49 protein-coding genes (1 of these 49 running past the window's edge) are annotated in these 54,354 nt (G+C 61.4%); 29 read left to right on the top strand and 20 right to left on the bottom strand.

Features of this window, described 5'->3' with window-relative positions:
- Nucleotides 1-92: 92 nt before the first annotated feature.
- From I2I01_RS06185 to I2I01_RS06175, 3 genes are all read right to left on the bottom strand, one after another.
- Nucleotides 93-944 carry a tetratricopeptide repeat protein gene (locus I2I01_RS06185; protein ID WP_196285527.1) on the bottom strand — a complete coding sequence of 284 codons (852 nt, stop codon included), beginning with the start codon at nucleotides 942-944 and terminating at the stop codon, nucleotides 93-95.
- On the bottom strand, nucleotides 916-1,377 hold the full coding sequence (locus tag I2I01_RS06180; protein WP_196285526.1) for a hypothetical protein: 462 nt from the start codon (nucleotides 1,375-1,377) through the stop codon (nucleotides 916-918). Before I2I01_RS06180 ends, I2I01_RS06185 begins: the two co-directional genes overlap by 29 nt.
- Before the next feature lie 529 nt (nucleotides 1,378-1,906).
- Complete coding sequence (locus tag I2I01_RS06175; protein ID WP_196285525.1) at nucleotides 1,907-2,686, bottom strand: prolipoprotein diacylglyceryl transferase; 780 nt, start codon at nucleotides 2,684-2,686, stop codon at nucleotides 1,907-1,909.
- A 261-nt stretch (nucleotides 2,687-2,947) separates the two neighbouring features.
- Here I2I01_RS06175 and I2I01_RS06170 point away from each other — a divergent pair, with 261 nt between their 5' ends.
- The 3 genes from I2I01_RS06170 (at nucleotide 2,948) to I2I01_RS06160 (ending at nucleotide 6,426) form a co-directional block, all read left to right on the top strand.
- On the top strand, nucleotides 2,948-4,606 hold the full coding sequence (locus I2I01_RS06170) for a hypothetical protein (RefSeq protein ID WP_196285524.1): 1,659 nt from the start codon (nucleotides 2,948-2,950) through the stop codon (nucleotides 4,604-4,606).
- Between the two features lie 5 nt (nucleotides 4,607-4,611).
- Nucleotides 4,612-5,853: a radical SAM protein gene (locus tag I2I01_RS06165; RefSeq protein ID WP_196285523.1), complete on the top strand. Its 1,242-nt coding sequence runs from the start codon at nucleotides 4,612-4,614 to the stop codon at nucleotides 5,851-5,853.
- A gap of 324 nt (nucleotides 5,854-6,177) precedes the next feature.
- Complete coding sequence (locus I2I01_RS06160) at nucleotides 6,178-6,426, top strand: hypothetical protein (RefSeq protein ID WP_196285522.1); 249 nt, start codon at nucleotides 6,178-6,180, stop codon at nucleotides 6,424-6,426.
- 61 nt (nucleotides 6,427-6,487) lie between these two features.
- Here I2I01_RS06160 and I2I01_RS06155 read toward each other — a convergent pair whose 3' ends face one another.
- A complete protein-coding gene (locus tag I2I01_RS06155) occupies nucleotides 6,488-7,534 on the bottom strand; it encodes an SDR family NAD(P)-dependent oxidoreductase (protein WP_196285521.1) in 1,047 nt (348 codons plus the stop codon).
- Nucleotides 7,535-7,720: 186 nt separating this feature from the next.
- Here I2I01_RS06155 and I2I01_RS06150 point away from each other — a divergent pair, with 186 nt between their 5' ends.
- Complete coding sequence (locus I2I01_RS06150) at nucleotides 7,721-8,239, top strand: hypothetical protein (protein ID WP_196285520.1); 519 nt, start codon at nucleotides 7,721-7,723, stop codon at nucleotides 8,237-8,239.
- Between the two features lie 209 nt (nucleotides 8,240-8,448).
- A complete protein-coding gene (locus tag I2I01_RS06145) occupies nucleotides 8,449-9,483 on the top strand; it encodes a bile acid:sodium symporter family protein (RefSeq protein ID WP_196285519.1) in 1,035 nt (344 codons plus the stop codon).
- Nucleotides 9,484-9,565: 82 nt separating this feature from the next.
- Here I2I01_RS06145 and I2I01_RS06140 read toward each other — a convergent pair whose 3' ends face one another.
- Nucleotides 9,566-10,279 carry a dienelactone hydrolase family protein gene (locus I2I01_RS06140; protein ID WP_196285518.1) on the bottom strand — a complete coding sequence of 238 codons (714 nt, stop codon included), beginning with the start codon at nucleotides 10,277-10,279 and terminating at the stop codon, nucleotides 9,566-9,568.
- A gap of 148 nt (nucleotides 10,280-10,427) precedes the next feature.
- On the opposite strand from I2I01_RS06140, the gene I2I01_RS06135 reads away from it, so the two are divergent.
- The 4 genes from I2I01_RS06135 (at nucleotide 10,428) to I2I01_RS23510 (ending at nucleotide 17,052) form a co-directional block, all read left to right on the top strand.
- Nucleotides 10,428-11,477 (top strand): LLM class flavin-dependent oxidoreductase, encoded by a 1,050-nt coding sequence (locus tag I2I01_RS06135; protein WP_196285517.1) that lies wholly within the window; start codon nucleotides 10,428-10,430, stop codon nucleotides 11,475-11,477.
- A 235-nt stretch (nucleotides 11,478-11,712) separates the two neighbouring features.
- Nucleotides 11,713-14,214 (top strand): TonB-dependent siderophore receptor, encoded by a 2,502-nt coding sequence (locus I2I01_RS06130; RefSeq protein WP_196285516.1) that lies wholly within the window; start codon nucleotides 11,713-11,715, stop codon nucleotides 14,212-14,214.
- A 110-nt stretch (nucleotides 14,215-14,324) separates the two neighbouring features.
- Nucleotides 14,325-15,596, top strand: coding sequence for a PepSY-associated TM helix domain-containing protein (locus tag I2I01_RS06125; RefSeq protein ID WP_196285515.1), 1,272 nt, complete (start codon nucleotides 14,325-14,327; stop codon nucleotides 15,594-15,596).
- A gap of 511 nt (nucleotides 15,597-16,107) precedes the next feature.
- A complete protein-coding gene (locus tag I2I01_RS23510) occupies nucleotides 16,108-17,052 on the top strand; it encodes a T9SS type A sorting domain-containing protein (protein ID WP_196285514.1) in 945 nt (314 codons plus the stop codon).
- A 52-nt stretch (nucleotides 17,053-17,104) separates the two neighbouring features.
- Here the strand turns inward: I2I01_RS23510 and I2I01_RS06115 are convergent, their stop codons facing one another.
- Nucleotides 17,105-17,875, bottom strand: a complete 771-nt coding sequence (locus I2I01_RS06115; protein WP_196285513.1) for a sulfite exporter TauE/SafE family protein — start codon at nucleotides 17,873-17,875, stop codon at nucleotides 17,105-17,107.
- Nucleotides 17,876-17,956: 81 nt separating this feature from the next.
- On the opposite strand from I2I01_RS06115, the gene I2I01_RS06110 reads away from it, so the two are divergent.
- Nucleotides 17,957-18,676, top strand: a complete 720-nt coding sequence (locus tag I2I01_RS06110) for an SIMPL domain-containing protein (RefSeq protein WP_196285512.1) — start codon at nucleotides 17,957-17,959, stop codon at nucleotides 18,674-18,676.
- Between the two features lie 38 nt (nucleotides 18,677-18,714).
- On the opposite strand, the gene I2I01_RS06105 is transcribed toward I2I01_RS06110, so the two are convergent.
- Entirely contained in the window at nucleotides 18,715-19,152 is a 438-nt protein-coding gene (locus I2I01_RS06105; RefSeq protein ID WP_196285511.1) for a hypothetical protein, read from the bottom strand.
- Between the two features lie 3 nt (nucleotides 19,153-19,155).
- Complete coding sequence (gene dnaB, locus I2I01_RS06100) at nucleotides 19,156-21,795, bottom strand: replicative DNA helicase (RefSeq protein WP_196285510.1); 2,640 nt, start codon at nucleotides 21,793-21,795, stop codon at nucleotides 19,156-19,158.
- Between the two features lie 304 nt (nucleotides 21,796-22,099).
- Here dnaB and I2I01_RS06095 point away from each other — a divergent pair, with 304 nt between their 5' ends.
- Both I2I01_RS06095 and I2I01_RS06090 read left to right on the top strand, forming a co-directional pair.
- The gene (locus I2I01_RS06095; RefSeq protein ID WP_211537837.1) at nucleotides 22,100-23,497 is read left to right on the top strand and encodes a UDP-N-acetylmuramate--L-alanine ligase; all 1,398 of its coding nucleotides are present in this window, start codon (nucleotides 22,100-22,102) and stop codon (nucleotides 23,495-23,497) included.
- Between the two features lie 2 nt (nucleotides 23,498-23,499).
- The gene (locus tag I2I01_RS06090) at nucleotides 23,500-24,201 is read left to right on the top strand and encodes an alpha/beta fold hydrolase (RefSeq protein ID WP_196285509.1); all 702 of its coding nucleotides are present in this window, start codon (nucleotides 23,500-23,502) and stop codon (nucleotides 24,199-24,201) included.
- 136 nt (nucleotides 24,202-24,337) lie between these two features.
- Here I2I01_RS06090 and I2I01_RS06085 read toward each other — a convergent pair whose 3' ends face one another.
- Together I2I01_RS06085 and I2I01_RS06080 are read right to left on the bottom strand one after the other, a co-directional pair.
- On the bottom strand, nucleotides 24,338-24,892 hold the full coding sequence (locus tag I2I01_RS06085) for a hypothetical protein (RefSeq protein ID WP_196285508.1): 555 nt from the start codon (nucleotides 24,890-24,892) through the stop codon (nucleotides 24,338-24,340).
- Between the two features lie 73 nt (nucleotides 24,893-24,965).
- Nucleotides 24,966-25,763 (bottom strand): M48 family metallopeptidase, encoded by a 798-nt coding sequence (locus tag I2I01_RS06080; protein ID WP_196285507.1) that lies wholly within the window; start codon nucleotides 25,761-25,763, stop codon nucleotides 24,966-24,968.
- 187 nt (nucleotides 25,764-25,950) lie between these two features.
- Here I2I01_RS06080 and I2I01_RS06075 point away from each other — a divergent pair, with 187 nt between their 5' ends.
- The 8 genes from I2I01_RS06075 to I2I01_RS06040 all read left to right on the top strand — a co-directional run bounded on the left by I2I01_RS06075 (nucleotide 25,951) and on the right by I2I01_RS06040 (nucleotide 34,096).
- Nucleotides 25,951-26,565, top strand: a complete 615-nt coding sequence (locus tag I2I01_RS06075; protein ID WP_196285506.1) for a fumarylacetoacetate hydrolase family protein — start codon at nucleotides 25,951-25,953, stop codon at nucleotides 26,563-26,565.
- A gap of 137 nt (nucleotides 26,566-26,702) precedes the next feature.
- Complete coding sequence (locus I2I01_RS06070) at nucleotides 26,703-28,706, top strand: M23 family metallopeptidase (protein WP_196285505.1); 2,004 nt, start codon at nucleotides 26,703-26,705, stop codon at nucleotides 28,704-28,706.
- A gap of 167 nt (nucleotides 28,707-28,873) precedes the next feature.
- Nucleotides 28,874-29,323, top strand: coding sequence for a thioredoxin-dependent thiol peroxidase (bcp, locus tag I2I01_RS06065; RefSeq protein WP_196285504.1), 450 nt, complete (start codon nucleotides 28,874-28,876; stop codon nucleotides 29,321-29,323).
- A gap of 156 nt (nucleotides 29,324-29,479) precedes the next feature.
- Nucleotides 29,480-30,367: a transketolase gene (locus tag I2I01_RS06060; protein ID WP_196285503.1), complete on the top strand. Its 888-nt coding sequence runs from the start codon at nucleotides 29,480-29,482 to the stop codon at nucleotides 30,365-30,367.
- A 246-nt stretch (nucleotides 30,368-30,613) separates the two neighbouring features.
- Entirely contained in the window at nucleotides 30,614-31,894 is a 1,281-nt protein-coding gene (locus I2I01_RS06055; protein ID WP_211537836.1) for a vWA domain-containing protein, read from the top strand.
- Nucleotides 31,895-31,902: 8 nt separating this feature from the next.
- On the top strand, nucleotides 31,903-32,541 hold the full coding sequence (locus I2I01_RS06050; protein WP_196285501.1) for a GldL-related protein: 639 nt from the start codon (nucleotides 31,903-31,905) through the stop codon (nucleotides 32,539-32,541).
- A 43-nt stretch (nucleotides 32,542-32,584) separates the two neighbouring features.
- Nucleotides 32,585-33,541: a transketolase family protein gene (locus I2I01_RS06045; protein ID WP_196285500.1), complete on the top strand. Its 957-nt coding sequence runs from the start codon at nucleotides 32,585-32,587 to the stop codon at nucleotides 33,539-33,541.
- A gap of 174 nt (nucleotides 33,542-33,715) precedes the next feature.
- On the top strand, nucleotides 33,716-34,096 hold the full coding sequence (locus tag I2I01_RS06040; RefSeq protein WP_196285499.1) for a hypothetical protein: 381 nt from the start codon (nucleotides 33,716-33,718) through the stop codon (nucleotides 34,094-34,096).
- Nucleotides 34,097-34,253: 157 nt separating this feature from the next.
- On the opposite strand, the gene I2I01_RS06035 is transcribed toward I2I01_RS06040, so the two are convergent.
- Both I2I01_RS06035 and I2I01_RS06030 read right to left on the bottom strand, forming a co-directional pair.
- Nucleotides 34,254-34,775 carry a lysophospholipid acyltransferase family protein gene (locus tag I2I01_RS06035; protein ID WP_196285498.1) on the bottom strand — a complete coding sequence of 174 codons (522 nt, stop codon included), beginning with the start codon at nucleotides 34,773-34,775 and terminating at the stop codon, nucleotides 34,254-34,256.
- Nucleotides 34,776-34,842: 67 nt separating this feature from the next.
- Nucleotides 34,843-35,499, bottom strand: coding sequence for a hypothetical protein (locus I2I01_RS06030; RefSeq protein WP_196285497.1), 657 nt, complete (start codon nucleotides 35,497-35,499; stop codon nucleotides 34,843-34,845).
- A 125-nt stretch (nucleotides 35,500-35,624) separates the two neighbouring features.
- Here I2I01_RS06030 and I2I01_RS06025 point away from each other — a divergent pair, with 125 nt between their 5' ends.
- From I2I01_RS06025 to I2I01_RS06010, 4 genes are all read left to right on the top strand, one after another.
- The gene (locus tag I2I01_RS06025; protein WP_196285496.1) at nucleotides 35,625-36,173 is read left to right on the top strand and encodes an RNA polymerase sigma factor; all 549 of its coding nucleotides are present in this window, start codon (nucleotides 35,625-35,627) and stop codon (nucleotides 36,171-36,173) included.
- Between the two features lie 65 nt (nucleotides 36,174-36,238).
- Nucleotides 36,239-36,697, top strand: coding sequence for a hypothetical protein (locus I2I01_RS06020; protein WP_196285495.1), 459 nt, complete (start codon nucleotides 36,239-36,241; stop codon nucleotides 36,695-36,697).
- A 13-nt stretch (nucleotides 36,698-36,710) separates the two neighbouring features.
- Nucleotides 36,711-37,214: a hypothetical protein gene (locus I2I01_RS06015; protein WP_196285494.1), complete on the top strand. Its 504-nt coding sequence runs from the start codon at nucleotides 36,711-36,713 to the stop codon at nucleotides 37,212-37,214.
- Nucleotides 37,215-37,444: 230 nt separating this feature from the next.
- Complete coding sequence (locus tag I2I01_RS06010) at nucleotides 37,445-38,641, top strand: aspartate aminotransferase family protein (RefSeq protein WP_196285590.1); 1,197 nt, start codon at nucleotides 37,445-37,447, stop codon at nucleotides 38,639-38,641.
- A 108-nt stretch (nucleotides 38,642-38,749) separates the two neighbouring features.
- Here I2I01_RS06010 and I2I01_RS06005 read toward each other — a convergent pair whose 3' ends face one another.
- The gene (locus I2I01_RS06005; RefSeq protein WP_196285493.1) at nucleotides 38,750-39,208 is read right to left on the bottom strand and encodes a tellurite resistance TerB family protein; all 459 of its coding nucleotides are present in this window, start codon (nucleotides 39,206-39,208) and stop codon (nucleotides 38,750-38,752) included.
- Between the two features lie 234 nt (nucleotides 39,209-39,442).
- Between I2I01_RS06005 and pfkA the strand changes: the two genes are divergently transcribed.
- Nucleotides 39,443-40,414, top strand: a complete 972-nt coding sequence (gene pfkA, locus I2I01_RS06000; protein ID WP_196285492.1) for a 6-phosphofructokinase — start codon at nucleotides 39,443-39,445, stop codon at nucleotides 40,412-40,414.
- A 191-nt stretch (nucleotides 40,415-40,605) separates the two neighbouring features.
- Here pfkA and miaA read toward each other — a convergent pair whose 3' ends face one another.
- From miaA to I2I01_RS05980, 4 genes are all read right to left on the bottom strand, one after another.
- On the bottom strand, nucleotides 40,606-41,529 hold the full coding sequence (gene miaA / locus I2I01_RS05995; protein ID WP_196285491.1) for a tRNA (adenosine(37)-N6)-dimethylallyltransferase MiaA: 924 nt from the start codon (nucleotides 41,527-41,529) through the stop codon (nucleotides 40,606-40,608).
- Nucleotides 41,530-41,739: 210 nt separating this feature from the next.
- Nucleotides 41,740-43,413, bottom strand: coding sequence for an amidase (locus I2I01_RS05990; protein ID WP_211537834.1), 1,674 nt, complete (start codon nucleotides 43,411-43,413; stop codon nucleotides 41,740-41,742).
- A gap of 228 nt (nucleotides 43,414-43,641) precedes the next feature.
- Entirely contained in the window at nucleotides 43,642-44,052 is a 411-nt protein-coding gene (locus tag I2I01_RS05985; RefSeq protein ID WP_196285490.1) for a hypothetical protein, read from the bottom strand.
- 88 nt (nucleotides 44,053-44,140) lie between these two features.
- Nucleotides 44,141-45,280 carry a glycosyltransferase gene (locus I2I01_RS05980; protein ID WP_196285489.1) on the bottom strand — a complete coding sequence of 380 codons (1,140 nt, stop codon included), beginning with the start codon at nucleotides 45,278-45,280 and terminating at the stop codon, nucleotides 44,141-44,143.
- A 128-nt stretch (nucleotides 45,281-45,408) separates the two neighbouring features.
- On the opposite strand from I2I01_RS05980, the gene I2I01_RS05975 reads away from it, so the two are divergent.
- The 3 genes from I2I01_RS05975 to I2I01_RS05965 all read left to right on the top strand — a co-directional run bounded on the left by I2I01_RS05975 (nucleotide 45,409) and on the right by I2I01_RS05965 (nucleotide 50,402).
- Nucleotides 45,409-49,095 (top strand): PAS domain S-box protein, encoded by a 3,687-nt coding sequence (locus I2I01_RS05975; RefSeq protein ID WP_196285488.1) that lies wholly within the window; start codon nucleotides 45,409-45,411, stop codon nucleotides 49,093-49,095.
- A 54-nt stretch (nucleotides 49,096-49,149) separates the two neighbouring features.
- A complete protein-coding gene (locus I2I01_RS05970) occupies nucleotides 49,150-49,536 on the top strand; it encodes a response regulator (RefSeq protein ID WP_196285487.1) in 387 nt (128 codons plus the stop codon).
- Nucleotides 49,537-49,634: 98 nt separating this feature from the next.
- Nucleotides 49,635-50,402, top strand: a complete 768-nt coding sequence (locus tag I2I01_RS05965; RefSeq protein WP_196285486.1) for an MBL fold metallo-hydrolase — start codon at nucleotides 49,635-49,637, stop codon at nucleotides 50,400-50,402.
- 30 nt (nucleotides 50,403-50,432) lie between these two features.
- On the opposite strand, the gene I2I01_RS05960 is transcribed toward I2I01_RS05965, so the two are convergent.
- Nucleotides 50,433-50,597: a hypothetical protein gene (locus tag I2I01_RS05960; RefSeq protein ID WP_196285485.1), complete on the bottom strand. Its 165-nt coding sequence runs from the start codon at nucleotides 50,595-50,597 to the stop codon at nucleotides 50,433-50,435.
- 442 nt (nucleotides 50,598-51,039) lie between these two features.
- On the opposite strand from I2I01_RS05960, the gene I2I01_RS05955 reads away from it, so the two are divergent.
- Entirely contained in the window at nucleotides 51,040-52,650 is a 1,611-nt protein-coding gene (locus tag I2I01_RS05955; protein ID WP_196285484.1) for an NFACT RNA binding domain-containing protein, read from the top strand.
- A 135-nt stretch (nucleotides 52,651-52,785) separates the two neighbouring features.
- Here I2I01_RS05955 and uxuA read toward each other — a convergent pair whose 3' ends face one another.
- Together uxuA and I2I01_RS05945 are read right to left on the bottom strand one after the other, a co-directional pair.
- Nucleotides 52,786-53,949, bottom strand: coding sequence for a mannonate dehydratase (gene uxuA / locus I2I01_RS05950; protein WP_196285483.1), 1,164 nt, complete (start codon nucleotides 53,947-53,949; stop codon nucleotides 52,786-52,788).
- A gap of 154 nt (nucleotides 53,950-54,103) precedes the next feature.
- Nucleotides 54,104-54,354, bottom strand: the 3' portion of a protein-coding gene (locus tag I2I01_RS05945; RefSeq protein WP_196285482.1) for an SDR family NAD(P)-dependent oxidoreductase. Its footprint extends 172 nt past the window's final position; only the last 251 of its 423 coding nucleotides appear in the window; the start codon falls outside the window, past its right edge; the stop codon is at nucleotides 54,104-54,106.

The raw sequence follows: 54,354 nt of genomic DNA, 5'->3' as shown, positions 1-54,354 counted from the left end.
GCGAAGGACCTTCTCACGCTTAGACTGCTAGCGTGAGAAGGTCCTTCGCGGCGCTCAGGATGACAGCCGATTTGGCTGAGGGTGCGGCGTCATCAGTTTCGCAGTTCCTTCAGCGCTTGCGTTACCTCGTACTCCGTGATTTGCTCCGGGTAGTTGGCGTAGAAAATATTATCCTCGTTCAGCCGGTAGCCGCCAATCAGGGCGCGCTGGGCCGCTTCCAGGTGCTGCCGCGCTGGGGCGGCCTGGCCCTGGAAGCGGTAGTTCAGGGCCAGGTAATAATTGGCTTCCGGGTGCTGCGGGTAGGCTTTCAAGCACTGTTGCAAATAGGTTTGGGCCTGCGCGTACTGCTTCAGCCGCTGCGCCGTCACGCCGGCATACCATAAGGTATTGAAGTGGACGGAGCCCTGCCCGTCGGCGCCGCGCTGCAGGGCCATGTCGGTGGCAAAGGCTTTCTCGGCCAGCTTGTCGTGGCCCAATTCCAGCTCGCTGGCGCCCTCAAAAAAGGCGTAGGTGTGGTCCATCTCGCGGCCGTTGGGCTTGAGCTTAGCCACGCGCTGGAAGTCGGTGATGGCGCCGGTGTAGTCCTTCGTGAAAATGCACTTGAGAAAGCCCCGATACGCTAAATACCGGTTGGCATCAAGGGCCACGGCTTTATCAATGAGCGGCATAGCCTGGGCATAGTCGCCGCATTTTATCAGCGGCATGGCCTTTTGCTGGTAGGCATAGGCGATGTTGGGGCAGGTCGCAATCAGGCTGTCGCAGTACTGCGCCCAGCGCGGGTCGAGGTAGCTGATGCGGTGCGCGCCCCGGTCAAAGTAGCGGGCCACGAGCGTGTCCTGGTAGGCTTTGCTGGCGCAGTCGCCCGCCGGTGGGCGGCTGGCCGGCTGGGCGTGGCCGCAAGCCGGTGCCAGCAGGCTAAGGAATAACGGCCACCACTTTTCCATCGGTTAGCTTAAAGGTTAGGTAGGTGAAATAGCTCACGGCGTAGCCGCGGTGGGTGGCCACGCGCCAGTCCTTCAGCGTTTTCAAAAAAGCATATAGTTCGCCCACCAGCTCCGGCCGGAAGTGCGTGGGCGCGTAGCTGGCATCGGTTTGCAGCACCTGCGTCATCGGCTGCCGAAACCCCGCGCAGTCAATCATAAACCGAAACGTGACGTAGCCGCTGCCGCTAAACCTGCGGCCCCCGCGCTGCAAAAAAGCCGTGGCCTCCCGCACCAGCGTGGCCGAGCTGCGCGGGTATTTCCCGTCCACCGCAAAATAGTGCGCCACGAGTGCCTTCGCGCAGGCGAGGTTGCGGACGGTAGTGGTGTCGAGGTATTCGCCGCCGCGCAGGGGGAGGTATTGGGCGCGGGCAGAAAAAACAGGCCAAAGAAGCAAAATCAGGGCGACGCTCCATTGGAATGCGTTGCTGTTATTCACCATCTATCATTTAGGGTAAGGCTGGTAGCAATAGGTTTTGAGCCAAGAATTCCCCTTTTTATTTGATTTTAACCATCTCGGCTGTGAATGTTAAGTCTGAAAAATTAGAAGTAGAAGTTTGGGTGTACGAGTTAGCCGACGTGCGAATAATTCTTACCGTAAGCAAAGCGTTTTTAGGCATATCGGGATATTTATCGAATACATCCTGATGGGGAGTAAGCACATAAGTGCACTCGTCGAGCCATTTAACGCTGTAGGTTGTCGGCTTTGCGGAGCCCTTATAAAATTCGCTCTGTTCGGTGCCGCTACGGGTGATAACGGTCGTTATGCCATGGTCCGTTATCGAAAATGTTCCGTTTTTGAATTTGTGGCAGTCGGCTTTTTGCGCCGAAGCGTTGTCGGCACAAGTGCAGATAAATAACAGAACGAACAGCACACTCTTCATGAATACCCGGCTTTGATAATTGGAGCGAAAAGACGAACTAAACTAAATGCCGGATTTTTCGCCGGAGTAGCTTGGTAAAGGCTCACGGTTTTCCCGCGCCCACCCCCAAACATAATAACCCAGCCCCGCCACGCAGGCCCACTGAATGGCCGTGAGCCCCAGTCCCGGCAGCGCCGCCGTGGGCTTGATGAACTCCACCAGCAGCCGAAACAGCAGGTACCCGCTCAGAAACAGCTGAAACCGCCGCCCATCGGCCAGCGGCCCACGCCGTTCCAGCAGCCACAACAAGAGCCCGAGCGCCGCCAAAAACAGGATTTCGTAGAGGTTGGTGGGGTGGCGGCGCACGCCATCGCCAAAATTGATGCCCCAGGGCAGGGCCGTAGCCGTGCCGTAGGTGCCATCTTCGAGGCCGCTGAAGAAGCAGCCGAGCCGGCCGATGGCCAGGCCCAGAATGATGGGAAACACCATGAGGTCGCCGCTGCTGGCTGTCACGCCCAGACGCTTCTTGGTGAGCTCCACGCCAATGAGTCCGCCCAGGAAGCCACCTACAATGGTTTTGTTGGTGAAATAGTAGACCCAGCCGCCGGGCGGGTGCGCCAGCAGCTCAGGATGCTCCAGCAGGCCCAGCAAGCGCGAGCCGAGCAAGGCGCCCGCGGCGGCACCCACGAATATCCACTGCCGGTGGGCGTCGCTGATGCGGTCGGGGTGGCCGGTGCGCAGGCGCTGGTAGAGGCGGTAGCCCAGGGCGTAGGCCAGCACCTCGCACAGCAGGTGCACGGGCAGGCGCGCGGGGCCCAGGGCCAGTTCGACGGGAAAATGCATGGGCTAAAGCTAGCGGCTGGCTGGCAAAGCACCGGCCCGAAACCGCCAGGCCTGCATCGTTGAAATGTCCTTAATATAATAGTTTAAGCAATAGATTGTGAATTGCTTATATTGAGGCATGGTGGATTGCTAGCGTCTGCTTTCCGCAACTATTGGGCTTGACAGGGCTGAATTAAAATTTACCTTGGCAGCATGGTTTTTCTCCTTAAGTGCCTTGCCATGAAACCAATGATTACCTGTTCGTTACCTGGCCTTGCATTGTTGAAACGACTGCGCAGCCGGCGGGTGGGGGCCCCGGTTGCTTGGCTGCTACTGCTGGCCTTCGTGCCGCTGGCCACCGGCTGCAATTACTACCGCACCCGCGACCAGCCGGTGAGCCGCGACACCGTGAACATGCTGGCCGAATCGAAGCTGTTCATTGTGCACCAGGGCACGGCCGTCTGGGTGCTGCGCAACCCCAAGCTCAACGGAGAAACGCTCGAAGGCACCCAGGAGACCGTGAAAGGCACCTTACAATGGTACACCAATCCCCCAAAGCCAGACCAGAAGAAGGACTCGCCCCGCTACCGCAGCGTAGACACGAAGGCAGTGCTGAACCTCGTGCACGTGTACGTGAGTGACGTTCAAGGCGGAGCCGAAGACCGGGTTAGCATTCCCTTTGCAGCCATCAAGCAGATTGATTTGGTAGAGAAGGATTCCGGCAAAACCACCGCTTCCTACGTGTTGGGCGGCCTCGGAATAACGGCGGGTGTGTTTGCCATTCTGCTGGTCATTGTGGCCCTCACCAAAAGCTCTTGCCCGTTTGTGTACGCTTACGACGGCCACGAATACCGCTTTACGGGCGAGGCTTATGGCGGCGCCATTTTTGCCCCGGCCGAGCGCAACGACTACCTACCGCTGCCCGCCCTGGCGCCCGAAAACGGCGAATACCGCCTGCGCATCAGCAACGAGCTGAAGGAGCGGCAATACACCAACCTGGCCGAGCTGTGGCTGGTGCAGCACCCCGCCGGCACGCAGGTGCTGCTCGACCAGCGCGGCCGGGTGCAGACGCTAAGCCAGCCGCTGCCGCCCACCCAGGCCCGCTCGCAGGCGGGCCACGACTGCACCGCCCAGCTGCAAGCCTCCGACCGCAATGCCTTCCTCTTCAACGAAGACCAGCCCGGCAACGCGCCCAACGCCCTGACGCTAACCTTCCCAAAACCAGCCGCCGCCCGGCACGGCAAGCTGGTGCTGCACGCCCAGAACTCGCTGTGGCTCGACTACCTCTACGGCGCGTTCATAGAGAAATTCGGCACCGCCTACAACTCTTGGGCCGCCCAGCAAAAGACCCAGCCCGCCGAAATCAACCGCCAGTGGAGCCTCGACCAAAGCATTCCGCTGAAGGTGTACGTGGAAGCCGGCCAGGGCTGGCAGCTGGCCGAAACGCTGCCCACCGTGGGCCCGCTGGCCGCGCGCGACCTGGTGGTGCCGCTCGATTTCGCCGCCAATGGCACCAGCCAGGTGCGCGTGAAGCTGGAGTGCGGCTTCATGTTTTGGGAGGTCGATTACGCGGCCCTCGACTGCAGTGCCAACGTGCCCGTGCAGCTCGACAACTGCCGCCTCACCAGCGCCCGCACCGAACGCGGCGCCGACGTCAGCGCCCAGCTCGCGGCCGAGGACACGCTGTACCTGCGCCAGCCCCGGCCCGGCGGGGTGGCCAGCCTCAGCTACCAAAGCCACCTGCCCGCGCCGGCGGCCGGTACCCGACGCACCGCGTTTTTGCGCACCAAGGGCTACTATGAGCACATCCGCGATTTCAAGGGGCTGCCCAACCTGCCGGAACTGTACGCTTTCCGCAAGCCTGGCCGCTTCATCGAATTCTCGAAGGAAAAATACCGCGCCGCCACCCGGCAACTCATGCCCACGCTTGCCCAACGCTAACGCCCATGGAAGCCACGCTCATCACCGACCTTACTTATGTAGAAGCGCCCGCGGCGCCAGTAGTCTCGCTGCCCAGCTTGCCGCCCACGGTAGTGCAGTCGGGCCTGAAGCGCAGCCTCCTGACGGGCTTGTTTCAGCTGGCCGAGGCGCGCTTGCTGTGGCGCTTTTTGCGCACGCCGGCCCGCGTGGGCGAGGCCATCCGGTACGTTGAGGAGTTGAAGCGCGAATATTACGGCGACCTCAAGCCGCGCAAAGTAGCCCGCGTGGCCGGCCGCTCCTACCGCGAATACTATGAGCCCGGCCGGCCCTCGGCGGCCTACGATGCCTACGTGGCCACCACTGTGAACCGCGCAGTACCCTTCCGGGGCGATGCCGACACGCTGAACCTCGTCTTTCTGGCCATCACCAAAAAATGCCCGCTGGCCTGCGAGCACTGCTTTGAGTGGGATGCGCTGAACCAAAAGGAGGTGCTGTCGCGGGCCGATATTCAGGACCTGGTGGCCCGCTTTCAGGCCCGGCACGTGACGCAGATTTTCTTCAGCGGCGGCGAACCCATGCTGCGCGTCAACGACCTGGTGGCGGTGGTGGAAGCCGCCCGGCCCGGTACCGATTTCTGGGTGATAACCTCGGGCTTCAACTTTACCCGCGAAAACGCCGGGCGGCTGAAGCGGGCCGGCTTCACCGGCGTCACCATCAGCCTCGACCACCACGAGCCCGCCCGGCACAACGCCTTCCGCGGCTCGGCACAGGCCTACCAAAATGCCGTGCAGGCGGTGGCTTTCGCGCACGAGGCCGGCCTGGTAGTCAACCTGTCGCTCTGCGCCACGGCCGAATTTACCACCGGTACCAACCTGTGGGCCTACGCCGAGCTGGCCCGGCAGCTGGGCGTCACGTTCATCCAGCTGCTGGAGCCACGCGCCGTGGGGCACTACGCGGGCCAAGCTGTCGACCTCAGCCCCGCGCAATTGGCGCTGCTGGAGGATTTCTACCTCAAAATGAATTTTGCTTCCGATTATTTCAGCTGGCCTATCGTGCACTACTACGGCTACCACCAGCGCCGCATGGGCTGCGCCGGCGCCGCCGACCGGTTCCTCTACGTCGATACCGACGGCGACATGCACGCCTGTCCCTTTTGCCAAAAGAAAAGCGGCAGCGCCCTGTGCCGCACCGCCGACGATGGATTCGATGCCGCACTGGCCTCCCTCAAAACCCGCGGGTGCCACCCATTCAGCCAGGCGGCTTTATGAGAAATGGCCTCGATTTTGGGGCTGAAAGCTAAGGGCGGCCGCTTTTTTTTAACTATTTTTTCTGTTAAGCCCGGGTGCCTGGCCCAGCGAAGTACGGATGGGCTAAAAGCGGTTGGGGGTCAGGGGGATTAACCGCTGCGGAGCCTACGGCAAACAATAAAATTGCGCAGGTGATTTGGTCGATGCAAACCGCTGAATGGTCGATTGCGAGAACCCACGCGGCAATATTTCCGGCACGGGTGGGGTTATGAACCCGGAAGCGACATGCTGCAGATGGGCGCTTCCGGTTGCCAGGATTATTTTTTTATCACTAATCCCACCTGTATGTTCCGCAACGTTCTTGTGCTTGTTGGCCTGCTGAGTTTATTAACCACCGTTGACGCTTCTGCTGCTTCTGCCAGCATTTTCCGCAACCCGAACCGTAAAATAATGCCTGGCAATCACCGCCCCATTTACCGGCGCTATGGGCACCACGGCCTGTTCCACAACGGCTTTCTCGGCATTCACAGCCGCCGCCAAACCAAGATTTCGGGCGCCAAAATCGGCGGCACCAAGCGCCGCGGCACCCTTTAAGTAAAAACCAAACGGGCCCAACTGTTAAGTCGGGCCCGTTTGGTTTCAGCAATGGTGCTCATTACAGCTCGCTGTTCTTTGCCGCCGCCTTGCGCATGAGGACCGTGAGCGGCGAGCGGGTCAGGTCCGACTCGCTTTCGAAGCCGCTGCGGCGCACGTTGGCGGCGGCGCTTTCGCCGGTGGCAGGCAGGGCCCGGTTCATCCAGCTCAGAATGTCGGTGGTGGTGCCGGGCAGCAGGCCGTGGAAGGCGGCCAGAAACTTGGCCGGCAGCGAGAGAATGATTTCGCCGTCGCCCCGGCGGCAGGCGTTCCAGATTTGGCGGGCCGCCTGCTCGGCGCTGAGCGTGAAGCCCGGCAGCGAGTCGGCGATGCTGAACCAGGCAAATTCTTTTTCGTGCTGGCCCTTCACAATGGCGTGGTCGGGGCTGCCGGTGCGCAGCAGGCCCGGGCACACCGTCGTGACCGTGACGCCGTGTTGCCGCAGCTCGGCCCGGAAGCCTTCGGACAGGCCCACCAGCGCAAACTTGCTGGCGCTGTAGGGTGCCATGTGCGGCAGGGCCACCTTGCCCCCCAGCGAGGAAATGTTCACGATGCGGCCTGCCCCGCGGCGGCGCATGCTGGGCAGCACGGCCTGCATGGCGTGCAGCGGTGCCCAGAAGTGCACGGCCATCGAATCTTCGAAGTCGCGCGCGTCCATGTTGTCGAGCGGCCCGCCCACGATGATGCCGGCGTTGTTGATGAGCACATCCACCGGGCCGAGGCGGTTTTCCACTTCGGCCACCATGGTGCGTACTTCGGTTTCGTTGGTAATGTCACGGGCCACAGTCAGCACGTCGGCTTCGGCGGCGCCGGCCATGAGCAGGTCCTGGCGGGCGCGGGCCAGCTCGGCTTCGTCGCGGGCGCAAATGGCCACGCGGGCGCCCTCAGCCACGGCTTGGCGGGCCAGCACCAGGCCCAGCCCGCGCGAGCCGCCGGTGATGAGCACCACGCGCCGATTGAGGTCGTAGGAGCCGCGGCGGTTGCCCCACATGGTGGCGGCCAGGGCGGCCGCGCCCAGGCCGGCGGCCAGCAGCCAGTTCGTCGAAGAAGTACGGTTGTTCTTTCCCATGTGCGCTTGTATGCCAAACCGGCCCGAAAGGTTGCACCGGCGAGCCCAGCGGGCCCGGTTTTCGGGCTGTTCTGGCACGAAACGTGGTTGGCGCGGCGTTAGGGGCTGAATGCACAGGCTTTTTGCCGATATTTACTCCGCCGAAGTGCCCCGCTTTTCGTGCCCGCTTTTCCACCCCCGTTTTCCATGAAAGTTATTTTGCTCTCGTCGCTGCTGGCCGTGGCCGCGGCGCCCGCTGCGTCGGCCCAGACCGTGGTCAAAGCCAAAACCAAGACCGCCGGCCAGCCCAGCGTCAAAACCAAAACCCGCACCGCTGCTCAGCCTGCTGCCGCGCCCGAGGAACCCATGCCCGTGGCCGACGCCGCCGTGGTCGACGCCAAAACCAACGCCCTCACGGCCAACATGCAGAAGAACCTGGGCCTCAGTCCCCAGCAAACCGAGAAAGTGCGCGCCATCAACCGCCGCAGCATCGACGCCGTGGAGTCGGCCCGCCTGCGCTACAAAGCCGACCCGCGCAAGCTGGCCGGCGTGGTCGAAACCGTGAGCAGCTCCCGCCTGGCGGCCATTAAAGACGTGCTCACCCCGGCCCAGTTCGACAAGTATCAGCGCAAGCGCGAAGAAAAAATGGGCGTGCCCAACGTGCAGGGCGTGCAAGGCACCCCGCCGCCCGGGCTTGGTGGCGGCGGCGCGGGCGGCGACCAGTAGGATTGTTGTTAACTAGAACGTCATGCAGAGCGCAGCGAAGCATCTTTACTGCAATAGTAAAATTGATTAGTTGCGCGGTAAAGATGCTTCGCTGCGCTCTGCATGACGTTTTGTAATTAAAAGCGCCGGACCCCGCGGGTCCGGCGCTTTTTTGTGCGCTTGGTGCTTCATTTCGGCCACTAAAGCCCCCACTGGCGTATGCTTGGGGAATGAACAAACCCTCTGCCTCCGGCCGCTTGGCCGAATTGCTGGCCCGCGCCGGCCTCGATTGGTTTCTGCTGGCGCTGCTGGGCGTGGTGGCGCTGGCCTACTTTGCGCCCGGCCTGGGCAGCAAGGCCAGCCCGGTGCCCTGGCATACCATCACCACCGTGGGCGTGGCGCTGGTTTTCTTCTTTTATGGCCTGAAGCTGAGCACCGAAAAGCTGCGCGCCGGCATGCGCAACTGGCGCCTGCACCTACTGGTGCAGCTGGCTACCTTCGCCCTGTTTCCGGCGCTGGCGCTGCTCGTCAAGTCCTTTTTCGGTAGCGAAAGCGGTGCCTTGCTCTGGCAAAGCATCTTTTTTCTGTGCGCGCTGCCCAGCACGGTTTCCACGTCGGTGGTGATGGTGAGCATTGCGGGCGGCAATTTGCCAGCAGCCATTTTCAACGCCAGCATTTCCAGCCTGCTCGGCATTGCACTCACGCCGCTGCTCACCAGCCTGTTCTTGCACACGGGCACGGGCGGCGGGCAGCTGTGGGGCCTAGCCACGCAGCTGCTGTGGCAGGTGGTGCTGCCGGTAGGGGCGGGGGTGCTGCTCCATTCCCGCTTCAACGCCTTCGTGGAGCAGCGCAAGGCCGGCCTGCGCGTGTTCGACCAGGTTACCATCCTGCTCATTGTCTTCACCGCTTTCTGCGATTCCTTCGCCGAGGGCATTTTCAGCCGCTACGGCCTGGGCGACATCCTAAAACTTAGCGCGGGCATGGTGGCGCTCTACCTGGTGGTGTTTGGCCTCATCTGGGGCCTGTGCCGGGCCTTGGGTTTCTCGCGGGCCGACCAGATTGTGGCCGTGTTCTGCGGCTCCAAAAAGTCGCTGGTGCACGGCAGCGTGATGGCGAGTCTGCTCTTTCCGGCTAGCGCGGCTACTGGGCTCATCCTATTGCCGCTCATGCTCTATCATGCCCTGCAGATTATTCTGGCCAGCAGCATGGCGCAGTACCTGGGGCGGCAAGGGGTTGCGCCGGAAGCAACTGTTGGTACAGCCTGAAAGGGCTTGCTTACTGCAAAAAAGGGACGTCATGCTGAGCGCAGCCATAGCATGACGTCCCTTTTCTGGCAATGATTGGGCCTTAAGCCCCCAGCTTCTCCTTGAAAAACGCCAGCGTCAGGGCCCAGGCCTCGGCCGCAGCTTGCGGGTGGTAGCTGGGCCGCTCATCGCAGTTGAAGCCGTGGTCGGCGTAGGAAATGACGGTGTTGATATAGGGCTTGCCGGCAGCTTCCACGGCCTCCATCACTTCGGCAATGTGCTCTTTGCTGATATGGGCATCGAGCCCGCCCCAGAAAAACAGGTGCGGCGCGTGCAGCTCGGCAGCGCGGTCCTTCAGCAGCTGGGTGCCGCCGCCGTAGTACGACACGCCGGCCGCCAGCGGCAGCACCGCATTGGCCAGAAACGACACGCGCCCGCCCAGGCAGAAGCCGATACTGCCAATTTTATCGCCCATCACCAGCGGCTGGCTGCTGAGCCAGGCGTGGGCGGCCTGCAGGTCGGCGGTGAGGTTTTCCACGGTGATGGCGCGGAAGTGCGGCGCGGCCACGGTGTTGAAGTCCGAATACGCAATTTCCAGTCCCGGCGCGGCGGTGCGATGGAACAGCTCGGGCGCTACCACGGCATAGCCGGCCGCGGCCAGGCGGTCGGCCACGCTGCGGATGTGGTGGTTCACGCCAAATGCTTCCTGCAGGAGCAGAATGCCCGGCACGGGGCCGGTGTTGGCGGGGAAAGCGGCGTAGGCGTGCATTTCAGTGCCGTCGGCCACGGATATGATGACGTTGTTCAGGTCGCTCATATAAGCAAGAAGAGGATAGAAGTTCGGGTGCGTATACCGGCAACGCCCGCAAATGTTCGGGCCTGGGCGCGCATTTCCTGGCACGGGCCGGCCTCTCGAACCGGATGGCCCCGCCAGCGGTTTAAGCTTTCTATCCCTCTTCCAACCCATGAATTCTTCCTCCAAACTTCGCCTCAACGTGCTCGACCAGTCGCCCATCCGGCCGGGCGCCACGCCGCGTCAGGCCCTGCTCGAAACCGTGGAACTGGCCCAGCTGGCCGACCGCCTCGGCTACTCCCGCTTCTGGGTGAGCGAGCACCACAACACCAACACCCTGGCCGGCTCGACGCCGGAAGTGCTGCTGGCCCACCTCGGCAACCACACGCAGCGCATCCGGCTGGGCTCGGGCGGCATCATGCTGCCACACTACAGCGCCCTGAAAGTGGCTGAGAACTTCCGCATGCTCGAGAGCCTCTTCCCCGGCCGCATCGACCTGGGCATGGGCCGCGCGCCCGGCGCCGACCGCCTCACGGCCTACGCCCTCAACCCCAACAACCAGTTCAACGAAAAAGACTTCGTGGAGCAGTTGATGGACCTGCAAGCCTACCTGCGCGACGAGAAAGTGCCTGATACCATCCACGAGCGGGTGATGGCCATTCCGCAGTCGGCCACCGCGCCGGAGCTGTGGATTTTGAGCTCCAGCGGCCAGAGTGGCTTGTTTGCGGCGCACCTGGGCATGGCGTTTTCGTTCGCGCAGTTCATCAACGGCACAGGCGGCCCGCAGGCCGTGCGCAGCTACCGCGAGCGGTTCCGGCCCTCGCCGGAGCTGGCCGAGCCGCTGGCCAACGTGGCCGTATTCACGCTCTGTGCCGAAACCGAAGAAAAAGCCGACGAGCTGCGCAAAGCCATGGACATGCAGCTCATCCGCTTCAACCGGGGCGAGTTCCGCACTTTCCCTTCAGCGGAAGAAGTGCGCAACTACCAGTTCACGGCCGAAGACCAAACCCACCTGCGGCACAACCAGGCCCGCGTGGTAAGCGGCACGCCCGCGCAGGTGCACGCCCAGTTCACCCAAATGGCCGCCGACTACGGTGTGGACGAAATCACCGCCGTCACCATCACCGCCGATTTTGAAGACCGCCGCCGTTCTTATGAGCTGCTGGCCGAGGTATTCGAGCTGACGCCAGCCCCTTCGGAGCAAGAGGCAGCCTTGGTTTAACCGCAGTGGTTTAACTGCATCCTTGCCCACAGCTAAGATGCAGCACACAGCAACAACAAAAACGGCCCGCATTGATGCGGGCCGTTTTTGTTGTTAATGAATGTATTAACGCGTTTTTAGGCTTGCATTTTCTCAACTCATAAGCATGAAATGAAAATTCTTAACGCTGTTTATTTGGAACGGTTCTAAATAGCGCTCAACTTTGTGGCATATTTTGAATCTTTCTAAATAACATATGCGTTCTGCACTACTTCCTCTTCTGTTGACGGGCACTTTGCTGCCGATGGTTAGTATGGCCCAAAATGGGGCCCCGCATCATCAGCACGAAAAGCGGCACAGCCGGATGGGCGAAGTGACGGGCCGCATCGAGCTGGCCGACGGCCAAGCTGCCGAACAGGTTTCGGTGCGTGTGAAAGGCACCGACCTGGGCGTGAACACGGCCCCCGATGGCAGCTACCGCCTGCAGGCTCCGGCCGGCTGGCAGGTGCTCACCATCAGCTGCCTGGGCTGCACGCCGCAGGAGGTGACGGTGGAAGTGAAGCCCGGCCAAAGCGTGGCCGCCCAGCCCGTGCGCCTGGCCGCCGGCGAGCAGCAGCTGCGCGAAGTGACCGTGACCGGCGCCAAGAGCCTAAACCAGCGCGTAGTGAGCGCCGGCAAAATGCCCATTGCCCCGCTCGACAACCCGCAGAGCACCGTCACCATCGAGCGGGCCGTGCTGGAGCAGCAGCAGGCCCTGCGCCTGAGCGACGTGCTGGCCAACGTGAGCGGCGTGTATGTGATGGGCACCACCGGCGGCACGCAGGAAGAAATCGGCAGCCGCGGCTTTGCCTACAGCAGCTCCAACACCTTCAAAAATGGTGTGCGCTTCAACAACGGCATCATGCCCGAAGTAAGCTCATTGGAGCGCATGGAAGTGCTGAAGGGCAGCGCGGCCATTCTCTACGGCAACGTGGCGGCCGGCGGCATCCTGAACCTCGTCACCAAGAAGCCGCAGTTTCAGCGCGGCGGTTCGGTGGGGCTGCGCCTAGGCAGCTTCGGCTTCGTGAAGCCGCAGTTTGACGTGTACGGCGCCGTGGCCGGCAGCGACAAGGTGGCCTTCCGCCTGAACGGCACCTACGAGCGCGGCGACAGCTACCGCGACGGCGTGAGCGCCAACCGCGTGTATGTGAACCCCTCGCTGCTGTTCCGCCTCACGCCCAAGACCGACTTGATAATTGAGGGCGACTACCTGCGCGACCGGCGCACGCCCGACTACGGCATCGGGGCAGTGAACTACCAGATATACGACTCGCGCAGCCGCTTTCTGAATACGGCCGATGCCCTCAACTCCACCAACCAAACCAGCGCCACGGCCACGCTCACCTCGCGCCTGAATGACAGCTGGCAGGTACGCGCGGTGGGTTCGTTCCAGCGCTACGATAACGAGTTGCGCAGCGCCGCCCGCCCTACCGCCAACGTCATCAAGCCCGGCCGCAACTACGGCAACTGGCTGCGCAACCTGCAGCGCACCCAAACCGCCGAAAACTATTTCCTGGCGCAGCTCGACCTCACGGGCACGCTGCGCACCGGCCGCATCGGCCACACGGTGTTGGTGGGCGCCGATGCCGACCAGTACAACACCAACGCGCTTTCCTATATCAACCAGGCCTACGACTCGCTCAACATCATTGACCCCAGCCGCAAGCTGGGCGCGCCCAAAGGCGTAGTGAGCGGCTACGACGCCCTGCGCTACAACACCCGCACGCTGGGCAACACCCGCCGCGCCGGTTTCTACGCCCAGGACCTCATCAGCCTGATTGACCACGTGAAAGTGCTGGCCGGTGTGCGCTGGAGCTACCAGGAAACGCCCTCCGACGTGTATACCTACCCGGCCCTGACGCTGCCGGCCACCAACGCCCCCACCGTGGCCGAAAACCGCCGCTACGACAACGCCTTCTCGCCGCGCCTGGGTTTGGTGTACCAGCCCATTAAGACTACTTCGCTGTTTGCGTCTTACTCTAATTCTTTCGCGCCCAACTCCGGTTTCGACGAGCAGGGCAACGCGCTGGCCCCCTCGCTCATCGACCAATACGAAGTGGGTATCAAGAACGAATTGTTCAAAGGTGCCCTGTCGGCCAACGCCACGGCCTACCGCATCATCAACAGCAACCAGGCGCAGTCCATCCTGCCCACCGACCCGCGCTTTGCCACTAGCAAGGTGACGGCGCCGCAGGAGCTGGCCGGCGAGGTAACCAGCCAGGGCGTGGAGGTAGACGTGCAGAGCCGGCCTGTCAATGGCATCTCGCTCATTGCCGGTTACAGCTACAACACCATCACCTACACCAAGAGCAACATCTACGAAAACGGCAGCCGCCTGCGCTATGCTCCCGCCCACACGGCTAACGCCAGCGTGTTCTATAGCTTCGCCAACGTGTTTGCCAACAACGCCGCCCTGCGCGGCCTGAGCGCCGGTTTCACGGCCTACTATGTGGGCGACCGGTTGGGCGGCCGCAACTCCCGCCTGCTCGACCCCGCCACCGGCCGCCCCTGGGCCACCGGCGCCGATGCCTTCCAGCTCATTGCCGTGCCCAACTACTTCCTCTTCGATGCCTCAGTGAACTACTCCTACGACCGGTTTTCGCTGCGCTTCAAAATGGCCAACCTCCTCAACGAGCTGAGCTATAACCTGCACGACGACAACAGCATCAATCCCATTGCGCCGCGCACTTTCTCGGCCACGCTGGGCTACAAACTCTAGGATGATTCCGCCTGCAACGGGCCGGCTGCTCTCAAAGCGGCCGGCCCGCTGTGCCTAATTCTACCCTGCGCTGGGTATTTTTTCTGATTAATTCGTTTTCTGAAAGCCCGATGACTCCGCTTAAATCTGCCTTCCGCACTGTTCACTTATGGCTGGGGCTCGCCTCGGGGCTAGTCATTGTGTGGGTGTGCCTCACCGGCTGCGTGCTGGCGTTCGAAAAAGAGCTGGAGCAAGCCTGGCACTCGGAGCGCTACTTTGTGGCGCCGGCCAGCACGCCGCGTCTAGCGCTGGCGCAGGTGGCCGAAGCCGTGCGCGCCTACAAGCCCAAAGCCAAAATCGGCAGCTTCAAAGTGTATGCCGACCCCACCCGCACCGTGGAAGTGAGCCTCGCCGGCGCGCCGGAAGGGGGCAAGGGAAGTGCCGGCCGCCCCGGAAGCGCTGCCGCCGAGCAAAAAGCTACCGAAAAGCGCGCTGGCCAGCCCGCCGAGGGGGGACCTGGCAAAGGCCCCAGCAAAGGTGGAAAAGGCGGTAAGGGCGGCGAGGGCGGTGGCCCCCGTGTGTTTGTGAACCCCTACACCGGGGCCGTTACCGGCGAGCTGAACCCGCGCGACAACTTCTTTAAGACTGTGGAGATGCTGCACCGCGGCCTGGTGGCCGGCAAAGTAGGCAAGCTGGTGATGGGCATTAGTGCCTCCATGTTTCTGTTCATCCTGGCTACGGGCATTGTGCTGTGGTGGCCCACCGCCCGCAAGGCCTTCAGCGCCCGCCTGAAGGTGAAGTGGGGCAGCAGCTGGAAACGCCTCAACCACGACTTTCACATTGTGCTGGGCTTCTACGCGTCGGTGTTTCTGTTCGTCATCGCACTCACCGGCGTGGGCATGTCGTTCGATTGGGTAGGGGAGGGCATCAACAAGCTCACCCACTCGCCGCTGAAGCGCCCCGAAGCCCCCGAGTCGGCCGCGCCAGTTGGCGCCGGGGCGCCGGCCTTTGCGGCCGATGCCGTGCTGGCCCTGGCCCGCCAGCAAGCCCCCGACGCTGAGTTCTACGCCCTGCAGCTGCCTAAAGACCCCAAGGGCAGTATCCGGGTGGCCGTGCTGCGCCCCGGCGCCATCACCGAGAATGCCACCGATGAGGTGTACCTCGACCAATATTCCGGACAGGTCATCAGCGGCCAGACGTATGCCCAGCGCCCCCTGGGCCAGCGCATCCGCGGCTTGTTCAAGCCGGTGCACACGGGAGCCATTTTTGGCTGGCCCACCAAAGCGCTGGCTTTGGTGATGACGCTGCTCGGCGCCACCTTCCCCGTCACGGGTACTATCATGTGGCTAAACCGGCGGCGCAAGCAGCAGCGCAAAACCCGCGAACTGGCAGTTGTGGCCTAACAAACAGAGCAAACAACAGGCAATGCGGGGTTGGTCAATTTTGTAAAATTTTGACCAACCCTGCATTGCTTTATGCCCTTGGCGAGCACAAGGGTCTAAGATAACGATTCTGGATTTTGTTATATCTATTGTACTTGCTTCTGTTTTTGCTGACTTATAAAACCAACATGTTAATTGCTTGGTGGGGCATATTTTTAGCTAATTTATTATTAAATAAGCAATATATAGAAAGTGGTTTTATTCCCGTTTTGATTCTGTTATTCCAAAATTAGTACTATTATCGAGTTAGGTGTTTTCTTTAAATTACTTGCTGGCAAAGCATTAAATAACAGTAGCGCGTTTGGCAAAAATATTGTTTTTGCGGGAGGGTATGATTTTTATCCCTCTTTGTATGCGTTATTCTTACTTATCCTTTCGAGCGACTTTCCTTAGCGTTTTGTTGCTGGTAAGCAATTCCCTCACAAGTGCTGCTCAGCAGTCCGTTGCGCAGCCATGGCAGTATGCTTCCTCTGTGGTTTCTTCGCTGAACGCCACCAACGAGCCACGTTCGGTGGATGGCTCCGTTTCGACAGCGGCCCGTATTGAGGCGCCGGTACTGTTGGGTGCCGCCCGCTTGCGGCTGGCCTTTCCCTCAACGGTTCGTCGTGGTGGCCGGGCCGGCTTAATTATCCAAATGGGTTCGAACGTTGACTTGGGCATCTTGAACGGCACCAGCATTCGCACTTACATGAACAACAGCTCAACGGCCGTGGACAACTTCGCGGCAAGCTCGCTGCTCGACCTCAGCGCCACCGGTACCAATAAGGTGGCGGTGGAATTCACCGTAGCCGACGATATCAACCAAATCGAAATACGCACCACCGGCCTCCTCAACGCCAGCGTCAGCGTGGATGTTTTTGAGGCTTACGGCAGCGTGACCCCGCTGCCGGTCGAGCTGGTGTCTTTCCAAGGCAAAGCCACGGGTACCGGCGTGGCCCTAACTTGGAGCACGGCTTCGGAGCACAACAGTGACCATTTTGTGGTGGAACGTGCTGAAGAGGAGTTGGATGTTTTCCGGGCTATTGGCCAGGTGAAGGGCGCCGGCAACAGCACCCAGCCCCGTCAGTACCAGTTTGTTGATGCCGCGCCCAAGGCCGTGAGCTATTACCGCCTCCGCCAGGTCGATGCCGATGGCAAGGAAGCATTCAGCCCGATTGTGATGGTGAAAAGCATGGCGGCGGCCACGGCTTTGGCCGCTTATCCGAGCCCGGCCGCCGATTTCATCACCGTGGCCGGTACCCCGGGCAGCTCCATGGAGCTGTTCAATCAGTTCGGCCACCGCGTGCAGCAAGTGGAAATGGCGCCGGTGCAGCGCCAGCAGCTCGACGTGCGGGCCCTGCCCGCGGGCGTGTACTACCTGCGCAACGCGGCCACTGGCCAGAGCACCCGGTTTGTGAAGGCCGCCGGTGCCCAGTAAGCATTTTATCAGCGCTTAGCTAAAAACAGGTCTCGTTCCGGGACCTGTTTTTTTATCCAAACGTCTCCCAACCCAGCTTCAGAATAAAGGCCCCCACTACCACCAGAAAGAGCACGCGCACGAAGCCGGTGCCCTTTCGCAGCGCCATGCGGGCGCCCAGCGTAGAGCCCAGCATGTTGCAAATAGCCATCGGAATGGCCACTTGGTAGAGTACGTGCCCCGTGGAAATGAAGAAAGCAAGTCCAGCAATGTTGGTGGCCACGTTCACGAACTTGGCCGAGGCCGAGGCAGCCAGAAAATCGTAGCCAAACAACCCCACAAAGGCAAAGAGCAGCAAGCTGCCCGTGCCCGGCCCGAAGAAGCCGTCGTAAAAACCGATGGCCAGTCCCAGCGCCACGCCCGTGATAATCTCGCGGCGCCCGTGCAGGCGCGGGGCGTGCAGGCTGCCAAAATCCTTGCGCCACAACGTATACACGGCCATGGCCGAGAGCAGCACCAGCACCAGCGGCCGCACCGCTTCTTTATGCAGGCTGCTGGCGGCCCGGGCGCCCAGCAGCGCAAACCCGCCCGCCACCAGCGCCGTGATGGCCACCGTGCGCCAGCGCAGCGGTACGGCGTCGGGGCCGCCCAGGTAGCGGCGCAGGGCCGCGGCCGTGCCGGCCAGGCTGGCCACTTTGCCTGTGCCCAGCACGGTGGCGTATGGCACTTCGGGCAGCAAGAGCACCATGGCGGGCAGCTGAATAAGCCCGCCTCCGCCCACCTGAGCATCGATGAAGCCGGCCAGCGCGGCAAAAAAACAGAGTAGGACCAGCGAAACCGTCATGGCGCGAAGGTAAGCCTCTGACCCCGGCCGGAATTGGCAATATCGGCAGTAATGACGCGTTCTGGTTTAAAAACCAACCCTATGAAGCCAGCCTGGAAATTTGCTTTTTTGCCACTGTTCACCACCTTGGGTGCCTGCCAGGCGCCTGCCGGCCCGGGCGCCCCACCGCGTCAGGTGCGCAGCGTTGGGTACGGCAGCGTGACGGTGTACCCAGATTATGCGGAGCTAACAGTGGACGCTGATTTCACCCGGCCCAAGCTGAAAGACGCCGTAGCGGAAGTGCAGGCGGTGGTCGACCAGGTGCTGGTGCTGTCCAAACGCTACGCGCCCGGCCCCAACGAGGTGCGCGTGAGCAGTACTTCTTCCAACAAGGAATTTGATTACGTGAAGGGCAAGGAAGTGTTCCTGGGCTTCAACTCATCGCAATCCGTCACGGTGCGAGTCAACGACTTGCGGCGCCTCTCGCCCTTCCTCGAAGAACTGCTGGCGACTCGCATCAGCCGCATCAAGGACCTGGGCTACGGCCACAGCCGCGCCGACAGCCTGCACCGCGAAGCCGCCGCCCTCGCCCTGACCGATGCCACCAAAACCGCCGATAAAATGTGCACCGCCCTGCACGTGCGCCGCGGCGCGGTGCTGGAAGCCAGCGACGGCAGCAATTCTGAAAGCAGCGACGGCTGGGACCGGCCGCGCACCAACATTCAATTATACAGCAAAGGCTTTGGCGGCCGCGGCTTCAAAACCAGCCCCGAGCTGCTGCGCTTTAGTAGCACCTGCAACCTTGCCTCGGCGCTGGAATAATCCCTAAGGCTGAGGCGTACAGGCTGTGCGGTAAGCAATTAATACTGAAATAGGCCGCCAGACACGGTGCTGGCAACCGCAGCCAAATACACAATCGCAGCTATCAGCGGCAGCGTGATGGCCAGGCAAATCAGGAGGGGTTTTTTGATGCTTTTAGTCGGAAAGTCTATCCAGTTCGGCACGAATTTTTTGGAATAAGCTTCCAGGCCCATGGCCCCTGCGTAGCCAATCACCAACGGCAGCCACGTGCCGCCCACCCGATTGGGCAAGTACGACGTGAGCCACAGCAGCAGCAAAGTGTAGCCGATGCTACCCCACAGCGCCTTGCGTGCGGCCTCGGATTGGCCCACATCGCGCAGGTTCTGGGCCGTCAGGAAGCCGCCCGCAATGGCACTGAACAGCATGGAAAAGCCCCGAATGGCCCGCGCCGAATACAAAGGCACATGGGGCTGTGCCGCCTGCAGTTCTGTTTCCATCAATTAAAAAGGCGGCTCCTCGTTGCTGAAATTGCTCTTCGGGAACGGCACCGGCGACTCGTTAATCTTCGAGCCCAGGCGAATGGTGTTAGGCGCAAATGGGCTAGGCTCGCTGTCGAAGTTGCTGGCGGGCAGGCTCATGGTCTGGTAGTTGCCGGGGTCGAAGCCGCCACCCATGCCGTCGAGGTCGGCAAACTTGGTGAACTTGCCGATGAACTTGAGCTGCACGGTTTCGAGGGAGCCGTTTCGGTGCTTGGCGATGATGACTTCGCCCACGCCTTGCGTCGAGTTGCCCTCGGCGTCCTGGTCGAGGCCGTAGTATTCGGGGCGGTAGAGGAAGATTACCATGTCGGCGTCCTGCTCGATGGAGCCCGATTCACGAAGGTCACTCAGCTGCGGCTTCTTGTCGCCACCACGGGTTTCCACCGAGCGCGAGAGCTGCGACAGCGCCAGCACGGGCACGTTCAACTCCTTGGCAATGCCCTTGAGAGCCCGCGAGATGCTGGCGATTTCCTGTTCGCGGTTGCCGCCCCGGCCGTCGGTGTTGCCGCTCATCAGCTGCAGGTAGTCGATGATAATCATCTGCACGTCCTTCTGCGAGCGCAGGCGGCGGCACTTGGTGCGCAGCTCGCGGATGCTCAGGCCGGGCGTGTCATCAATGTAAATGGGCGCCGCCGAGAGAGCCGTGATTTTGTGGTTGAGCTGCTGCCACTCGTGGTCGGCGAGGCTACCTTTCTTGATTTTCTCGGAGTCCAGCTCCGCCTCGGCCGAAATCAGACGGTTGACGAGCTGCAGCGAGGACATTTCAAGTGAGAAGATGGCCACGGCCTTCTTGAAATCGACGGCCGCGTTGCGCATAGCCGAGACTACGAAGGCGGTATTGTGCGTCACGGTCATGTCCTGCAGCAGGAACAGCCGGTTGCCGTCAATCTCAAACCCGTAATAATCATCAACTTTGTCGAACTCCACCGTGATGCCTGTCTGGCGCCAATCGACGGGCGAGGCCCATGGCTGGGCCTTTTTGCGGGCCACGCGCACTGGTACGCGGTTGATGTCGCCATAGAGGCGCACGCGCCACACTTCGCTTTCGTAGCCGATGCTGGAAATGGTGGCGCGCTTCTTCGTGAGCGACGTACGGAAACCCAGCGAGTCGCCCAGGAATTTGATTTGCCGGGCAAGGCGGTGGTTTTTCTGGGTGATTTCGTAGCCGTTGGAAACCGGGTCGAGATGGCCGTCGCTGTCAATCAGACCGGCCAGCAGGCGAAGGCGGTTTTCGGTCGAGTTGATAGCGTAGGCGCGTGGTATGTGCTTGTTGCCCAATACGCCCAACTGCCGCAGCTCATCTTGTAAGGAATATTCGGCAATGTTACCGCCCTGTCGCCCTTTGGTGATGCCGTAGCTGTTGCAGCGGTTTTCGACCACGCCTACCGTTACCTGCATGTTCAGCGCGGCGGCGTACTCGTGCAGGTAATCAATTATTTCCTGGTCCTGGCCGGTGATGCGGCAATCGTTAGAAGAACCGTCACCGAGCCACACACCCAGGAAATACGGGTCCACGGGCAACTCCTGCGCCTCAAACTTCACGGGCACTTTGTAGCCTTTGTAGTTCGAACGGAATTTCGGCCCTTTGGCCAAGTAGTCCTTCACGGTGATGTTGAGCACGTCGCCGTGGCGGTGCGGACCTTCGTTGCGCGAGCGTTTGAGCGAAAGGATGTGGCTCTCGTTCACGCGGTAGTCGTCGCCCTTGTTCTGGCGCACCCAGTACATGTTTTCGCGGCCGCGGGCAATACTCAGCACCCGGCGCGGGGTCGAGTCGTCGCCCATCAGCAGGTCGCCGGGCAACACGTCCTCCACATTGCGCAGGTCGCCGTCGAACATCAGCACTTTGGTACCTTTGCCGAGACACTTGCCCATGCCCGGGCGCGCAGCAATAATCACTAAGTCAGACGGTTGCCAGCCGCTCGTAACGCGGTCAAGCGCCGAGAAGCCAGTGGGCACGCCCGTGAGGCCGTCGCTCTGGTTTTTCTTTTCTTCGAGCTCCTTGATGGCCTTGCCCATCAGGCTGCGCATGTCGTCGAAGTTCTTGCGGATGTTCGCCTCCGACACCTCAAACAGGGCCGACTCGGTGTCGTCGAGCAGCTTGAACACGTCGGTGGTGTCCTCGAAGGCGTCCTTCTGAATTTCGCTCGAAATGCGAATCAGCTCGCGCTTGATGGCGGTTTCGGTGATGATGCGGGCGTGGTATTCCACGTTGGCGGCCGAGTTCACCTTGAGGGTGAGGTTGGCCACGTAGAAGGGGCCGCCGGCGGCCTCGAGCTCGCCCATCTCGCGCAACTCGTGCACCACGGTGAGCTGGTCGATGGGCTCGGACTTGTCGAACAGCCGGATGACGGCCTTGTAGATGCGCTGGTGCGCGTCTTTGTAAAAGCTCTCGGGCTTAAGCAGGTCAATCACCGAGGTCAGGGCATCTTTTTCCAGCATCAGGGCCCCGAGCACGGCCATTTCGAGCTCAGGCGCCTGGGGCGGCAGCTTGCCGGCCGCACTGGCATTAAAGGGGACCATTCCGTTTGCACCCCGGCCGTTCCAAGCCGCTTTGGCTCGGGCGGCGGATTGCTTCAGGCGGTCGTCCATTTGGTCAGGCATCGGTTGGGAAAAGGGGATTGGAGCAGCGAGTGAACAACGGGCGGCCCGATTAAAAAAACAGTCGGGCACGCCTTCTATACAAAGCTAACCCGTAAGCCGGGGAAAAGTGCCGCTGGAAAATTCGAAACTTTTGGCTATGCGAAGGGTGCGGCGGTCGGGCTTTCGTAATTTCGCGCCCCAGCTTTTTGGTGGTCAGTTATTTGTTGCTCGTTGTCAGTTCGGGCAGCTTCGACGGCCGTTGCCATACCCGGTTACGGCGCTTCCTGACTGACAACGAGCAACTGACAATTAACAACTACCTGATTTGGCTTCCGATACGCTTTTTCCGCAAACTGCTGCGCCGCAACGCATCCACCTCATTGCCGTGGGCGGCAGCATCATGCACAACCTGGCCCTGGCCTTGCACCGCCAGGGCGCCCGCGTGACGGGCTCCGACGACGAAATTTTTGAGCCCGCCCGCGGCCGCCTCGCCGCTGCCGGCCTGCTGCCCGCCCAAGAGGGCTGGGACGCCGAGAGCATTACGCCCGACCTCGATGCCGTGATTGTGGGCATGCACGCCCGCTCCGACAACCCCGAGCTGCGCCGCGCCCAGGAACTGGGGTTGAAGGTGTATTCCTTCCCCGAGTACATCTACGAGGCCAGCCGCGACAAGCAGCGCATCGTCATTGGCGGCTCGCACGGCAAAACCAGCATCACGGCCTGCATTCTGCACGTGCTGCGCTACCACGGCCGGCAGTTCGACTACGCCGTGGGCGCTCAGCTGGCCGGTTTCGATTTGATGGTGCAGCTCACCGACGCGCCCATCATCATCATCGAGGGCGACGAATACCTGTCATCGCCGGTAGACCGCCGGCCTAAGTTTCACCTCTACCAGCACCACATCGGCGTGATTTCGGGCATCAGCTGGGACCACATCAACGTGTTTCCGACCGAGGAAATCTACCGTGAGCAGTTCCGCATCTTCGCCGACATGACGCCCAAAGCCGGCGTGCTCATCTACGACCGCGACGACGAGCAGGTGCAGCTGGTGAGCGTGCCCACCAACCCCGACGTCACCTACATCGGCTACGGCCCGCACGAGCACGTCATTCGCAACGGCAAAACCTTCCTCATTAACAAGAAAGACGAGGAGGTGCCCATTCAGGTATTTGGCGAGCACAACCTGCGCAACATCTCGGCTGCCAAGGAGGTGTGCAAGCAGCTGGGCATCAAAGGCAAGGACTTCTTCAAAGCTGTGGCCTCATTCCCCGGCGCCGCCCGGCGCTTGGAGCTGGTGAAGGAAGGCACCACGTCGGTGGTGTACAAGGACTTTGCCCACGCACCCAGCAAGCTCAAGGCCACTGCCACGGCCCTCAAAAAGCAGTATCCGCAGCGCCGCCTGGTGGCCTGCCTGGAGCTGCACACCTTCAGCAGCCTCAACCCCGATTTCCTGCCGCAGTACGCGCACTGCTTCGATGCGCCCGACGTGGCGGTGGTGTATTTCAACCCCCACGTGCTGGAGCACAAGCGCCTGCCGCCGCTGGCCGCCGCCACCGTGGCCGAAGCCTTCCAGCGTCCCGACATCAAAGTCATTACCGACAGCGCCGAGCTGGCCACCTTCCTGCGCGCGCAGCAATGGGCCAATGCCAACCTGCTGCTTATGTCGTCGGGCACATTCGATGGGCTGGACCTGGCGGCGCTAGCCACCGAAATCACGGGCTGAGCATGAAACCGACGCTGCTATTGTTGCACGGCGCCCTGGGCAGCCCCGCCACGCTGGAGCCACTGGCCGAGCTGCTGGCGGCCGATTTTACAGTGAAAACCTTCGCCTTCGCCGGCCACGGCGGGCGCGAGGTGCACCCGGAGACGTTCGCGCTGCCGCAGTTTGCGCAGGAGGTTTTGGCGTTTTTGCAAGCGCACGAAACCGGGCCGGCGCACGTGTTTGGCTACAGCATGGGTGGCTACGCGGCGCTGCTGGCAGCCCGGCAGGAGCCGGCGCGGTTTGCCGGCATCACCACGCTGGGCACCAAGCTGGACTGGTCGCCGGAAAGCGCAGCGGCCGAAACCCGCTTCCTCGACCCCGAGAAGATGCAAGCCAAAGTGCCTGCCTTTGCCGAGCAGCTGCGCCAACGCCACGCGCCCGCCGACTGGACTGCCGTGGTGCGCGCCACCGCCAGCCTGATGACGGCTGCCGGCGCCCAACCGCCGCTGGCCGCCGCTGACTTTGCCGCCCTGCATGTGCCCGTGCAGGTACTGATGGGCGACGGCGACCTGACGCCCGAAAGGGGAGACGCCAGCCGCCAGCTAGCCGAGCAGCTGCCCCAAATGCAATACGCGGTGCTGCCCAACACCCCGCATCCCATCGAACGGGTCAACATTCCGGACTTAGCAAATCGGATTCGCACTTTTGCTTGGGCTCATTCCTGAAAACCAGCCAATAAAAAAGCCCGCTACTCAGCGGGCTTTTTTGGTGTTTTGGAGGCTTGCATGCGGGGCCGGTCGGTGGTGATGAGGACGGCCAGGGCGGTTAGGGCGGCGCGAAGCAGCCATTTGCCGGTGGTGCTCATTTGTTGGCAAACAGTTCGTTGTTGGGTTCCACCTTCAGGTCGCAGTGGCTGCCGGGGTAGCTTTCGGTGCAGTTGGTGCCCACAATGCGGCCGTTTTCGAAGCTGAAATAGCACGCCGGGCAGCCCACGCTGGTGATGGTGTAGCGCTCGGCCGAAGGGCGGAGGTAGTACGTGTTGTCGCCGCCGCTGGTGAGCGGCAGGGCCATGGCCCGAAACGTACCCCCGCGCAAGCCCATGCCAATGAGGTAGTAGGTAACCGGCGCCCCCGCGATGCCGGGAGCCTTGCGCACTTGAATTTTATCGACCACCGTGCCGTCGTTGAACTGGCGGATGAACGCCCGGGCCATCTCGCTGCGCGGCGTCTTGTACTCGGTGGTGGTGTCGGTGAAATGCACAATCTGCCGGCTCTCGGGCTTGGCAATTACCTCGCCTCTTATCCGGTTGGGGCTGCCGAACTCGTTGGTGGCCGTCTTCGTGCTTTCGCACGACATCGCCAGCATCACCAGCAAGCTCAGCAAGCCCAATCCAAGCAGACGAGGGAGAAATTTCATGGGTTAGTGATTAGTGGTTAACGATGAGTGACTGGCGGTTGCGCTCACCACTAATCGTTAGCCATTAACTGAATTAGCGGGCCGTGTAGTATTTGCGCGCCTCGGGCAGCTCGCGCTGAATGTCGGCGATGCGCGTGCCGTTGGAGGGGTGCGTGGAGAGGAACTCGGGCGGGGAAGCCTGGTTTTCGCGGGCGTCCATGCGCTGCCAGAACGTGATGGCGCCGTCGGGGTTGTAGCCGGCCATGGCCATGAAAATCAGACCCAGGTGGTCGGCTTCCGATTCCTGGTTGCGGCCGTATTTCAGCAAGCCCAGTTGCGAGCCCACGCCAAACGCCTGCAGGGCCAGTTGCTGGGTAGCCGGCGCGTTGGTGGACAGCGCCGCCGACAACGCTTGTCCGCCGAGTTGCTGCACCAGGCCCTGGCTCATGCGCTCGGAACCGTGCTTGGCCACGGCGTGCGCAATTTCGTGCGACATTACCACGGCCAGGCCATTTTCATCCTGCGTGATGGGCAGGATGCCGGTGTACACGGCCACCTTGCCGCCGGGCATGCACCAGGCATTCTGCTGCTTGTCGTCCTGAATGACGTTGAATTCCCATTGGTAGCCGGCTAGCTGGTCGGACGCATTTTGCTGGCGGAAATAGGTTTCCACAGCGCTTTGGATGCGTTGGCCCACGCGGCGCACCATGGCCACATCCTGCGAGTTGTTCGACAGCGGGCCTTTGGCAATAACTTCGCGGTACTGCGTGGCGGCCAGTGAGTTGATTTCGGAGTCGCTCACGAGGCTGAGCTGACGGCGGCCCGTGATGGGCACCGTAGAGCAGGCGGCCACAAAGGCCAGGCTGGCTACAAGGGTGAGTTTTTTGAACATAGCTAGGAGGGAAAAGAGAAAACAGCCACGCCGCAAGGCAGCGCGTTTGGTTGGCGGCTATACGGCAGGCGGGCGGGTAAATGTTTTCGGGCGCGCTTGAGCGGCCGAAAAACTGCCCGACGGGTTGCCGCAAGCCGGCCGAAGGCCGTAGTTTTGACTTCCTTCCCCGCCTCCCGAGCCTCCTTCCATGAAAATCATCTGCATCGGCCGCAACTACGCCGACCACATTGCCGAGCTGCAAAACGAGGTGCCCAGCGCGCCCGTCATTTTCCTCAAGCCCGAAACAGCGCTGCTGCAGCGCGGCCAGCCATTCTTCCTGCCCGAGTTTTCGCAGGATATTCACCACGAACTGGAACTGGTGCTGCGTGTGAGCAAAAACGGCCGCCACATTGAGGAGCAATTCGCCCATACCTACTTCGACGCCATTGGCCTGGGCATCGACTTCACGGCCCGCGACCTGCAGAGCGAGCTCAAGAAAAAAGGCCTGCCCTGGGAGCTGGCCAAAGCCTTCGACGGCTCGGCCCCCATTTCGCCCACGTTCAAGCCGGTGAGCGAATTCGCTGATTTGGCCAACATCAACTTCCACCTCGAAGTGAACGGCGAAACCCGCCAGACCGGCAATTCCAGCCTGATGCTGCACCCGTTTGCCAAAATCATCAGCTTCGTGTCGAAATACATTTCGCTGAAAATGGGCGATTTGATTTTTACTGGCACCCCCGCCGGCGTGGCCGCCGTAAAGCTAGGCGACCAGCTGACCGGCTACCTGGAAGGGGAGAAGCTGCTGGAGCTGAACGTGAAGTAGGGAAGTGGTGTGTTTTGAATATAGCCCGTCATGCTGAGCGCAGCCGAAGCATCACTACCGCAGCAGTAAATAATTGCATTGCGCGGTAGAGATGCTTCGGCTGCGCTCAGCATGACGTTCTTTTGATTACTGAGATTTTGAAGAATAAAGCGAAGTTGATAATCGGACTGGCGCTGGCCCTTGCGGCCGGGGCGGCCAGCCGAGTAGGAGGGCAGGAAGCCGATACCGCCGACCGCGACCGCCACACCGTGAGCGAGCTGCTGCGTGCCGGCCGCCCCACCGTGGCGCCGGGCTATTTTATGTTTCCGATTGCGCCTGGCAAGCCCAATTTCCTGGCCGGTAGCATGGGCGAGCTGCGGCCCAACCACTTCCACGGCGGGCTCGACATCAAGACCGGCGGCGGGGTGAACCAGCCCGTGTACGCGGCGGCCGACGGCTACGTGTCGCGCCTGAAGCAGTCGTCGTTTGGCTACGGTAACGTGCTTTACATCACCCACCCGAACGGCACGACGACGGTATACGGGCACCTGAACGAGTTCAAGGGTGCATTTGCCGCCGAGCTGCTGCGGCGGCAGTACGAGAAGCAGAGCTACGAACTGGAAGCCTTTTTTGAGAAGGACAAGTACCCCGTGAAGCGCGGCGAGCTTGTGGCGCTGAGCGGCAACACCGGCGGCTCGGCGGGTCCGCACCTGCACTGGGAAGTGCGCGACGCCCAGGACCGGCAGTACAACCCGCTGCAGTGGGGTGGCTTCCCGGAAATTCAGGACCACCTAGGGCCGGTGTTGCAGGCGTTTGCGGTGGAGCCGCTGGGCATTGAGGCGCGGGTGAAGAACGTGTTTGCCAAAGCCCTGTTTGTGCCCAAGCTGCAGCCGGCGCCGGGCGCCACCACCACTTGGGCCGATACCATCAGCGCCTATGGCACGGTGGGGCTGCTGGTGCAGGGCTTCGATAGGTTTGACAATGCCTGGAACAAAAACGGCATTCAGCGGGTGACGATGACGGTGAACGGGCAGCCGTTTTACCAGCACAACATCGACGCCATTCCCTTCCCTACAGGCACCCGGCAGGTGGGCAACTTCGTCGATTTCCTGTACCAGAACACCCAGGGTCGCACCCTGCAAAAGCTGTGGGTGGACGAGGGCAACGACCTGGCGATGTACACCACCGGCCCCACCAAGGGCCGATTGAACGTGGAAGCCGGCAAGGTTTACAACATCGACATCACGCTGGCCGACTCCTACAACAACCAAACGCCCGTGCACCTGGTCATTCGCGGCGAGCAGCCCGCGTACTTCAAAACCCGCTCGGCTGCCGTGAAGCGCCCGGCCCTGCGCTTCGAGGTGACGCGCAACCTGCTGAAGGCCGTGGTGGCCGACCCCAGCGCCGACTCGGTGGGCGCCAACCTGACGCTGCTGCGCGGCAACCGCCGCCTCGAAGTGAAGCCCAGCTACACGCAGAACAGCGAAAACGTGTACCTCTACGACCTGCGCGCCGGCCTGCCCGATTCCATCCGATTCGGCAGCATCACCAAGAAATTTGACCGGCAGGTGATGATTCCGGCCGGTAAGGAAACCAGCTACGCCACCAACCACCTCAACCTGGTGTTCGGCCCCGAAACGCTGTTTGGCAACCTCTATTTGAGCACGAGCTTCAAGCCCGAGGCCACCGGCAGCGGCTTCTGGACGGTGGGCTCGCCGCTGCAGCCGCTCTACCACACGGCCGTGCTCACCCTCAAGCCCGCCACCCCGCCCGCCGACCCGCGCCGCACGGCCATCTACTCGGCCACGGCCAGCGGCGCCCGTGCCTACCTAGGCGGCGTGTGGGACGACAAAGGCCAGATTACGGCCAATATCCGTCAGTTTGCCTCCTACCGCATTCTGCGCGACACTACCGCGCCGCGTGGCAGCCTCATTGGGCGCGCCGGGGGACAGCTGTCCTTTTCGGTGGGCGACGACATGTCGGGCCTGGCCAGCTACCGCCTGCTCATCGGCGGCAAATTCCGCATGCTCCGCTACGAGCACAAGAAGGCCCTGCTTTTCACCGTGGCTTCGGATACGCTGGGCCCGCGCCTGCACGGCCCCGCCGAGCTGCACCTCACCGACCAAGCCGGCAACGAGCGGGTGATTCCGCTGAGCTTGTAGCCCCAGCTTTGGCTTGCGCAAAAAGAACGTTATGCCGAGCGCAGCCGAGGCATCTCGCGTGCACTAGTGACTCAATCGATTGGATTGCGTTGCGTACGCGAGATGCCTCGGCTGCGCTCGGCATGACGTTCTTTTGTGTTCAAATAAAAATTAATACTTAAACGCCCATGCTTCCCCAACCCGGCCAGCCCGCTCCCGATTTCACCGCCCAGGACCAGGACGGCAACACCGTCAGCCTGCACGACTTCCGCGGCCAGAAAGTGGCCCTTTATTTCTACCCCAAAGACGACACGCCCGGCTGCACCGCCCAGGCCTGCAACCTGCGCGACCACCAGGAGGAGCTAAAAGCCGGCAACATTCAGGTTATCGGCGTGAGCATCGACAACGAGGCCGTCCACCAAAAATTCGCCCTGAAGTACGACCTGCCGTTCCCGCTGCTGGTTGATACTGAAAAGAAAATCGTGGAGGCGTACGGCGTGTGGCAGGAAAAGAAAAACTACGGCAAAACCTACATGGGCACCGTGCGCACCACGTTTCTGATTGACGAAAACGGCGTGATTGAGAAGGTGATTAAGAAAGTAGACACCAAGGAACACGCCGCCCAGCTGCTGAAGTAGTGGCGGGGCAGGCGGGCTTCTGCCGTTTCCGATTAGGGGAGCCCCGGGCCTGCGCTATCGGGACCGTTTGCAATAGGCACCCCGCGAAAAACGCCTGTTTCCCCATTGCCTCGTGTGCTACCTTTACCCTCAACGAAACCAATTTCACCCGAACTAATGGCCGATACCACCACCCCGAAAACCGTCGAAAAGCCCGAAAAAAGCAACGAGGAGCTCAAGGAAATTGCCACCCAGGTGCGCCGCGACATCGTGCGCATGGTGCACGCCGTGAACTCGGGCCACCCCGGCGGCTCGCTGGGCATCACCGACTTGCTGGTGGCGCTCTACTTCAAGGTGATGAAGCACCACCCCGAGCCCTTCGACATGGACGGCAAGGACCAGGACTTGTTTTTCCTCTCAAACGGCCACACCTCGGCTACCATGTATTCGTGCCTGGCGCGCTCGGGCTACTTCCCGGTGAGCGAGCTGGCCACCTTCCGCAAAATCAACTCGCGCCTGCAGGGCCACCCCACCACCCACGAGGGCCTGCCGGGCATCCGGGTGGCCTCGGGCTCGCTGGGCCAGGGCCTGAGCGTGGCCTGCGGCGCCGCCCAGGCCAAAAAGCTCAATGGCGACAAGCAGCGCGTATTCGTGCTGATGGGCGACGGCGAGTTGGAAGAAGGTCAGAACTGGGAGGCGGCCCTCTACGCCGCCCACCACAAAATCGACAACCTGATTGCCATCGTGGACCGCAACGGCCAGCAGATTGACGGCTCGACCGACCAAATCGGCGGCCTCGGCGACATCGGCGCCAAGTTCAAGGCCTTCGGCTGGCAGGTGTTTGAGGGCGACGGCAACCACTTCGATGCCCTGCTGCCCATGCTCGAAAATTGCGTGGCCGCCACCGGCAAAGCCAAGCCCATCATGTTTGTGATGGACACGAAAATGGGCTTCGGCGTCGACTTCATGATGGACGGCCACAAGTGGCACGGCGTGGCTCCGAACGACCAGCAACTGGCCGAAGCCCTCGACCAGCTGAAAGTGGGCACCGAAGGGGATTACTAAGGCTTTTCGATGCGGTATTGTCTAGAAGTAACGCCTCACCCCCTGACCCCCTCTCCGATGGAGAGGGGGCACCGGTTATGCTCCGTGCAGAATCGTCAGGCTCCCCCTCTCTATGGGAGAGGGGGCCGGGGGGGGAGGCGCCACGTCTGGGCAGTACTGTTATTCCTCGCGCTCCTAAGTAGCCAAACCGCCCACGCCCAGAACGCCGCACCCGAGAAGCCCAAAGTCACCCGCATTCTGTTTCTTTTGGATGCCTCGGGCTCGATGATGGCGCCCTGGGAAGGGCAGCCGCGCTGGAACGTGGCCAAGCGCATGCTTAGCAAGATGGTGGACTCGCTCAACGCCTACCCCAACCTAGAGCTGGGTTTGCGCGTGTACGGCCACCAGTTTCCGAATGCTGACAAGAACTGCCAGGACTCGCGCCTGGAAGTGCCCTTTGCCCCGCGCAACGCCAAGGCCATTAAGGACAAGCTGACCACGCTCAAGGCCCAGGGCAACACGCCCATCACCTACTCGCTGGAGCAGTCGGCCAACGACTTCCCGATGGATAAGACCTCGCGCAACGTGCTGCTGCTGATTACCGACGGCCTCGAATCGTGCAACCGCGACCCCTGCGCGGCTTCCATTGCCCTGCAGCGCAAGCACGTTTTCCTCAAGCCTTTCGTCATTGGCATTGGGGCTGAGCGAGACTTCGGCAAGCAGCTCGAATGCCTGGGCCAGTATTACAACGCCGCCGAGGTGAAAACCTTCCGCACGGTGATGGACGACGTCATTGCCCAAACGCTGAGCAAAACCACCGTCTCGGTGAACCTGACCGATGCCAACGGCAAGCCCGTGGAAACGAACGTCAACATGACCTTCGTGAACAACGTGACCGAGCAGCCCGAGTACAACTACGTGCACTACCGCGACGCCCAGGGCAAGCCCGACGTGCTCGACATCGACGCCCTGCAGAGCTACGACCTTGTGATAAACACCGTGCCGCCTGTGCGCCAGGCCAACCTGCCCATCAAGCCCGGCAAGGCCAACGTCTTCACCTTCAAAACGCCGCAGGGCACCCTCTGGCTGCAAAACCCGCCCCTCACGCCCAACCCCTACGGCACCATTCGGGCGGTGGTGCGCAGCCAGGCGGGCGCCACCGTCACGGCCGGCACTTTCGGCACCCGCCAGAAGCTGCTGGCCGGCAACTACGAAGTGGAAGCCCTCACGCTGCCCCGCACCGTGCGCCGCCTCACCATCAAACAAGGTCAGGAATACACCTTCACGTACGCCGCACCCGGTACGCTAAACATCACGTCGGACTTAAAAGGCTACGGCAGCATTTATGAGCTGAACGACGACGAGTCGCAGACTTGGATTTACGACCTGCCCTACGGCGGCAGCAGCAAAGTGAACCTGCCCATGCAGCCGGGCGCCTACCGTTTGGTGTTCCGCACCAGCAACAGCACCGGTAGCAAGTTTACGGACGTGCGCAACTTCACCATCCGCAGCGGGCAAACAACCTCGGTGGCCATTTTTGGGAAGTAGCTTAGACCATGAAGTCAAGCATGCAAAAGTCATTTCTATTTGATACGCTGCTGCCCAAGCTCCATATAGTAGCTTGGGTTGTAGCCATTCTGGGCTTTGTTGCTAAATGGACGCAATTGGAAGGAGGAAGTACAGCGCTCATTGTTGGCCTGGCTACTCTTAGTCTGGTCTATTTTCTGACGGCCTATGCCCCGTCTCGCATTCCTGAGGACGATTCGTCAGCAAAAAGCTACCCAAGACAGGATACGCAGATTGGGGAGTCTTCAAAACCGGCTTCATTTCTGGTTGACATATTGTTACCCAAACTCATCAACATGAGCAGCGCGGTTCTGCTGGTTGGCATGCTATTCAAACTGATGTCTTGGAACGGCAGTCAGACGATGCTAATAGTAGGAGAGGGCACGCTTTTTACCGCCGTCATTCTCCTGTTGCTTAACCAGCGCATAAACGTGCGAGCCCTCGTGTTGGCCGCATTGGGTGGCCTGCTGATGTACACTTCGGCCGATGACCTGGTGCGCCAGTTTCATCGTGACGACCCGGTGCTGGTCGAGAAAATGATTTACCGCAACCACCACCCGCACGACCGCGCCGCCAATGAGGCCGTTCGGCAGTACCTGTGGCATAAACAGGATAAACGCTACAACTAATTCGCAACGCTAGGCCTGCAAGGCCCCTAAACCTTACTTCTCCATGAAAGACTTCCCCTACACCGAATCGAAAGACACCCGCAGCGGCTTCGGCGCGGGCCTGGCCGAGCTGGGCAAAACCAACCCCAACGTGGTGGCCCTTTGCGCCGACCTCACCGGCTCGCTCAAAATGGACGCCTTCAAGAAGGAAAACCCCGACCGGTTTTTCCAGGTGGGCATCGCCGAGGCCAATATGATGGGCGTGGCCGCGGGCATGACCATTGGCGGCAAAATCCCCTTCACGGGGACCTTTGCCAACTTCAGCACCGGCCGCGTGTATGACCAGATTCGTCAGAGCATTGCTTACTCGGATAAGAACGTGAAAATTTGCGCCTCGCACGCCGGCCTCACGCTGGGCGAAGACGGCGCCACCCACCAGATTCTGGAAGACCTGGGCATGATGAAAATGCTGCCTGGCATGACCGTCATCAACCCCTGCGACTACAACCAGACGAAGGCCGCCACCATCGCCATTGCCGAGCACCACGGCCCGGTGTACCTGCGTTTCGGCCGCCCCGTGGTGCCCAACTTCACGCCCGTCGACCAGAAGTTTGAAATCGGCAAAGCCTGGACTCTGAACGAAGGTACCGACGTGAGCATCTTCGCCACCGGCCACCTCGTGTGGAAAGCCGTGCTGGCCGGCAAGCTGCTGGCCGAGAAAGGCATCAACGCTGAAATCATCAACATCCACACCATCAAGCCGCTCGATGACGAGGCCATCCTCGCCTCGGTGCGCAAAACCCGCTGCGTGGTGACGGCCGAAGAGCACCAGATGAACGGTGGCCTCGGCGACAGCATCGCCCAACTGCTGGCCCGCGAGGAGCCCCTGCCCCTGGAAATGGTGGCCGTGCACGACAGCTTCGGCGAAAGCGGCACCCCCGACCAGCTGATGGAGAAATACAAGCTGAACGAAGCCGCCATCGTAGCCGCCGTGGAGGCCGTGATGAAGCGGAAGAAATAAGCTTTCGAGGACAGTAAGTAGTGAAAAAAGACCCTCAGCCGCGTGGCTGAGGGTCTTTTTTATAAATTATTATTGAGCGAAGAATAAATAGCAAAGCAAATTTTGAAGCGCCTCACTTTCAACTTGTGATGGTTGGCATTTACTTGCAGGCGGCATAAAAAGCCGTGAAAGAATATGAAAAAGCAACTCTTAATCACAGGAATTAGCTGCGCTTTGCTTAGCGTGATTTCGGCCAGACTAACAGCGCAAACACCTCAGGCACTCATGCCTAAAATGGGTAAATACGGTTGTACGGCCAGCAAATACAGGGGAGGTTCTTACGAGTACATTCCTCACGGCTCGTTTACGCTAAATGCCGATGGTACTTATTTCTACTCCGGTTTTGAGAAGCCCAGCAAGGGCAAATACACCGTGGACCAAAGCGGGAATTTGTTGTTTACGGGTGGGTATCTGGACCATGGCAAAGCCGAAAAGATAGACCGGCCCGACAAGTTTTTCTTGGTGTTTCCAACCATTCCGGATAACCGCTGGACTTGCTCTTATGTGGGGAAATAACCGCCATTTTCCCGCTACGGAGTTGCCGATGACGTAGAGTGATTAGCCGTTTTCCAACAACGGCAAGGCCCCGCAACTGTTCAGTTGCGGGGCCTTGCCGTTGTTGGAAAACGTTGAATTTGCTTTTAATGCAAAAGCTACCAGCAGCGGGCCTTACTTATTTGTTCAAAAGGAAGGTCTCCAACGCCGTTTCTTCTCCATTACCCCAATCATATTGCACGAACCCAATTGAATGAAAGCCTAGTCGCACAACGGCATTAGCCCGTTCGGGAATGACAAAACAGAGGGCAAACTTTATCGATGAATTGTCCGCAATGAAATTGCGAATGGCATGGTCCAACTGGAGCATTACCCGGCCACCCCGAGCTTTGGGATGCACAGCAGTTCTGCCGCAATAAGCGAAGGGCACATTCTGAGGCAAATCCAGATGTGCAACATCCTCCTCAAGAGCGGCTAAATCAGTTAAAACGGCTGCTCTTACAGCGCCTATGATATTGTTTTGCTCATCTTCCACAATCCAGTGGTAGGTGGAGTCAAGCGGGTCTAACTCGTCGAAATAGCCATGCGGGTATTTCTCCCTGTTGATAAACTTTGCGTAAGGTGATTCTTCATAAGCGGCAACTCGCAAATCATAGATTTCCTGCAACCTGCTTTTTTCAGTCAAAAGTTTGGCTTCCATGATGTCTTGTTGAAGAAATTAATACTTAAAATTCTTTAGCGTAAAGCGCTGCTAACTATGCAGCGCCTTATAAACCGGTTTGCAATGGCTCAGGAATTATTGCCTCTTCAATTCGCAATTGCTTAGCTGCTTTTATGCCGCGAAATACTGCCACGCAAAAGAAGAAGCGCATCATCAAAAAGCCAATACCCGGCGTGTGGCTGGCGAGCATAGCGTTTTTGAAGCTCACCACCCCGTCTAACACAAGCAGCACCAGGGCCGTGGTGAGCGCGGGGGCGGAGCGTTTGGCGTAGCCCAGCCAGCCCAGTCCCAGAAAGATGGCTCCCTCAATGATGGAGCCCCAGCCGACGCCATTCTGCTGCAGAACCTCGACCCGCCCGAACTCCGCCAGCGCGCCCAGCCCCATGCTGAGGGCGCCCACAAAAAGCAGGGTGTACCACGCTTGCTTGAGGCTTTCGACTGGGTGGGTGCCGCTGCCGGGCACGGGCTGGCCATCAAGTAGCAGTTCGAGTTGCTGCGGCCACCGGTCTTCGCGGAGTTGGGCCGAGAACATGCGGCCGTCGGGGAGGGGGTATTGGCGGCCTTGGGCAATTTTGGTGTCGGGGTTGGTGGCGGTAAGCTCCTGACCGGCGTAGCGAACGGTGAAATTGCGGTATAAAAACCCCCACTCAACGGTGAGGGCATCGGTGCGGGCAGGGTCGAGGTAGTACGTTTTGGATGGCATTTAATGAATTGAACGAGTGAATGGTGGGGCCAAAAAAGCCATTAAAGATGAAGAATATTTCGGCCGTGTTTAAACATTGCCGACCTTAAAGCCTCCAAAGGGTCATTTTTGCCAGCATCGCGCGTTTGGAAGACCACGAAATCCTCCTCAAGTTTCAAGACCCGGCTTCGCGCAATCTGGCGTTCAATCAGCTCGTGCGCAAGTACCAGAGCAAGGTGTACTGGCACGTGCGCAAGATGGTGGTGGACCACGACGACGCCGACGACCTCACCCAGGACGTGTTTGTGAAGGTGTGGAAGCACCTCGAAAACTTCCGGCAAGACGCCCAGTTGTTTACCTGGATTTACCGCATTGCCACCAACGAGTGCCTCAATTTCCTGAGCAGCAAGCGGCGCAAGTTTCTGCTGCCACTTAATGACGTGGGCGCCGAGCTGGCCGCCAAAATTGAAGCCGACCCCGCCGTGGCCGGCGACGAAGTGGAGCTGAAGCTACAAAAGGCCATCCTGCGCCTGCCCGACAAGCAGCGCCTCGTCTTCAACCTGCGTTACTACGACGAAATGCCCTACGAGCAAATGGCCGAAATAACGGGCACCAGCGTGGGCGCCCTGAAGGCCAGCTACCACCACGCCGTGAAAAAAGTGGAAGAATACGTGACCCGTACTACCGACGATTAATCAGCCAAAAGACAAATTTTTACTTGCGGAGTTAAACGCCGCCCCCTGTTCTTCATCCAATAGCCATGAAAACTTCATTTAAGCTCGACGCGCACCCCCGGCGGCCCCACCCGCTGAGCGAGCCGCCGGCGGGCTACTTCGATAAGCTACCTACGCAGATAATGGCCCGCCTGCCCCAGGCCGAAGCCCGCACCGCCGCGTCCGGCTGGCTGGCCTGGCTCACACCCGCATTGCGTACCAGCCTGGCCTCGGTGGCCGTGCTGAGCGGCTTTGCGGCTTCGTTCTACCTGAGCGGCACACCGCGGTTGGTACCCTCCACCGCTTCTACCGCCGCGCTCGATGCCGTGCCGCGCACCGAACTGGTAGGCTACCTGCTCACCAGCGGCGCCCGCGTCGAAAATTCTGACCTCGCCGTGCTTACCGCTGCCCACCCCAACATCGCCAAGGGCTTCATCCAGGCGTCGGACGAGGAACTGACCAACGCCCTGGACGCGCAGCCGTCCGAAGACCTGACTTATTTGTAATCTCCTTTTGAATATGCCTTCTATCAAATCTGTTTTTCGATTATCGAGCTTGGCAGCCTTGCTGCTCGCGGCCGCGCCGGCCGTGCACGCGCAGGGCGGTTTTGGCGGCCCGGGCCTGGGCGGCCGCGGAGGCCAGCGCCTCGGCCAGCTCGAAAACGCCAAGATTGCCTTCATCACCAACCGCGTTTCGCTCACCCAGGACCAGGCCCAGAAGTTCTGGCCGCTCTACAATGAATTTTCGGCCAAGCGCCGCGAAATCAACCGCAGCGGCCGCCTGCTGCGCCGCGACGTGACCGAGGGCATGACCGACCAGCAAATCCGCGACAACCTCACCCAATCCTTCGCCATGCGCCAGCAGGAGCTGAACCTGGAAAAGGAGTACTTCGACAAGTTCCAGAAGGTGATTTCCATGCGCCAGGTGGCTCAGCTGTTTCAGGCCGAGCGTGATTTTACCAAAGAAGTCATCAAGCGCGTGGCCGGGGCGGGTGGCGCCACGCCAGCGCCGGGCACCGACTGAGTTCGTTTCTTTCTGAGCTATGTCCCGAGGCCGCTGCCCCCGCAGCGGCCTCGTTATTTTTGCGGGATAATCGAAATGAATTGTTGTTGGTTTTGGGAATTGTCTGTCATTCCGAGCGCAGCGAAGGGCGCATTTCGAAACCCTCTAACGGGAGAAGGTCCTTCGCTGCGCTCAGGATGACAGACGGTTTAAATCCGACCAATCCGCTTAAATCCTATAAATCCGTGGTTCTGACGCCTCGCCAATTATTCCTGCGCCACCAGGCCCAAACCTCCGATTTTCCGCTGCTGCTGGAAATTGAGCGGGCCGAGGGCATCTACATGTACGGTCCCGACGGCCGCCGCTACCTCGACCTGATTTCGGGCATCGGCGTGAGCAATGTGGGCCACCGCCACCCGCACGTGCTGGCCGGCATCCAGGCCCAGCTCGACAAGTACCTGCACCTGATGGTGTACGGTGAACTGGTGCAGGCCGTGCCCGCCCAGCTGGCCGAGGCCATCCACCGCACCCTGCCCGCGCAGCTCGATTCGGTGTATTTCACCAACTCCGGTGCCGAAGCCATCGAAGGCGCCCTGAAGCTGGCCAAGCGCCACACCGGCCGCACCGAGCTCATTTCCTGCCTCAACGCCTACCACGGCTCCACCCACGGCGCCCTGTCCATCACCGGCTCCGAGGGCTTTAAAAACAGCTTCCGCCCGCTGCTGCCCGACGTGCGCCACATCCGCCACAACGAGCTGACTGATTTGGAATTGATAACGGAGCACACGGCCGCTGTCATCATCGAAACCGTGCAGGGCGAGGCCGGCGTGCGCGTGCCCAGTCCCGAATACCTGCCGGCCCTGCGCGCCCGCTGCACCGAAGTGGGTGCTCTGCTCATTCTCGACGAGATTCAGTGCGGCTATGGGCGCACGGGCAGCATGTGGGCCTTCGAGCAGTTCGGCATCGAGCCCGACATTCTGGTGTGTGCCAAGGGCATGGGCGGCGGCATGCCCATCGGCGCGTTTATATCGAGCACCGAAATTATGTCGGGCTTCAAAACCAACCCCATCCTGGGGCACTGCACCACCTTTGGCGGGCACCCGGTGAGCTGCGCGGCGGCGCTGGCTACGCTGCAAGTCATTCAGCAGGAGCGGCTGGCGGAGGGCGTGGCCGAAAAGGCGGCGCGGTTTCGGGCGCAGCTGCGGCACCCGGCCATTCGGGCCGTGCGCGGGGCCGGGTTGCTGATGGCCGTGGAATTTGAGTCGTTTGAAGTGCTCAAGCCCATTATCGACCATGCCCTGGCCCACGAAGGGATTCTAACCGACTGGTTCCTGTTCTGCGACAATTCGCTGCGGTTGGCCCCGCCACTCATCATCAGCGATGAACAGATTGACGAAGCCTGCGCGGCCTTGCTGCGCGCTATTTCGCACGTTACCGGCGTGGCTTAGGCCCGCGCTTGCTAATGCAAGCCGGCCCGCCGCAAGCCTGAGCAAACAGGAGCGGCGGGCCGGGATTGGTCGAGTCGACTATCGGGTTAGTAAGGTTTTGCCATAGGCCTACAAGGTAACCGTAGGCCGGGGCAACTCGTTGTAGTTCAGGAAGGAATTGCTTTCCTCCTTGATGCGCTCCCGGGGGATACCGTCTTTCACGCCTTGCGAAATTTTGCGCACCAGCACGCCCACAATGGCTTTGCGGAAGCCCAGCTTCTCGGCCATCATGATGCAGAACTCCATCTCGGTCTCGTCCACCACGCCGTCGGCGAGCATCATGTCTACGAGGTCGAAAATCTGGTCGAAGCGCTCGGAGTCGTTGGTGGGGAGGTCGTTGCTGGTGCCTTTGGCACCCGAAACCAAGGCTTGCACCTCGGATTGGCTCAGGCCGTTCTTCTTGCCTACGGCCAGGATGAAGTTCATTTCCCGGGCGTCGATGTGGCCGTCCGCCTTGGCCAGGGCCGCCAGGTTCAGCAAATGGCCTTTAATTTTTTTGGCCTGCTCATTTTCGAAGAAACCGAACATAAAACGTGGGAATTGAAAGGTGGAAGATGATTTAGTGGCCTTACCGGCCAATTGTAGAGGTAAGGTACACGAAAAACCAACCGGTTTTTCACCTGAATACGCGAAATGTTGAAAAAAAGATAACGCGGCCGTTTTCAACATTCTTCAGCTTACCGCTGGGTGTTTGCAATCGTTTCGCCAACTTTGCGGGGTTTGGGCGCCGTTGGTGCGCCCGCTTGATTTAAGGTTCAGTAGATGAAAAGAATAGCAGTATTTACCAGCGGCGGCGATTCGCCGGGCATGAACGCCGCCATTCGGGCGGTGGTACGCACGGCCACGTATCACGGCATTGAGGTATACGGCATCATGCGCGGCTACAGCGGCATGATTAAAGGTGAATTTGTGCGGCTCGACTCCGCTTCGGTTTCCAACACGGTGCAGAAGGGCGGCACCATTCTCAAATCGGCCCGCAGCCTGAAATTCATGACCAAGGAAGGCCGCCAGCAGGCCTTCGACCAGCTGGTGAACCACGGCATTGAAGGCCTGGTGGCCATTGGCGGCAACGGCACTTTCACGGGGGCTACCATCTTCGAGGAGGAATTTGGCATTCCGACGGTGGGCGCGCCGGGCACCATCGACAACGACCTCTACGGCACCGACTACACCATTGGCTACGACACGGCCGTGAATACGGCGCTGGATTGCATCGACAAAATCCGGGACACGGCCGACTCGCACGACCGGTGCTTTTTCGTGGAAGTGATGGGCCGCGACTCGGGCTACATCGCCATTCCCTGCGCCATCGGGGGCGGGGCCGAAATCGTAATGATTCCCGAAACCCAGATGAGCACCGACGTGGTGGTGGAAACCCTGCAGGCCGGCTGGGAGCGTTCCAAAACCTCGTTTATCGTCATCGTGGCCGAAGGCGACGAGGAGGGAAATGCCACCCAGGTAGCAGCCCGCGTGAAAGAAGCCATTCCGCAGCTCGACACCCGCGTGACGGTTATCGGCCATATTCAGCGCGGCGGCTCACCCACCGCCGCCGACCGCCTGCTGGGCTCCCAAATCGGCATCGCCGCCGTGGAAGGCCTCATGAACGGCATGCGCAACGTAATGGCTGGCATCATCGACAAGAAGCTGGTTTATACACCTTTCATTGATACCATTAACAAGAAAAAGCTCATCAACCAGAGCTTCATGCGGATGGTGGAGATTCTAAGCGTGTAGTTGAAACGTCTGTCATTGCGAGGGCGCAGCCCGCGGCAATCCGTCCTCTCAACCGCGAGTAGCCTAATAATGTGACAAAGCCCCGGTACTGCGCAGCGCCGGGGCTTTTTGGTAAACGAGCGGGCCTGGTCCTAACAGGACGGATTGCTTCGTCGCCGCTTGATGCGCGGAATGCTCGCAATGACGGACAACTACCCTAAATCCACCCACTGATACGCCGCATCCCGCCGCAGCCAGGTAAGCTGGCGCTTGGCGTAGCGGCGGGTGTTGCGTTGGAGCAAGCGCACGGCTTCGGCCCAGTCGTACTCGCCGTCGAGGTAGCCGAATATTTCTTGGTAGCCCACGGTTTGTAGTGCATGATGGTGGCGGTAGGGCAGGACGGCACGCACTTCTTCGAGCAGGCCGGCGGCCAGCATGTGCTCTACGCGCAGGTTGATGCGCTGGTACAATTCTTCCCGCGGGCGGGTTAGCGCCACTTTCACGTTGCGGAAAAGCGGATTTTCGGGCGGCGGGCCCTCGCTATGAAAGCTGGAAAACGGGCGGCCGGTGCTGCGCGTGATTTCGAGGGCACGCACCACGCGCTGGGGGTTTTGCTGGTCGATGCGGGCGTGGGCCACGGGGTCGGTAGCGGCCAGCTCGGCTACGAGGTGGGGGAGGCCGTGGGCCGCCAGCTCCACGTGAAGCTGAGCGCGCACTTCGGGCGGCACGCTGGGCAGCTCGTCGAGCCCGTCCGTCACGGCCTGCACGTAGAGGCCCGAGCCGCCAGTGAGGATGACCAGCGGGTGCTTTTGGAACAGGTTTTCCAGTACAGCCAGCGCGTCGGCAGCAAAGCGGCCGGCACTGTAGTCCTCGCTGATGCTGTGGCTGTCAATGAAGTGGTGGGGGACGCCCAGCATTTCCTCAGGCGTGGGCTTGGCCGTGCCGATGCTCAGCTCGCGGAAGAACTGGCGCGAGTCGGCCGACACGATTTCGGTGCCGAACTCTTGGGCCAGTTGTACGCACAGGGCCGTTTTGCCCACGGCCGTGGGGCCGGCAATGGTGAGCAGCACGGGCCGCGGGTCGGCAGCGGTGGGGGCGAGCTGGGCGAGGATATTGGGGGGGAGGAGTTCTGGCATGGCTGAGCGGCTTCCTGTCATTGCGAGGCAGAGCCGAAGCAATCCGTCCTGTTCTCAGCGACCAGCCTATTGAAGTGACAAATTTAAAATCAAAAGCCCCGGCGTTGTGTGGCGCCGGGGCTTTAGCTTCGCTGACCTTTGGTTCTGGTAAAAGGGAGTGTCTGGTTTTGACAGGACGGATTGCCCCGGGCTGCGCCCTCGCAATGACGGTTATAAATTTGGGTGCTTCTCATCAAACCCCGTCGCATCCTGGTAAGCCTTCGCCAGAGCCAGCAGCTTGCCTTCCTCGTAGAGCTGGCCCACGAAGGTGATGGTGGTGGGTAGGCCAGCGGCGGTAAAGCCGTTGGGCAGAGCAATGGCCGGGTGCCCGGTTAGGTTGGTGGTGACGAGCGTGGCGCTGAAAGTGGGCGTGATGTAGCAGTCGATGCCCCGGAGCTTTTCGTCCATTTGCTCGATGAGCAGGCTGCGGGCGCGTTGGGCCTGAATGTATTCCACGGCCGGAATGAAGCGCGAGGAGCGGAAAGTGTTGGGCCAAGCGAAGCGGTTTTGCAGCACCATCTGCCCGTCGCGGCCCGAGCGGGTAAGGTCGTCGAAGGCCGCCGCGCCCTCGGCCGTGAGCACAAAGCGCAGGATATTGCCCGACAGCGCGGGCATTTCCAGCGGCACCAGCTCCACGCCCAGCTGGCGTAACACGTCGAGCACTGCCTGGTCGTTGGCCTTGGTAGGGTAGTCCTGGTCGAATGCCTTTTTGATGTAGCCCACACGCAGCTTTTTCAGGCTGGTGCCGAAGGCGTAGGCGAAGCGGTTGGGGGCCAGCATCGTGGCAGGGTCGCGGGCGTCGGGGCCGGCGGCGGTGAGGGCGGCCAGCACCAGGGCGCAGTCTTCGGCCGAGCGGGCCAGGGGGCCGGCTTTGTCCATGGTCCAGCTCAGGGCCATGGCGCCGGCGCGGCTCACGCGGCCGTAGGTGGGACGCAGGCCCGTGACGCCGCAGGCCGTGCTCGGGCTGAGAATGGAGCCCAGCGTTTCGGTACCGATGGCAAATGGCAGCAGCCCGGCAGCAACCGCCGAGGCCGAGCCGGCCGATGAGCCGCTCGAGCCCTTGGTCACGTCCCAGGGCGTGCGGGTTTTTTCGCCAAACCACACGTCGCCCTGCGCCAGTTCGCCCAGCGTGAGCTTGGCGCAGAGCACAGCGCCGGCCTCGCGAAGGCGCTGCACCACGGCGGCGTCTTCATCCAGTACCTGCTCCTTGTAGGGCACCGCGCCCCAAGTGGTTTTGTAGCCCTTGGCACTGAACAAGTCCTTCACCCCAAACGGGATGCCGTGCAGCGGCCCGCGGTACTTCCCGGCCCGGATTTCGGCGTCGGCCTGCCGGGCTTGCTGGTAAGCCAAGTCCTCAGTGAGGGTGATGACACAGTGCAGTTTGGGGTCGTACTTCTTGAGCCGGGCCAGGAAAAAAGTCGTCAGCTCTTCCGACGAAACCTGCTTAGTGCGCAGTAGCTCGCCCAACTGCCGCACGGTGTAGAAGGCAAGGTCGTCGCGGTTGGCGGGCAGCTTCACCTTGCCCGCGTCGGGCAGGCGGCCGGCGCTGCCCCCGCCGCTGAGCTGCGCCTGCCGCAGCCGCAGCGGGCGCGGGTCGAACCCCACGGCCGGGGTCACGCTATTGGGCATTTCCAGCTTGCGCAGGGCCTCGTAGCTGTCGCGGTAGCCCGTCAGGTTGCGGCGCGTCGAGTCGAGCTGGGCATCGGTGAAGCTGAGGCCCATGAGCTGCTGGGCGGCGCGCAGCAGGGGCACCGTGATTTCGTCGGGGGCGCTGGGGCGGGCCACTAGGGCACCGGCCGCGAAGCAAGCAGTGCCGAGAAACAGGGCGGGAAGAAGTTTTTTCAAGTGGGTACAAGGAAAGCCTGACTGGATACCGAGGGCTAATGTCTTCTGAAGAGGGCTAACCGTATTGAATTGGATTGGCTAGCTTGGTGCAAACTCCAAAGCAGTTAAAAAAGGTGTTTGTGTCTGCTAGAGAAGCGGTTATTACCTGCCTCTCATATTTTACGCCTGCCACAAGGGTTATGAAGGAATCTGCCATTTCGATGCTTGGAATTCAAGGATATCCTGCGGTTAGCGCCGGTACATGAAGGTCGCATCCTCGGTGCCAGCATTTTCTTGCTTGTGCGTCTGATAAATCAATCGGTGGCGGCTTAACACGGTAATAGGGTGCAGCGTTTCGCCATTAAGGGTATCGCGGAAGCGGAGGGTGTCGGCGCGGTAGATATACATTGTGCCGGTGGGTTTCGCAAACCCATTGTGCCAGAGGTAGACCTTGCTGTTAGCCGTCAATTCCAGCCAGACGCTGCCCGGCGCGTTTTCATTATACTCGTCTGCCAGGAGTTGTCCGGCAGCGTCGTAGGTGACCCTACGCACCCCCAACTGTTCCCAACGACCTACCGGCGACGGCGTCGAAACTGAGGCCGATGGGGCGCACTGGGATAAAAATAATCCCAAGAACAAGCAGGCGGCACCCTTCTTCATGCCGTGAAGCTAAGCAAATGCAGAAGATGATAACAGGGGTTCTGCTTGAACGAGGATTACAATGCCGCCGTCTCAGTCAGTGCTGGCCTTAGCCATTCACCGGCACCACCCCGGCCCACAGCCGCCGCAGCTCCCGCTCCTCGTGCTGCCAGCTGAGCTGGGGGGCGGCGCGGCGGCAGTTGGCGGCCAGGTGCTGGTAGCGGGCGGGCTCATCGCGCAGCAGCCGGTTGAGGGCGCGGGCCAGGGTGGCAGGTTGCAAGTCCAAAACCAGCTCGGCCACGTCAAACTCGTCGTTGAGGGCGCGGTATTCGGGGAAGTCGATGAGTACCTGCGGGATGCCGGCGTGTACGTAGTCGAAGAACTTGTTGGCCAATGAGTAGTAGTAGCTCAGGCCCACGTTTTCGAGCAGCATGATGCCCACAGCGGCGTGGCGCGTCACCTCGCGCAAGGCCTCGGGCAGCACGAAGCCGCGAAACTCCACCTGGCCCGAGGCCAGCAGGCCCAGCCGCTCGGCTTGCGCCCGCAGCTCGGCCGAGAGGTCGCCCTCGCCGCAGATTACCAGCCGCCCCGCCACCTGTGGCATGGCGTCGAGCAGTTGCTCCAGGCCACGGCCCACGTTCAGCGCGCCCTGGTAGAGGATGTAGCCCCCGGACGGCGCTGCACTCGGCGTGGGCGGCAGCGTTTCCTCGTCGCGCAGGCGACTTACGTTGCGCACCACGCCGAAGGGCCGGCCGTAGCGTTGCTCAAACAGCCGGGCCAGGGCCGGCCCCACGGTGTAGGCCAACCGGGCGCGCGGCACGATGAAGCCTTCCACCCAGCGCCAGATGCGCTGCACGGCGGGCCGGGCCACTACCTCGGGCACTTCAGTGAATAGCTCGTGGGCGTCGTACACCAGGGGCTGGCCGCCCAGGCGGGCGCGCAGCCACATGGGCAAGGCCGTGTCGAGGTCACAGGCGCACCAGGCGGCGGCGCGCTGGCTGAGCAGGTAAAAAAACAGCCGCAGGTTGTACTCTACGTAAAACAGCTTGCCCTTCTGAAACCAACCGCGCAGGCGGTGCTGTTGGTAAGGCTGCGGGGTGAGTGGGGGCGAGGCGGGCCGCTGCCAGCCCACCAGCTGCACCCGGTAGCCGGCCGCCGCCAGGCTGCCGCAGATGCGCTGCATGCGCTGGTCGAAGCATAGGTCGGTGGTGACGGCGAAGAGCAGGCGCGGGGCGGAAATGGGCGGCAAAGGGCAATGCGGACGCGGCCAGGGCCGTTCCGGTTAGTCGTAATTTTATTTTGGCCAAATTTACGCCGCGGTCCGGCCCGGCGCAGGCTATATTAGCAGGAAATTCAACTCGCGGCACGCGTAATTGTATGGCTTCTTTTTCGGCTGCTTCTTCCACCCGCCCTGTGGCGCCGCCGCTGGCGGCGTTGCTCGACCAGTTGGGACAGGTGTATCTGCTGACTGACCGGCAGGGCGCCATCGTGGAAGTCAACGAAGCGTTTCTGGCTCTAACCGGTTACCCGCGCGACAAAGTGCTGGGCCAGTACTTCTACCAGATGCTGGCCCCCCAGCCCGAGCGCGAGGGGCGCAAACGCGAGTTCCGCGAGAGCATCGAAAACCAGGCCCTGGCGCCCTGCTACGAGCAAACCCTGCTTACGCGCGGCGGCCAGCTGCGCCCGCTGCGCTGGCAGGCCGGGTTCACGCACGACGCCGCCGGCCACGTCACGGGCATGTGGATGGCCGGCCACGAGCTGCCCAGTAAGAGCGCGCCCAGCCCGGCCCTGGCCGGCGACAGCACCCACCTGCAGGACTTCCTCGACAACGCCCAGGACTTGGTGCAGCACTTGAGTGCTGACAACGGCTTCCTGTTTGTGAACAAGGCCTGGAAGGAAAAGCTGGGCTACACCGACGCCGAGCTGGCCACGCGCACCCTGGCCGACGTGGTGCACCCCTACTACAAGGCCAAGCTGCTCTACCAGCTGCGCAACCTGTACGACGGCGAGCCGGTGAACAAGGTCGAAACCGTGTTTCTGACCAACCAGGGCAAGCCCGTGCACCTCATCGGGAGCATGAGCGTGGTGCGCGAGGAAGGCCAGCCGGTGAGCAGTCGCGCCATTCTGCACGACATCACCGACCGCATCAAGGCCGAGCGCCTGCAGAAAGTCTATTATAGCATTGCCAACCTGGCCATCTCGGCCAAGGACTTGCCCAGCCTCTACGGCGCTATTCACCGCGAGTTGAGCAAGATTATCGAAACCAGCAACCTGTTCATTGCCCTCTGCGACGACGCACGCACGCAACTGCAGTTTGCCTACCACGTCGACCAGCACCCCCAGCACCGGCCCAAGGGTGCGCTGCCGTTCAGCAACGGTGTGTCGGAATACATCATTGCCGGCGGGCAGCCCCGCTACCTCACCCACAACGACTTCCAGCAGCTGGTGCGCAGCGGCACCGTGGCTGCCCACGGCCTGGTGCCGGAGGTGATGCTGGCTTCGCCGCTGAGCATCGGCGACCGCATTATCGGTGTGCTGGCCGTGCAGGACTACACCCGCGCCGACGCCTACACCCCCGGCGACCTCGACGTGCTGCACTTCATTTCGAACCAGGTGGCCCTGGCCATCGAGCGCAAGCGCAACGAGGAGCAGATTGGCAAGCAAACGGCCCGCCTGAACGCCATTTTTGAGAGCGGCTCGCACGTGATGTGGACGGTGAACACCCGCGCCCAGCTCATGAACTTCAACCGCAACTACGCGGCCCTGTTCCTGCGGCGCAACGGCACCTACCCCGTGCGCGGCCTTAACTTGTGGGAGGCCGACCTCGCCAACATGCCCGAGGCCGAGCGCGACACCTTTGTGCACCATTACAACGCGGCGTCAAAGGGCCAGGCCCAGCGCTTTGAGATGCGCCTGCGCGACGCCCGCGGCTACGACGTGTGGACCGATATTCACCTGAACCCTATTTACCTGGGCGACGGCTCCTTTGATGAGATTTCGGCCATTGCCCACGACATCACCGAGCAGAAGCGGGCGCAGCTGGCTCTGGAGGAGCAGGAGGAGAAGTTCCGCAACATCTTCGAGTCGTTTCAGGACATTTACTACCGCACCAACGCCGAGGGGCTGCTCACCCTCGTCAGCCCTTCGGTGCGCGAGGTGCTGGGCTACGAGCCCGAGGAAGTCATTGGCCAGCCAGTTCGGGACTACTTCGTGGATGCCGAGGACCTGGACCGGGCCAATGCCGAAACCCTGCGCAGCGGCGGCCTGCGCAACTTCGAGACCCAGATGTGGCACCAGGACGGCTACCCCGTGAGCGTGCTGGTGAACGCCCGCATGGCCACCCCGCCCGAAGGCGAGGAAATTTCCGACGAGCCCGGCCTGTACGGCACCGAAGGCATTGCGCGCGACGTGACCGAAATCCGGCAGATGCAGGACGACCTGCGCCTGGCCAAAGACGAGGCCGAAGCCGCCCTGGAAGCCAAAACGCAGTTCCTGGCCAACATGAGCCACGAGCTGCGCACGCCCATGAACGGCATCATCGGCATGATTGACCTGCTCGACCAGACGGTGGAAACCGACGAGCAACTCGACTACGTGGATACCCTGCGCAAGAGCTCCGACGCCCTGCTCACCATCCTGAACGACATCCTGGACTTGTCGAAAATCCAGGCCGGCAAACTCCAGATTCACGAAGCGCCCATCGAGCTACAGGCCGTGATGGAGCGCATCCGGGCCCTGTTCATCTACCGGGCCGAGCAGAAGCACATCCGCTTCACCTATCACATCACGCCCCACACGCCGCGCTTTGTGGTGACGGACGAGGTGCGCCTCTTGCAGATTCTGAGCAACCTGGTGGCCAACGCCATCAAGTTTACCAACGAGGGCACGGTGGCCATTGTGGTGAGCAGCGTGAGTACCGACGGCGAGCACCACACCCTGCGCTTCGCGGTGCAGGACTCCGGTATCGGCATCTCGACCGACAACGCCAGCCTGCTCTTCACCAACTTCACCCAGCTCGACACCACGCCCAGCAAGGCCTACGGCGGCACGGGTCTGGGCCTGAGCATCAGCCGGCAACTGGCCGAGCTGCTGGGCGGCGAAATCGGCGTGCTGTCGGACGAAGGCGAAGGCTCGGTATTCTGGTTCACCATCAGTGCCCGCGAGGCGCCGACAAATGAGGTACCGGCCCCGGCGCCCGTGCGCGAGCCCATGGCGCAGCCCTTCGAGGCCGCCCCGCGCGTGCTGCTCGTCGACGACAACGCCATCAACCAGAAGGTGGGCCAGCGCCTGCTCACCAAGCTGGGCTGCGAGGTGCACGTGGCCGGCGGCGGCCCCGAAGCCATTGCCATGGTGACGACGCCGGGGGCCGAGTACAACATCATTTTCATGGACATCCAGATGCCGGACATGGACGGCGTGGCAGCCACGGCCGAAATCCGGCGCCTGCTGGGCGGCAACTGCCCGCCCGTGGTAGCCATGACGGCCTACTCCATGCAGGAAGACGCCGGCCGCTTCATGCGCCAGGGCCTCGACGACTACGTAGGCAAGCCGGTGAAAAGCCGCCACCTCTACGAAGTGCTGCACCGCTGGCTACGCCCGCGCAACCAACGCCCGCCCGAACCCGCCGCGGCGCCCGGTTCCGCTACCGCGGTTGCCCCCGAAGCGGCGCCTTTGCCCACGCCTGCACCGGAAGTGGCCAGCGAGCCCACGCTCGACGAAGCCATCTTGCGGCAGCTGGTGGAGCTGGGCGGCCCCGAGTTCACGTCCGACCTGTACCTGGAGTTTGAGCAGGAAGCCGGCGACTTGCTGCGCGACGCCGCCCCCACGGCCGCGGCAGGTCAGTTCCGCGACCTGCTGCCCATGCTGCATCAGCTGAAAGGCACCGCCGCCACGTTGGGCGGCGTGGCCCTGGCCGCCCAGGCCCGGCACTTGGAGCACCAGCTCAAAGAAGGCCGCACCGACGACGCGGCCGCGGGCTTTCGACTTTTGGAGTATTACTTTGCACAGTTCATAGCCGAGTACCCCGGCGCCGTGGAGCGAGCTACGAGTACTTCGGCTGTGTAAACGGCCTGACCTTTCCTGTTTTCTACCTCCCCCAATTATTCCAACCTTACGCGCATGTCCGTCGACAACCAATCCAAAACCATCCTGATTGCTGAGGACAGCTCGGTGATTCTCAACCTCACCCGCAAAATTCTCGAGCTTCAGAAATACAAAATCGTGCTGGCAAAAAACGGCGGCGAGGTCCTGAAGCAAATCGAAACCAATCCCATTGATTGCGTGCTGATGGACATCAACATTCCCGTGAAGGATGGGATGCAGTGCACCCGCGAAATCCGGGCCCACGAAGACCCCAAAATCAGCAAGTTGCCCATCATTGCCATCACCGGCAACGCCAACAACTACTCGATGGACCAGTTCCGCGAGGCCGGCGTGACCGACTACCTGCCCAAGCCCCTCGACTTCGACGCCCTGGTGCGCGTGGTGAAGCAATACGTGGGCTAAAGCAGTTAAGAGTTAGGAGTGAAGAGTTAGGAGTTGAATCGGAAATGTATTTTGATTCAACCCTAACTCTTCACTCCTAACTCTTCACTCTTAACTTAATGAATGTAACATTCTTAGGTACGGGTACCTCGTCGGGCGTGCCCATGATTGGGTGCTCCTGCGCTGTGTGCCGCTCCCTCGACCACCGCGACAAGCGCCTGCGCGTGTCGGTGCACGTGCAGGTGGACGGGCGCAGCTTTGTGATTGATTCGGGGCCCGACTTTCGGCAGCAGATGCTGCGCGCGGGCACCACGCACCTCGATGCGCTGCTGTTCACGCACGAGCACAAGGACCACACCGCCGGCCTCGACGACATCCGGGCCTTCAACTTCCGGCAGCAAACCGACATGCCGGTGTATGGCGAGCCGCGGGTGCTAAGCCAGTTGCAGCAGGAGTTTGCCTACATTTTTGCCGAGCACAAGTACCCCGGCGTGCCCCGCGTGACGCTGCACGCCATTGAGCGCGACGACGAGCCCTTTGACGTGCAGGGCGTGTCGGTGCTGCCCTTGCGGGCCATGCACCACCGCCTGCCGGTGCTGGGCTTCCGCATTGGCGGGTTCTGCTACCTCACCGACGCCAACCACCTCGGCCCCGAAACCCGCGCCCAGCTGCGCGACGCCGACGTCATCGTGCTCAACGCCCTGCGGCGTGAGGAGCACATTTCGCACTTCACGCTGGCCCAGGCCCTGGCCGTGCTCGAAGAGGCCCAGCCCAAGCGGGCCTTCCTCACGCACATCAGCCACCAGCTGGGCCGCCACCAGGATGTGGAAGCGGAGCTGCCGGCCTGGGTGCGCCTGGCGTATGATGGGCTGGTGGTGGAGGTGTAAGTCGGTGGCTGATGTGCGCTGGTAAAGGCGCTACTTGGCCACGCGAAACGTGCATTTGATGTTTTCCTTGGTGGCTGCGTGGTAGTCGCCTTGCACTTGCCATTTCACATAGGTAAGCAAATAGCGCCGGCCATTGGCACGCACGCTGGCCGTGTCAATCCAGTCGCTTCCTCGCGAGCCTAGGATGGTGGGCATAACGAGCTGCTGCGTGGCGCCCTGGGCGTCAGTTATGCGAAGTGTGGGCCGGGCGTAATCGGCCGCGAAGCAGTTCGCATTGCGGGGGCAAATGCTGAATTGCAGGTCCGTTAAGGCGAGTGTTAGCTCGGGCTGCGCAAGTTGCGGCAAAGTAGCTTGCTGTCGATAAGACAATAGAAAGTCCTGGTTAAACTCCGCCGCGACAGTGGCAGGGCTTTCGACCTCATCCTTTTTGCATGAAAACAAGCTGAGGGTTAGAATGCTGAGAAGAAAGTGCTTGTTCATGGAGCGCTAAGTTGGACGAATGAAACCGTTGGGCTTAGGGCTGACCGGGCTGAATCGTTGTTCGTTGCGCGCAAAGGCCTAAATTTCCCGTCCCTTTCTACGCTGGTAATTACTGTCGGCATTCAGGCTGCAACCTACCAGCAAATTGTCCTGTCTTATGCACACCAATTATTACTTCCTGCGCCAGCTAGCTCCAGCGCTCACCGAGCGGCTGCGGGGCTACCGGGTGGCCGTGTGCTTCACACAGGAGAAGGATGAGCTGGTAATAGGCCTTACCAATGGCAGCCAGGAATTCTGGCTGAAGGCGCAACTGGGCGCAACTTTCCCGGCGCTGGCGCTGCCCGAAACCTTCCAGCGGGCCCGCGCCAACTCGGTCGATTTATTTCCGGACATGCTGGGCGAGCAGGTGGAAAGCGTGGCCGCCTGGCCGCAGGACCGGGTGCTGCAGGTGAACTTCCGCAGCGGCGCCCGGCTGGTGTTCAAGCTATACGGCCCGCGCCCGAACGCCATTTTCCGCACCGCGCCTGACGCGCCGGCGCAGTTGTTTCAGCAAAAGCTGCTCGCCGATGCGGAGTTGAAACCCCAGCCGCCGGTGCCATCCACGAAATCCGACCAATCCGAAAAATCCGCTGAATCCGTGGTTCAGACCCCGGCTCCTGGCAAGCTGCCCCCACCGCTGGCCGACCTGCCCCTGCGCTACCTGCGCACCCAAGGCTACGACCAGGCCACGCCGGAAGCCAAAACCCGGCTGGTGAACCAAATGCTGGCCCAGCTGGAAAAGCCCGCGCATTATTACGTCATCCAGTTCGAGGGGCGCACTCGGCTGAGCTTGTTGCCGCTGGGGGAAATACTAGAGACGCTGCCCGGCGATGACCCCATTGCCGCGCTGCGCCGTTTTGTGCCCATGGCCCTGGGCCGCCGGGCGCTGGAAATGGAAACCAAGCAGCTGCGCCAGCTGCTGGAGCGCCGCGCTGATGAGGCCAGCACGGCGGCGGCCCACGCCCGCCAGCGCCTGCACGCCCTGGCTCACGAGGCCGGCTACCGCCACACCGCCGACCTCATCATGGCCCATCTGCACGAGATTCCGGCGCGGGCCGAGCAGATTGAGGTGCTGGATTTCTACACCAACCAGCCCAAAGTCATCAAGCTGAAGCCCAACGAAAAGCCGCAGCTCACCGCCGAAAACCTTTACCGCAAGGGCAAGAACCAGCAAATCGAGGAGCGCCAGCTCACCGAGCGCATTGCCCGGCGCGAGGCCGAGGCCTTCACGGCCCTAGAGCGGCTCGAAGAAATGGACAGCCAGCCGCAACTGGCCGAGCTGCGCGGCCTGCGCGCCTGGCGCAAGCTGCACGGCCTCGACCCCGCAGCTACGGCCGGTAAAGCTCCTGGGGAACTGCCCTTCAAGGTATTCGAGGACCGGGGCTTTACCATTCTGGTGGGCCGGAGCGCCGAAAACAATGACTTGCTGACCCAGAAATACGCGCACAAAGAGGACTTGTGGCTGCACGCCAAAGATGTATCGGGCTCACACGTCGTCATCCGGCACCGCGCCGGCCAACCCGTGCCGGAACCTGTGATAGAACACGCCGCCATGCTGGCCGGCTGGTATTCCAAACGCCAGCACGACAGCCTGTGCCCAGTGACGGTCACGCCCAAAAAATTCGTGCGCAAGCCCCGGGGTGCCCGGCCCGGCCAGGTGGTGGTAGAACGCGAACGGGTGGTGCTGGTGAAGCCCGGTAACCCGTTCGACAGGGACGAGGATAAGTAAGGAGAAGACTCTTTTCACAGCCGCGCCGTCTGTCATCCTGAGCGCAGCGAAGGACCTTCTCACGTTGATATGTTCAGCCGTGAGAAGGTCCTTCGCTGCGCTCAGGATGACAGTTTCGTGTATGGCAAGGCTGTTCTACAAACTCCGGCTGATGCCCATTTCCAAGCCGCGTAGCTCGGCCAGGCCGCGCAGGCGACCGATGGCAGAGTAGCCGGGGTTGGTTTTCTTCTTGAGGTCGTCGAGCATCTGGTGGCCGTGGTCGGGGCGCATGGGCAGGCTCACCTGGCGCTGGCGCATCACCTGCACCAGCTCGCGCATCACGCCGTACATGTCCACGTCGCCTTCGAGGTGGTTGGCTTCGTAGAAGTTGCCGTCGGCGTCGCGCTGGGTGCTGCGCAGGTGGATGAAGTGGATGCGCTCGGCAAATTGCTTCACCATGCCGGGCAGGTCGTTGTCGGCCCGCACGCCGAAGGAGCCAGTGCAAAAGCACAGCCCGTTGCTGAGCGAGGGCACGGCGGCTGCCAGCGCCGCCACGTCATCGGCGGTGCTCACCACGCGGGGCAGGCCCAGGATGGGGTAGGGCGGGTCGTCGGGGTGAATGGCCATGTTGATGCCCACCGACTCAGCCACCGGCACCACTTCCTGCAGGAACAGAATCAGGTGCTCGCGCAGCTTGGCTGCGTCGATGCCTTCGTAGGCGTCGAGCGCCTGCTGGAATTGCGCCAGCGTGAAGCTTTCCTCGCTGCCCGGCAGGCCGGCAATGATGTTGCGCTGCAGCTGTTGCTTCTCCTCGTCGCTCATGGCGGCGAAGCGGGTTTCGGCCTTCTGCAGCTCCTCGGGCGAGTAATCCTGAGCGGCGTTCCGGCGCTTGAGCAACTGGGTATCGAAGGCCACGAAGGCGGCTTTTTCGAAGCGCAGGGCCTTGGAGCCGTCTTCTACCTCGTAGGCCAAATCGGTGCGCGTCCAGTCGAGGACGGGCATGAAGTTGTAGGTAACGGTGAAGATGCCGCAGGCCGCCAGGTTGCGCAGCGACTCCTGGTAATTAGTGATGTAGTGCTGGAAGTTACCGGTGCGGGTCTTGATGTTTTCGTGCACGGGCACGCTTTCCACCACGCTCCAGGTGAGGCCGGCGGCAGCCACTTCGGCCTGGCGTTTCTGGATTTCGGCCACGGGCCAAACCTGGCCGTTGGGGATGTGGTGGAGGGCGGATACCACGTCGGTAGCGCCGGCCTGGCGGATGTCGGCAAGGCTCACGGGGTCGTTGGGGCCGTACCAGCGCCAGCTTTGGATGATGGGCATTTTTTGAAAGAATAAGGTTTTATCAGAGCGTCATGCTGAGCGCAGCCGAAGCATCTCGCGTGCAATAGTAAACCCAATCCAAAGTATTACTCCCACACGCGAGATGCTTCGGCTGCGCTCAGCATGACGCACTCTATTGGAATGTGAAGCGGAACTACACGCCACTAAACGCATTGAAGCCCCCATCCACCACCACGGTCTCACAGTCCACAGCCCGGCGGGTATCCTCAATGCCGAGGTCAAACAGGTTCTGGCCGGGGCCCACAGTGGCGCCGGGTATGTTGCCGCCAGCGGCGTTCACCAAGCCGTCGATGCGGCCCCAGGTATGCATGATGGTGTCGCAAGCGGCCTGCATCTGGTCTACGTCGAGCACATCAGCCAACACGACCAGGCACTCGCCGCCAA

The organism is Hymenobacter properus (assembly GCF_015694735.1).
In the GTDB taxonomy this organism is placed as follows: Bacteria; Bacteroidota; Bacteroidia; order Cytophagales; family Hymenobacteraceae; genus Hymenobacter; species Hymenobacter properus.
This window is presented reverse-complemented; position numbering and strand designations above follow the sequence as displayed.

Excerpts from the sequence above, each read along its gene's own strand:
- I2I01_RS06050 (WP_196285501.1), top strand. The coding sequence starts at position 31,903 with ATGAAGTCAAGCATGCAAAAGTCATTTCTATTTGATACGCTGCTGCCC.
- I2I01_RS06105 (WP_196285511.1), bottom strand. The coding sequence starts at position 19,152 with ATGGAAACAGAACTGCAGGCGGCACAGCCCCATGTGCCTTTGTATTCG.
- I2I01_RS05960 (WP_196285485.1), bottom strand. The coding sequence starts at position 50,597 with ATGCCCACCATCCTAGGCTCGCGAGGAAGCGACTGGATTGACACGGCC.
- I2I01_RS06045 (WP_196285500.1), top strand. The coding sequence starts at position 32,585 with ATGAAAGACTTCCCCTACACCGAATCGAAAGACACCCGCAGCGGCTTC.
- I2I01_RS06110 (WP_196285512.1), top strand. The coding sequence starts at position 17,957 with ATGAAGCCAGCCTGGAAATTTGCTTTTTTGCCACTGTTCACCACCTTG.
- I2I01_RS06090 (WP_196285509.1), top strand. The coding sequence starts at position 23,500 with ATGAAACCGACGCTGCTATTGTTGCACGGCGCCCTGGGCAGCCCCGCC.
- I2I01_RS06145 (WP_196285519.1), top strand. The coding sequence starts at position 8,449 with ATGAACAAACCCTCTGCCTCCGGCCGCTTGGCCGAATTGCTGGCCCGC.
- I2I01_RS05970 (WP_196285487.1), top strand. The coding sequence starts at position 49,150 with ATGTCCGTCGACAACCAATCCAAAACCATCCTGATTGCTGAGGACAGC.
- I2I01_RS06160 (WP_196285522.1), top strand. The coding sequence starts at position 6,178 with ATGTTCCGCAACGTTCTTGTGCTTGTTGGCCTGCTGAGTTTATTAACC.
- pfkA (WP_196285492.1), top strand. The coding sequence starts at position 39,443 with ATGAAAAGAATAGCAGTATTTACCAGCGGCGGCGATTCGCCGGGCATG.
- I2I01_RS06155 (WP_196285521.1), bottom strand. The coding sequence starts at position 7,534 with ATGGGAAAGAACAACCGTACTTCTTCGACGAACTGGCTGCTGGCCGCC.
- I2I01_RS05985 (WP_196285490.1), bottom strand. The coding sequence starts at position 44,052 with ATGAAGAAGGGTGCCGCCTGCTTGTTCTTGGGATTATTTTTATCCCAG.
- I2I01_RS06125 (WP_196285515.1), top strand. The coding sequence starts at position 14,325 with ATGACTCCGCTTAAATCTGCCTTCCGCACTGTTCACTTATGGCTGGGG.
- I2I01_RS06075 (WP_196285506.1), top strand. The coding sequence starts at position 25,951 with ATGAAAATCATCTGCATCGGCCGCAACTACGCCGACCACATTGCCGAG.
- I2I01_RS06030 (WP_196285497.1), bottom strand. The coding sequence starts at position 35,499 with ATGCCATCCAAAACGTACTACCTCGACCCTGCCCGCACCGATGCCCTC.
- I2I01_RS06035 (WP_196285498.1), bottom strand. The coding sequence starts at position 34,775 with ATGGAAGCCAAACTTTTGACTGAAAAAAGCAGGTTGCAGGAAATCTAT.
- I2I01_RS06140 (WP_196285518.1), bottom strand. The coding sequence starts at position 10,279 with ATGAGCGACCTGAACAACGTCATCATATCCGTGGCCGACGGCACTGAA.
- I2I01_RS06005 (WP_196285493.1), bottom strand. The coding sequence starts at position 39,208 with ATGTTCGGTTTCTTCGAAAATGAGCAGGCCAAAAAAATTAAAGGCCAT.
- I2I01_RS06185 (WP_196285527.1), bottom strand. The coding sequence starts at position 944 with ATGGAAAAGTGGTGGCCGTTATTCCTTAGCCTGCTGGCACCGGCTTGC.
- I2I01_RS06015 (WP_196285494.1), top strand. The coding sequence starts at position 36,711 with ATGCCTTCTATCAAATCTGTTTTTCGATTATCGAGCTTGGCAGCCTTG.
- I2I01_RS06150 (WP_196285520.1), top strand. The coding sequence starts at position 7,721 with ATGAAAGTTATTTTGCTCTCGTCGCTGCTGGCCGTGGCCGCGGCGCCC.
- I2I01_RS06115 (WP_196285513.1), bottom strand. The coding sequence starts at position 17,875 with ATGACGGTTTCGCTGGTCCTACTCTGTTTTTTTGCCGCGCTGGCCGGC.
- I2I01_RS06020 (WP_196285495.1), top strand. The coding sequence starts at position 36,239 with ATGAAAACTTCATTTAAGCTCGACGCGCACCCCCGGCGGCCCCACCCG.
- bcp (WP_196285504.1), top strand. The coding sequence starts at position 28,874 with ATGCTTCCCCAACCCGGCCAGCCCGCTCCCGATTTCACCGCCCAGGAC.
- I2I01_RS06080 (WP_196285507.1), bottom strand. The coding sequence starts at position 25,763 with ATGTTCAAAAAACTCACCCTTGTAGCCAGCCTGGCCTTTGTGGCCGCC.
- I2I01_RS06135 (WP_196285517.1), top strand. The coding sequence starts at position 10,428 with ATGAATTCTTCCTCCAAACTTCGCCTCAACGTGCTCGACCAGTCGCCC.
- I2I01_RS06040 (WP_196285499.1), top strand. The coding sequence starts at position 33,716 with ATGAAAAAGCAACTCTTAATCACAGGAATTAGCTGCGCTTTGCTTAGC.
- I2I01_RS06165 (WP_196285523.1), top strand. The coding sequence starts at position 4,612 with ATGGAAGCCACGCTCATCACCGACCTTACTTATGTAGAAGCGCCCGCG.
- I2I01_RS06130 (WP_196285516.1), top strand. The coding sequence starts at position 11,713 with ATGCGTTCTGCACTACTTCCTCTTCTGTTGACGGGCACTTTGCTGCCG.
- I2I01_RS05955 (WP_196285484.1), top strand. The coding sequence starts at position 51,040 with ATGCACACCAATTATTACTTCCTGCGCCAGCTAGCTCCAGCGCTCACC.
- I2I01_RS06060 (WP_196285503.1), top strand. The coding sequence starts at position 29,480 with ATGGCCGATACCACCACCCCGAAAACCGTCGAAAAGCCCGAAAAAAGC.
- miaA (WP_196285491.1), bottom strand. The coding sequence starts at position 41,529 with ATGCCAGAACTCCTCCCCCCCAATATCCTCGCCCAGCTCGCCCCCACC.
- I2I01_RS05965 (WP_196285486.1), top strand. The coding sequence starts at position 49,635 with ATGAATGTAACATTCTTAGGTACGGGTACCTCGTCGGGCGTGCCCATG.
- I2I01_RS05975 (WP_196285488.1), top strand. The coding sequence starts at position 45,409 with ATGGCTTCTTTTTCGGCTGCTTCTTCCACCCGCCCTGTGGCGCCGCCG.
- I2I01_RS06175 (WP_196285525.1), bottom strand. The coding sequence starts at position 2,686 with ATGCATTTTCCCGTCGAACTGGCCCTGGGCCCCGCGCGCCTGCCCGTG.
- uxuA (WP_196285483.1), bottom strand. The coding sequence starts at position 53,949 with ATGCCCATCATCCAAAGCTGGCGCTGGTACGGCCCCAACGACCCCGTG.
- I2I01_RS06085 (WP_196285508.1), bottom strand. The coding sequence starts at position 24,892 with ATGAAATTTCTCCCTCGTCTGCTTGGATTGGGCTTGCTGAGCTTGCTG.
- dnaB (WP_196285510.1), bottom strand. The coding sequence starts at position 21,795 with ATGCCTGACCAAATGGACGACCGCCTGAAGCAATCCGCCGCCCGAGCC.